Genomic DNA, 57,671 nt, shown 5'->3' on the forward strand with positions numbered 1-57,671 from the left:
ATCGAATCACTGGAAATTGCAAAAAGCAGAATCCAGATTATGATCGACAAAGGAATGGATAATCACAACCAAGTTCTTCAGGGCTTAATCAATAAAGCAAACAAAAGAATCGAGGAAATCAGAACGGGTGAGAAGCCAGCGTTGACTCCAGATTCCAATGCAAAATATTATGCAGAAGTAGTCGTTGACCTTGACATCATCGTTGAGCCAATGATTGCCGATCCGGATGTAAACAACGACGACGTTTCTAAAAGATACACGCACGACACTATCAGAGATCTTACGTTCTACGGTGGTGAGAAAAAAGTTGACCTTGGTTTTGTCGGTTCCTGTATGGTTCACAAAGGCGATTTGAAAATCGTTTCTCAGATGTTGAAAAATATCGAAAAGAAAAATGGTAAAGTAGAATTCAACGCTCCATTGGTTGTGGCGGCTCCTACTTACAATATCATCGACGAGCTGAAAGCTGAAGGAGACTGGGAATTTTTAGAGAAATATTCAGGTTTTGAATTCAATGACAACGCTCCTAAAGGTGAAGCACGTACTCAATATGAAAACATGATGTATCTTGAGCGTCCAGGTTGTAACCTTTGTATGGGTAACCAGGAAAAAGCTGAAAAAGGAGATACTGTTTTGGCTACTTCTACAAGACTTTTCCAGGGAAGAGTAGTTGAAGATTCTGAGCGTAAAAAAGGTGAATCTTTGTTGGCATCAACTCCTGTTGTAGTTTTATCGGCAATTATCGGAAGAATTCCAAGCATCGAAGAGTACAAAGCTGCTGTAGAAGGTATTGATTTGACTACTTTTGTTCCGTCTATTAAAGAATTGGTAACTGTTGGTCATTAAGGTGTCACACTGAGCTTGTCGAAGTGTTAAATATAAAAGGAAGATTTCTTGCGAAGTCTTCCTTTTTTTGATTTTATATTAAATCTACTTGTAGCTAATCAAAAAGTATTTTCAACAGAATTAAAATGAAGTGATATTTTTAGGTTTTTAGAATCAGTACCTTTTAAAACTAAATTATTAGAATCAAAAGTACTTTTTACACCATATCTTTTGAGTAGTTCTTTTTGAAATCTTTTAGCAATTACTTCCTCTTTTTGCATAGCGCCATTCAATAACTCCAAATAAATTTCAACTGAAACAAGCTCAGAATCTGTTGCTAAAAATGTTTTAGAATTCTTTCTAAAATTCATATTAACTTTTCTTACAATAAAATCATTAATATGAGATATTGAAACCGAATCGGTATCCTCTATTAACAAATCTGGATTATTTTCTTCCCCAGATACAATCTGAATAAGTTCTCCGTGAGCACTTCCAAGTTTTAGATTATTTAAATTTTTATCCTCAACAACCTCTAATAACTTTTTATTTTTATATAATCCAAAAAGACCTAATTTATTAGACCGATTAAAAAACTGCTCTATCAATTTGGTGGAATCATAAAAATCTCTTTCAACAAAATCAAAATTACCTCTATACAAACCATTAAATTCTAAAATTGTATTAAATGCTGTTGGGAATGTTTTAGTGAATTGCGGAGTAATAATATATTTACCTTTATCATTTATAAAACCAACCTTTCCTCCAATTTTTACAGCAGCTAAATTTGAAAAAAAATCGCCGGCATTTTCAAATTGAGGATTAATTATAAAATTTCCTGCAGTATTAATATAACCAAAATTTTTATCTGACCTAACGGAAGCTAAAGATTGATTGAAGCTACCAGAATCATTGTACTGAGGATTAATTACAACATTTCCTTTTTTGTCTAAAAAACCTCTATTATTACTTTCTCCCCCATCTTGTGATAGATTGAACGCTGCCAAATCATTTTTATATGGAAGTATACATCCATATTTGGGGCTAAAAATATATTTTCCTTTTTTATCAATTACACCATATTTATTATCTGCTATCGAAACTGTTGCTAATCCTTCACTAAAACTTTCAGCAGATTTAAATTGATAATTTATCACTAATTGTCCATTCTTATCAATAAACCCATAAAGCATATTAGGACTATCATAGCCAGTTTTCTCATTATTCTTTCCAACTATTGCCAAACCTTCTTTAAAACTCGCAGCGTAGTCAAATTGTGGCTTTATAACAAATTTACCCATCTTATCAATAAAACCGAATTTACCAGAAACATTTACTAAGGAGAGGTTTTCTGAAAATTCACTAGCTGACTCGATTTCTTTCAATATGAATTGTTCCTTACCCTGATTATTAATACATATAATAAATCCATTTTTATGAGTTACAAAGGCTAATCCATCGCTAAAATTAGTTGCCCAAAGAAATGTAGGTTTAATAATATAGTTACCTTTTTTATTAATATATCCAAGAAGACTGTCTTCATTTGCAACAACAGCCAAATCCTCCTTAAACAACTGTGCTATTGTGAATTGAGGATTTATAATATATTCTCCACTCTCATCAATATATCCCCATTTACCATCAACCTCTACAGGAATAAGATCATAAGAAAAATCGTTATTACTTGATAATTTTGAACAACTAACAGTAAGCAGAAACAAAATTAGTAACAAAAAAAATTTAGACATAATTACTTATTTTTCAAGAATTTCAAAATCCAAATCTTCAAGATAATTTTTAGCTTGAATAGAATTAAAATCATTCGCATCATGCAATAGAAAAAAACCATCAGAATAAAAACTTGCAATACAAATTACATAAATTATAGGATATTCTAGCTTTCCGATTTTTAGAAAGTATTTCTTTCCTTGCTTTTTAACTGGGCATCCAAAGTTATCTATATGAATTGCAGCTTGTAAAACATGACATCTTTTAATATTCCCTGAGATAGGCATAACTCACTATTTTTTCTCAAAAATACCTTGATAAAGCCACAACAAAAAGTCCAAACGTGTCCAATTTGAAAAATAAAATCAAGCAGAATATTTAGAAAAATCAGAATCTAAATTTTGTAAAAGGTGATATATTTGAGAATAGTTTGTGTTTTCAACCAGCGGTTGTAATTCCTGAAAAAGAAAATTTTTCTTAGCCAATCCGTTTTCGGATAAGATGCACTTTGCGAGATACATTATTTTGATATAATCATTGTAAAGCAAACCCGTAATATCATTAAAATCAGAATCTGTCAATTCAAAATCTTCTGTATTTGAATCATTATTTGCAGCCCATGCTAAAGCAAAAGTTGTTTTTACAAAAGCCATATTAATTCCAAAAAAATGCATAGCCTTTTCTTTCTCTTTTATTTTTGGAAAATACTTCAAAAAAGATTTTGCTTTCTTTAAATATTGATAAGCTAAGTCATATTCCTGTAACCATAAAAGCGTATTGCAATAGAAAATGAGCATTTCCTGCTGATGAATTTCCTGTAAACCGGAGTTTTCAAGTCCTTCCAGATACTGTTTTGAAATTTTTTGAAATTCCTCAACATCATTAATCTTCTTCGCAAAAATCAACTTAATTGTATGGTACCGCATTTCATGATATGGCATATACTGAAAGTTTTCACGGTACTTTTTGTATGTTTTGTCGAGTGTTTTAATTTCCGGTAGAAATACACAATCATCATTGGAGAGAAATAATCCTAAAACTAAAAAATTATTGAGAGCCAAATTAACAAGAACATTTTTTGTCTTAGCTATTCTATCATTTAAAATTTCCCTGAGCCAATCCTGTCCGAAATAATTATAATTTGGAAGCCAGGCCAGGAAATAATCAGAACTCCAATTATTATTTTGATAGAGACTATAAAAAAATTGAAAATTTTCTATACTGCTGTAGATCACCTTTGCATAATCATTCAAGGTATCAACAATCATCGTATTTTGATGATAATCTATGTTATACCGATTACCATTTTCAAAAAACGCCGACATACTTTCAATGTAGTTTTTGTCTTTATCTGCAATGCCGTCAAGCTGTGTAATATATGATGAGAACGCTTGCCAATCTTCAAAACCAACATATTTACAAAGCAATGACAATGAAGTTAATCCAACTTTTTTGTCTAAATCTATTTTCCCAAAAAAACGTCTTAAAGTTTGAACACTGAGACGGGTATTTACAGCCAATTCTTCAAAACTTTTTACAGAATTTAATGGCTTTCCAAATCTATCTTTGACGGCGAGTTTAAGTTTGTCTTTAATTGGATCAGTTAACATCCCTTTTTACAATTTTTTGGAAGACTAAAATATAATCACGAAGATAAGAAAATTGAATTTTCAAGTTTAAATGAGGTTTAAATGCTGGCTTACCGAATGAAATTTGTTTAGAATCTTTCCATTTAAGAGCCGTTGTGATTATTTTAACTTATGTCAACATCACAATTTTCAATTTTTCCTTAAATTGATAGGTATAAAAAATATTGATTATTCATCTTATTCATACCGCTTATTATTGGTCGGAATGGTATTTGATAAAATAACACAGTTAAAATAATCTGTTTTAAAATTTAATAATGATGGTTAAACGATATTTTTTAACCTCATTTATTGAATTATTATTTAACAGATATCAGACTGAAAGATTCTTGTTCAGATTAAATACTGTATTTAGATTGATATAAGTTTTTAATTTAAAACAGAAAATTCACCAACAGAAAAAATTAAAATAGATATGACTTTCGACATTGACATGATTAAAAAAGTGTACGAACGCTATCCTGAACGCATTGCAGCAGCAAGAGAAATTACAGGAAAACCGTTGACACTTTCAGAAAAAATTCTTTACACCCATTTATGGGAAGGAAACGCAACAAAGGAACATGAAAGAGGAAATTCCTACGTGGATTTCGCTCCGGACAGAGTTGCCATGCAGGATGCAACGGCTCAGATGGCACTTTTACAGTTTATGCAGGCAGGAAAACCTAAAGTTGCTGTTCCGTCGACCGCTCACGCTGATCACCTGATTCAGGCAAGAGTAGGTGCAGAATCGGATTTACAGGAAGGAATCAACAAGAACTCTGAGGTTTTCAACTTCTTAGGTTCTGTTTGTGACAAATACGGAATCGGTTTCTGGAAACCAGGAGCCGGAATTATCCACCAGGTAGTTTTAGAAAATTATGCATTCCCTGGAGGAATGATGATTGGAACAGATTCTCACACGGTAAACGCCGGAGGTTTAGGAATGGTTGCCATCGGTGTCGGTGGTGCTGATGCCGTTGACGTAATGGCCGGAATGGCTTGGGAACTGAAAATGCCAAAATTAATCGGTGTAAAACTGACCGGAAAAATGTCTGGCTGGACTTCAGCAAAAGACGTTATCCTAAAAGTTGCCGGAATTCTTACCGTAAAAGGAGGAACAGGCTGCATTGTCGAATACTTTGGCGAAGGTGCTGAGTCTTTTTCCGCAACCGGAAAAGGTACAATCTGCAACATGGGTGCTGAGATTGGTGCGACTACCTCTACATTTGGTTATGATGATTCGATGAGAAGGTATCTGGCGGCCACTGGAAGACAGGATGTAGTGGATGCCGCAGATCAGATTGCAGAACATTTAACAGGTGATGCCGAAGTTTACACAAATCCTGAACAGTATTTTGATCAGGTGATTGAAATTAACCTTTCAGAATTGGCTCCTCATTTGAACGGGCCTTTCACACCGGACTTGGCGACTCCAGTTTCTGAATTTAAAGCAAAAGCAGAAGCGAACGGATGGCCAATTGAAGTGGAATGGGCATTGATCGGTTCCTGTACCAATTCTTCGTACGAAGATCTGTCGAGAGCGGCTTCGATTGTTGAAGATGCCGTTGCAAAAGGTGTAAAACCAAAAGCTATTTTAGGAATCAATCCAGGTTCTGAGCAGGTAAAATTTACTGCTGAAAGAGACGGATTCTTAGATTCTTTCAGAAAATTTGAAAACGCAAGAATCTTTACCAATGCTTGTGGCCCTTGTATCGGGCAATGGGACAGAGAAGGTGCTGATAAAGGCGAGAAAAACTCGATCATCCACTCTTTCAACAGAAACTTTGCAAAAAGAGCTGATGGAAATCCTAATACCCATGCATTCGTAGCTTCACCTGAAATGGTTGCTGCGATTGCGATTTCAGGAAGGTTAGATTTCAATCCAATTACAGACACTTTGACCGCTGAAAATGGTGAGCAGATAAAATTAAACGAACCAAGTGGCTCAGAATTACCATCAAAAGGTTTTGCTGTGGATGACAACGGTTACCAAGCGCCATCAGAAGACGGTTCGTCAGTTGAAGTAAAGGTAAGTCCGACTTCAGACAGACTTCAGTTGCTTGAAGAATTCCCTGCTTGGGACGGTAAAAATATTACCGGAGCGAGAGTTTTAATTAAAGCTTTCGGAAAATGTACTACTGACCACATCTCTATGGCTGGACCATGGTTGAAATACAGAGGTCATTTGGATAATATCTCCAACAACATGTTGATTGGAGCCGTAAATGCTTACAACATGGAAACCAACAAAGTAAAAAACCAGCTGGATGGTGCTTACGGCGAAGTTCCTGCTGTACAGAGAGCTTACAAAGCTGCAGGAATTCCTTCGATTGTTGTGGGAGATCAGAACTACGGTGAAGGTTCTTCAAGAGAGCACGCTGCGATGGAGCCGAGACATTTAGGTGTAAAAGCGGTTTTGGTAAAATCATTTGCAAGAATTCACGAAACTAACCTTAAGAAACAGGGAATGTTGGGATTAACTTTTGCAGATGAAGCAGATTACGATAAAATTCAGGAGGATGATGTGGTGAACTTCTTGGATTTGGATCAGTTTGCTCCAAATAAGCAACTGACTTTGGAATTCATCCACACAGACGGAAGCAAAGACATTGTAATGGCAAACCACACCTACAATGATCAGCAGATTGATTGGTTTAAAGCAGGTTCCGCTTTGAATTTGATCAAGCAACAGGAAAATTAAAATCTTTTTTATAATTACTGAAAGCAACTTCATCTTTGGAGTTGCTTTTTTATTTAAGTTTTTCCAGAAGATTTGATTTGTACATATCTCCGATGGGAACTTCATGTCCTGAATTGAGAATGACTTTTTTTGAACCTAAACTTTTAATTTCATTTAAATTTAAAATAAACGACTTATGAACTCTTGTAAAATTTTCAGGAAGTTGATTTTCCATTGATTTTAAAGTATCCAAAACGATATATTCATGAGCTGCGGTTTTGATATTGACGTAATCTTTGATGCTTTCTACATAAAGAATTTCATTAAAATGAATCCGATGCTGCTGACCCGAAGATTTTACGAAAAAATGATGAGGCTCATTGGTTTCATTAAAAGAAAAACGCTCCTGAACTTTTTGAATACTTTTATTAAAACGGTCGAAAGAAATCGGTTTTAAAAGATAGTCGATTACATTGTGTTCATAGCCCTCCAGAGCATATTCGGAGTACGCGGTTGTGAGAATATATTTCATTTTATCGCCGACTATTTTCATGAAATTAATTCCGGATAATTCGGGCATCTGAATATCCAGAAAAGCAAGACTGACTTCATTTTTCTGAATAAATTCCAAAGCCTCAACAGGATTTTCTGACGAGAAAACAAGTTCGAGAAACGGAATTTTTTCGACGTAATTTCTTAGGAGCGAAACGGCAAGCGGCTCGTCGTCCACAATCATGCATTTAATTTTCTTCATTCAAATCAATCTTTAAATCTACCGTGAAATCGGTTTCGGTTTCAACAATATTCAGTTGGTACTTTTCAGGATATAAAATCTCCAGACGCTTTCGCACATTTTCAATTCCGATTCCGGAAACAGTATCTTTCGTTCGTTCTTTTTTAAAATTTAAAAAATAAAACTGAAGCATTTTATTTTCATCTGAAATCTTCATTTCAAAACCTTTATTTCTGAAATCACCGTGTTTGAAGGCATTTTCGACAAACGGAACTAAAATCATCGGTGAGATACTGAGTTTTGGATGATCTATCTTTTTCTCAACAATCAACAATTCAGGATTATTAATTCTGAGTTTTTCCAAAGAGATTAAACTGTCGAGATAACCGATTTCTTTATCCAAAGTAATAAAATCTTTTTCCAAATCTTTCGTACTGTATCTTAATAACCGCCCCAATTCTTCGATGGCAGGCAGCGCTTTTTCGGAATTCTGATAAACCAGCGCATAAATATTATTTAAAGAATTAAAAATAAAATGAGGATTTATCTGAGTTTTCAAGGCCTGCAAATCTGCATTTTTTTTCGCTTCAATCAGTTGTGATTTTTCTTTTTCAGCATTAATGAAATATTTAAAAAACCAAAACGCCGTACTGATGAAGATGGTCGTGCTGCTGTAAAAGACATTGTCGAAAAAATAGTAGAAAATATTGGTGTCTTCAGGATAATTTCTAATGTTAAAAGCTATTGGAAAAAGCCACTGCTCAATACAGTAGCGAATCATTACAAAGCAGCTTACACTCAGGAAAAATGCAAAAATGGAGCGGTAAATTTTATCTGCATGAAAAAAGACAGGCACCACAAGGAAATAGTTTACATAAAAACATATAAAACTTGCCACGAAAAAAGTCAGATCAAGAATCACAGCACTGAAACCGTACGCAATTGTAGGAAGGATGACGGAGCCGATAAGGTAAATCACCCAGAAAAAAATATGCAGATAAAAGAATTTTTCAATTTTCATAGTGAATGAATCATGTTCAAATGGTAAAGATTTGAAATACAAAATTAAACTGTTGACGAACTTTACAAACTTCATTTCGACAAACCTACCGATATTCCGGATGAAATTTATTTTAACTGAATAAAATTACCCTTTGTCTAAAAGCTGTTTTTTAAAAAAGATAATGACTGATACTTTTGAGCATCATTTAAAATTAAAACTCATGAACATCAACAGACTTCTTATTCCGTTATTGCTTTTGTTAGCTGCAAAAATATATGCCCAAAAAATCCCGTATGACAAACTTAGCATTTATAAAACAAAATTTGATGATGCTGTTCCCGTTCTGAATGTCGCCACTTTCCACATGGGCAAGACTTCAGATGCCAACAGTACAGAATTTAATGAACATGACTTGAAAAACCAGCTTGAAGTAAAGAAAGTAGCAAAACTTTTAGCAGAATTTAAACCTACAATTATTGTGATTGAAGACTTACCGCAAAATGACAGTTTGAGAAATCTAAGTTATCAGAAATACATCAAAAATCCTGAATTCAAATTTGAAAATCCCGATGAAAGAGAACTTTTAGCTTACGAAGTCGGGAGATTGAGTAATTCCAAAAAGATTTACGGCATTGATTTTAAAGAAAAATACAACTACAAAATCGGATATTTCGTTCCCAATAAAACTGATCGAAAAACGAATGATGCTTACTGGAAACTGTTGGAAGACAATGAGCAAAAGAATCATGAGGACGGAATACCGTTTTATGATTTGTTTAAACTTAATAATCATCCGCAGTATTTGGAAAGTTTAATCAACATCAATGCAGATATGCTGACGTATATTTCAACCAAAGGTAAATCTGAAGGTGCTGATGAAGCCGCAAAATTTTATCATCGAAATCTTGTGATGTTTTCAAATTTAAACCAAATTCCAACCGATAAAAATGACAGAATATTTGTTTTAATGGGCGGCGCTCACACAGCATTTTTTATGGATTTCCTGAGAAGAAGTCCGAAATATCGAGTGGAAAATGTTTTTGATTATTTGAAGTGAAAATTCAATCCAGTCCGTCAAATAAAGTATTCAGAGATTCAGAGTATGTGGGATGGGAGAAAATAAATGTTGCTAAATCTTTGGCAGGAATCTTTCCTTTCATCGCCATTTGAATGATTGAAGCTATCTCACCACCTTCGCTGCCAATAATTGCAGCACCTAAAATTAAACCTGAATCTTTATCTACAATCGCCTTCCACAAACCTTGAGTTTCTGCAGATTCCAGACCGCGGGTGATTCGTTTCCCAGCTATTTTTACAACCGAAAAATTTAGTTTTTTATCTTTGGCTTCCTTTTCAGACAGGCCTACTCTGCCAACCTGCGGATCTGTAAAGACTGTGTATGGAATAATTCTTCCCTCTGTAGAACCTTCTTTTTCATCTACAATATTATCGCTTACGATAACATAATCGTTGTATGCAATATGCGTGAACTGCGGACCACCTTTGATGTCTCCCAGCGCGTAGACACCGTCAACATTGGTTTCCAGTTTAGAATTTACCTTAATGTATTCTTTATCGTCGGTTTTGATCCCTGCCTTTTCCAAATGCAGACTGTCAGCGTTGGATTTTCTTCCGGTCACAATTAAAAGATGCGTCCCTTCGATCCGATGCTGTTTCTTTTCTTTGGTAAAATTTAAGGTAATTTTATTATCCTTCTCCTCTACTTTTTCAATTTCTGCATTCAGGTGGAATTTCAATCCTTCTTCTTCTAATATTTTCTGGAGATCGTTCGCAACATCCGGATCCTCATTAGACATGATCTGACAGGCTTTTTCCACAATTGTTACTTCACTACCGAACCGGCTGTACATTTGACCCAGTTCCAGACCGATGTAGCCGCTTCCAATCACGATTAACTTTTTGGGAATCTCGGTCAGTTCGAGTATTCTGTTGAATTGTACCATTTTACATCATCAAGTCCGTCGGTTTTTAGACGTGCAGGTCTGCATCCGGCGTTAATGAAAATGTAAGGTGCTGTAAATTCTAGAGTTTCCCCGTTTTCTTTTTGAACAGAAATTGTTTTTTCTCCACTGAATGATGCTGTTCCAAATATCAACTCAAGGTTTTCGGCTTCACTTAGATTTTTCTTCACCCCTTTTCTCGAATCTTCTACAATTTTGTTTTTCCTATCCTGAGTAATTTCAAAATCTATCAACTCCGGAGCCGAAATCCCATGTTTCCCGGAAGTTTTTATCCTGTGCATGACTTTGGCCGAAGCTATCAGTGTTTTACTTGGCGTACAACCGACGTTTACGCAGACGCCGCCAAGCATATCTTCAGATTTTTCGATAAGCACAGTTTTCCAGCCGGCACCGGATAATTTTAAAGCGAGTGGATTTCCTGCCTGTCCGGAACCGATAATGATGGCGTCTTTTTTTATCATTTTATAATTTTAAGGGTGGACGTTTATTTATCGGTTTCAATTTTTATTCCTTTATTAATATGTTGATAAAATTTTGAGTAAATACTGATGATAAGATTTGGAAAAACTTTTATTAATAGTACGAAATTACCACTTAACATTACTCATTAAAATTTAAACAATCAAATTTAGATAATCACTCAAAAATTCTGATCTGAAACAAAGATCCTGTAACAATTCCCAAAAATCTGCGTCTAACCCAATATTAGAAAAACATCCATGAAAAAAACACTTATTACCCTCTCATTTTTAGGAAGTATTTTTGCATTCGCACAGGAAAAACCGACTGAAGCTCCCAAAGAAAAACAAATTGATGGCGTAACCATCACGAAAACCAAAAAGGCAATCGAGCAGAAAGCCGACCGTACGATTTTTGATTTTTCTGAACAGGCACACCTCAACAACGGTTCTGTAATGGAAGGCGTGAAAAAACTCCCAGGTCTTGTAGCCTCTGAAATGGTGGGAATGATGTATCAGGGAAAACCACTCGAAGTCTACATGGACGGCCGCCCTCTGAATATTTCAAGCAACGAACTTACTGCTTTTCTTGAAGGAATGCCTGCCAATTCTGTGGACAGAATCGAGGTAATCACTCAGCCTGGCGCGGAATTTCCGGCTACTTCGGGAGGTGCGATTATGAATATTATCACCAGCAAATCTGCGAAAAATTATCTCACTGCCGTTTACAACGGAGGTTACCGTTTTTCAAATTATGACAAATACAGAAGCAGATTTAATAATTCTATTTCATTAAATTCGAGAAATAAATGGTTTGGATGGCAGGTAAATTTAGGACAGTATTACCGTGAAAGCCTTTCTGATTCTCAGTTTGATCTTTTAACAAAGAACCATTCCAGCTCTGTGGGAAGAACATATTATGTAAATTCCGCATTTACTTTTGAGCTTGGGAAAGACAGATTACTGGTAAACTATGACGTGAGCCACAACAACAATAATTCTGATATTACAACAGATATTTTCCTGAACGGCAGAAGCACAACAGATTACCTGAGTAACTCTGAAGGTCTGAGACAGGAAGTTTCGGCAACATATCAGAAAAAATTTGATGATAAAAACAAAAAGCTTGATTTCAAATTTACTTTCAACGACAGCGATTCTGAATTCAGCCAAAAAAACGCTGCCAATTTATCGTTTTTCGATCTTGAAAATTCATCAAAATTCAACCTTTATAATTTTAAAGTAGATTATTCCCAACCATTGAAGATTTTAAATGAAGGGAAAATGAGCTTTGGTGCACTTTACGATCAGCAGGATTTTCAGGCTTTGAACAGAAGTACCGTAAATCTTGATTACTCAAGACAGACACTTGCCGGATATTTGGAATTTCAGGCTACATTGAAAAAATTTGATTTCATTGCCGGAGCAAGAGCCGAAAACTACGATATTTCAGGAATTACGAGAGCTTTAGACAATACGGGAACTTTAGTACAGAAAGATTTGATTCCGTTTAAAAAGTTTAAAGTATTTCCGAATGCGAGTATTCAGTACAATTTGATGAAGCAGCTTTTTGCTAATTTAAACTATAATAAAAAAATCACGTTACCTAGTATTTCTGTCTTAAACCCAAACAACACGACTTTGGGAACAAGCGTTGTAACATCAAGCGGAAACCCAAATCTTCAGCCTACGATTTATGACAATGCAGAATTTAAAATCAGTGCTTTTGATTATGCATTCATCAGCTACAACACAAGTTGGGTGAAAGACCAGATTGTGCAGAGAATCACCAGAAACAATAACCTCATCAGCAATGAACAGGTGCAGGTGAACAGGTTGAGAACGCATAATTTTAATTTCGGTTTGCCGATTCCGTTTATGTTGTTTAATACGCCTTTCAGTGAGCTGATGAAGTTTAATGTAAATCCTGATAAAATGAATTTGCTTTATCTTTATGCAGGATACCAACTTCAGGAATTGCCGGATATCAAAACCAAAGGTTTTTGGGTGTACAGCATTATGGGACAGTTTATTCTTCCGAAAGATATTAGATTGCAGGCAAATTACAATATTTTAACTCCAAAAGGTAATTATTTCTATTTTGAAATCGACAAACCTTTGAACAATGCTTTAGACATCACGGTTTCAAAGAAATTTATGAGTGACCGGCTGAATCTTTCACTTTATGCGAGAGATATTTTTAATCAGAACAAAAGTGTGCTCCTCGCCCGTTCAGTCGGTGGAACCGTTTTTACTTCAAACAAATTTGACAGCCGCAGCTTCGGAGTTTCAGTAAATTATAAAATCCCGACCAAAAACAAGTTGGCAAAAGAGGATCCGAATATGATCAAATCTACCAACCAGGGCGAAAGCAATGGTGGAATTTTGCAGCAGGGACAGTAAATATGAGTGATGAGTGATGAGTGATGAGTGATGAGTGATGAGCAAAATTATTCAACACACTTATATTAACTTATTAAAAAAACGGTTTTGCAATACAAAACCGTTTTTCTTTTTAATATCAATTTACTATTAAACTTATTCGTCACAAGCCCGCCAAATCGCATCATTCTGCGGAACAGGAGCAATTATTTCTACCTCTTCTTTTGTAACAGGGTGAATAAAGTTTAGTTTCCTTGCATGAAGATTAATTCCACCATCTGGATTTGAACGTGGCGCTCCATACTTTAAATCACCTTTTATCGGAACTCCCGTTTTTGATAATTGTGCCCGGATTTGATGATGTCTTCCTGTTTCCAAATCGATTTCCAGCAGAAGATAATTATCTAAAGTTTTGATGACGTTGTAAGTAAGAATCGATTCCTTAGCTCCTTCGGTAGCTTTTGGGAAAACAATGGCTTTATTATTTTTTTCGTTTTTCTGTAGATAATGAACCAACCTTTGGCTTTGCGGAATCATCTCTTTAGCCACAACAGCCCAATAAGTCTTCTTTACCTCTCGGTTTTTGACCATTTGAGTCAATCTTGACAAAGCTTTGGAAGTTTTAGCATAAATAACCAATCCCGAAGTCGGCCTGTCGATACGGTGAACCAAACCCAAAAAAACATTTCCGGGTTTGTTGTCTCTTTTTTTGATAAAATCTTTGATCAATTCCAATAAAGACAAATCACCTGTTTTATCACCCTGCACAAGCTGTCCCACTTTTTTATTGATGACTAAAAGATGGTTGTCCTCATAAACAATCTGCTCTTCCATAAACTATCTTCCCTGATATGACCTGTTTGAAAAACTGATGATAATTCCTGCCAACAAACCTATTGTTTTGATATAATTGAAAGAGGAATCATAAGGCAAAAATGCACCAATAATACATAATCCTGCAGCAGCATACATCGGGTAAACAAAATTTCTGTTACCTACAGAAGGAGCCTGCAGAATGAAACTGATTCCTACCAAAACGTAGAAAAGTCTTTTGGAAAGAAAATCATTAATATCTTGCGGAAAAATATGAAACCAACCTACTACAAGGCAAAGTAAAGCGACAATAGACAAGACTCCCTGAGCTGTCTGAAGATTATTTCCTCTCATTAATAACTTTCATTTTGATTAGGAAAATCAGCCGACTTCACATCTTTGACATATTGTGAAACCGCACCGGTAATTTCAGTATATAAATCTAAATATCTTCTCAAAAATTTCGGAGAGAAACCTTTATTCATACCAACCATATCGTGATACACCAAAACCTGTCCATCGCAATAAGGACCAGCTCCAATTCCGATCGTTGGAATTGATATACTTTCCGTCACCCTTTTAGCCAAATCTGCAGGGATTTTTTCTAAAACCACACCGAAACAGCCTAATTCCTCAAGCAATTTTGCATCACTAATCAGTTTTTCAGCTTCAGCTTCTTCTTTAGCTCGTACTTTATAGGTTCCGAACTGATAAATCGACTGAGGAGTCAATCCCAAATGCCCCATAATAGGAATTCCGGCATTGATGATTTTCTTGATTGATTTTGAAATTTCTTTTCCACCTTCAATTTTGATAGCATGAGCACCACCTTCTTTCATCATTCGTACGGCAGATTCCAAAGCCAGATCGGGATTACTCTGATAGGTTCCGAACGGTAAATCGGCAATTACCAAAGCTCTCTCTACTCCTCTCACCACACTCTGAGTATGATAAATCATGTGATCCAAAGTAATTGGAAGGGTGGTTTCAAAACCCGCCATCACATTTGCTGCCGAGTCGCCGATAAGGACGGTATCTACTCCACCGGCATCAACCATTTTTGCAGTGGTAAAATCGTAAGCGGTAAGCATGGTGATTTTCTCTTTGTCGAATTTCATTTTTCGCAAAGTTTCGGTCGTAACTCTCTTAATTTCAGAATGTACAGACATAATATGTTTCGGATTTAATGTTTAAGGTTTAAAGTTTAGCAGTCAACTTAAATAAATAAAAGTTCCAGAATCTGGAACTTTAAGCTTTAATTGTAAGATTTACAGAACGACATGTCCTAATTTCATGAGTTTGTCGTGATTGAGAATTTTGATATTCCTGCCGTCCACTTCGATGAGCTGATCACCTTTAAATTCAGAAATCAGTCTGATAGCACTTTCGGTTGCTGTACCAATGATATTGGCAATTTCTTCTCTTGTCAAGGAAATTTTGATGAAACCTTCAGGATCTGTTCCTAATTTCTGTTCCAGCAAAATTAAAATCTCCGCAAGTCTCTCTCTGACAGTTTTCTGTGCTAAAAAAGTAATGGTATTTGAAGATTCTCCCAATTCGTAAGAAATTTTCTGAAGCATCACGAAAGAAAGCTGAGAGTCAACCTCCAAAAGATGCATGAAAATATCTGAAGGAAGAAAAGTACATTCGATATCGGTCATTGCTTCTGCTTTTGCCTGAAAATTTTCACCGCAAAGAAGAGCACGGTAACCGATGAGGTCACCTTCTTTTATAAATCTTAAAATCTGATCTTTACCGAAAGCTCCGGATTTTGATAATTTTGCGGCACCACTTTCGATGACGTAAATACCTTTAGGAATTTCTCCGTCCTCAAAAATGATATCGTGTTTTTGAAATGTAAATTTCTTTTTGGCATTGAAATATTTTTCGTAATCTTTCTCTGAAAGCCTTTCTTTAAAAGACTGATCATTAAAAACTTTAGCAAATCTTTCTTCAATGACAACTTGTTGTTCCTGCGACATTCTAATATGACATTTATCACAAAAATAGAACTTTTTAAATCGATAAACAAAAAAAAATGTTATAATTTTGTAAGCCAATAATTTATGAAGGTGAGCGAGAACTGTTTTCATTGTGGTCAGGAGATAGAAAAAGAGCGTATTTTATTTGATGAAAAGCTCTTTTGCTGTGCAGGATGTAAGTCTGTTTTTGAAATTCTGAACACCAACAATCTCGGTAATTTTTACGAACTCAACAAAAAAGCAGGGATCAGACCTGATGAAAATTCATCACAATTCGATTACCTCGACACCCCTGAAATTTTTGACCGTGTTGCCGATTTTTCTGAAGGAAACACCAGTCTTGTCACTTTCAGAATTCCTGTTATTCACTGCTCATCTTGCATTTGGCTTCTGGAAAGTCTGCATACCCTCAACAAAGACATTCATTATTCTCAGGTCAATTTTACAAGAAAGACCCTGCAGGTTTCATTCAACCATAACGAATTAAAATTAAGTGATTTAGCTAAATTTTTAACGAATCTTGGATATAAACCCGCCATCAATCTCGAAACTGCCGAGAAAAATGAAGATCATTTAGATAAATCTTTACTGGTAAAACTGGCCATCGCAGGTTTCGCCTTCGGAAACGGAATGTTTTTAGCCTTCCCCGAGTACATCGGTGGTGAAGATTACTGGATGGATCATTACAAGGGATTATTCAGATTTCTGATGTTTCTGCTTTCCGTTCCTGTTGTATTTTATTCAGCTTCAGACTATTACAAATCCGCATGGTATGGTTTAAAAAATAAAATCGTCAATATCGATGTTCCGATTGTGCTGGGAATTTTTGTATTGTTCGGACGAAGTATCTACGAAGTGGCAACCGATTACGGACCTGGATATTTTGACACCCTGTGCGGACTTTTATTCTTCATGCTTTTAGGGAAAATCTTCCAGAAAAGAACCTACAGCTCTCTTTCTTACGACAGAGATTACAAATCTTTCTATCCGATTGCTGTTACCAAAGTTGATTTTCATGGAAAACAGGAAAATATTTTACTTTCTGAAATTAAAATCGGCGACAGAATTTTAGTTAGAAATCATGAAATTATTCCTGTTGATGCCATCTTAATCAGCGGAAACGGAAATATCGACAACAGCTTTATCACTGGAGAAAGTGAAAGCATCAGCAAAAAAGCGGGCGACAAAATTTTTGCCGGAGGAAAACAAATCGGTTCTTCCCTTGAGCTTGAAGTGATTAAAAACGTCGATCAAAGTTACCTTACCCAACTTTGGAACAAAGAAGCCTTCAAAAAACACGAAACCGGACTTGATACTTTAATCAACAACATCAGTAAATATTTCACTTTCATTATTTTAGGAATTGCACTGGTGGCCGGAATTTATTGGTATTTCATTGATTTGGAAACCATGTTTCAGGTGATTTCAGCGGTTTTAATTATTGCCTGTCCTTGTGCCTTAGCCTTGTCTTCTCCGTTTACTTTTGGCCATATCATGAGAATTTTAGGCAGAAATAAATTCTATGTAAAAGACACATTAACGATTGAGAAAATTGCGAAAGTCAACACTTTGGTTTTTGATAAAACAGGAACCATAACGCACAGAAAAAAATCCAACATCAGATACGAAGGCTCTGAAATTCAGGAATTTGATCTGCTGAACATTAAAAGTTTGCTTAAAAATTCAAATCACCCGCTGTCGAAATCACTATATGAATTCTTAGACATCAAAGATGATTATTTTCCGGTAGACAATTTTGAAGAAATTTCAGGTAAGGGTTACGAAGCAAGTGTAAGAAGCAATGTTTACAAAATTGGTTCTGCAAAATACAATAATCAAGAATCTAAAAATCTTGAAACCGCAGTTTACATCAGCAGGAACGATCAGTTCATCGGAAAATTTATTTTTAAAAATGAATACCGTGAAAACCTTAAAAATCTCTTTAGAAAACTTACCAGTTATAAGATTTTTATTCTGAGCGGAGACAATTCTTCCGAGGAAAATCAGCTTCAGGAAATCATCCCGAATTACAGTTCGATGGCCTTCAATCAAAATCCGGAAGACAAACTCAATTACATTAAAAATCTTCAGGATCAGGGCTTGAAAGTAATCATGTTGGGCGACGGATTAAACGATGCCGGAGCTTTAAAACAAAGCAACGTCGGAATTGCGATTTCTGACGACAGTAACAGCTTTACACCCTCTTCCGATGTGATTATGAACGGTGAAAAAGTTTCACAGTTAGACAATTATTTACAAGTCTGCAAAGGTTCAATTATGATTGTAAAACTCACCTTCCTGATCAGCTTTCTGTATAATGTCGTGGGTCTTACCTTTGCCGTAACCGGAAATATGAGTCCGCTTTTTGCGGCTTTGATTATGCCGGCGAGTTCGATCACCGTAATTTCGTTTACCACAATTTCAACTTGGATTTTGGGACGGAAATATTTCCGTAAACAAGCTTAAAAAGCCTTATTTAGATTGGTTTTAAATTAGAGAAAGCCCGTATTTCGTGATAATTCTCATTATTTTTCCTTAATTTTGAACCCCGAAAAAGGGTTAATTTTGTAGCAAATGGATATTCTGTATTTAATGATCCTTTGCAGTGTTTCTTTAGCTGCAGTTTTTCTGGTAGTTTTTATCATCTATGCCAGAAAAGGACAGTTTGAAGATGACGAATCGCCCGCTGTAAGAATTCTTTTTGACTCTGGTGAAATCAAGGATAAAAAGAAAACACAGGACGAAGAAAAAGAGAAAGAGGAGATTAAAAATAAATTTGAAGATAAAAGTGAATAGTTAATATGGAGACACAAAAGTTTAGTTATGACAACAATATTGTCCGTGCATTCCTTTACGCTACCATAATTTTTGGAATTATTGGTTTTACGTTTGGATTAACGGCAGCATTGATGCTTTTCTATCCTGAGCTTCCTGAGTTTTTGTTTGGTACTGATGATACAACCATCAACAGTCTGGCGTCAGGAAATATTCAGGGTTTAATGAATACGCAGGGCGCATTTGGTTTTGGAAGAATCAGAATGCTGCACACCACCACGGTGATCTTTGCCTTTGTCTGTAACATTGTTTACGTAGGGGTTTATTACTCTACACAGAGATTATTAAAGACAAGAATGTACAGCGATACGCTATCATGGATTCATTTCTGGACATGGCAGCTGATGATTGTAGCAGCTTTTATCACATTCTTTATGGGGATCAACACTTCAAAAGAATATGCTGAACACGAGTGGCCAATTGACATTCTTACAGGAGTTTCATGGCTGATCTTTGGGATCAACATGATAATGACCATTAAAAAAAGGAGAGTACGTCACCTTTATGTAGCAATTTGGTTCTATCTGGGAACATGGATTGCTGTTCTTATGCTTCACATCTTCAATAATCTTGAGGTTCCTTTATCTTTTTCAGGATGGAAATCCTACTCTGCTTACGCAGGGGTAAAAGATGCTATCGTACAATGGTGGTATGGTCACAATGCCGTTGCATTTATCCTTACAACTCCTGTACTTGGTTTGATGTACTATTTCTTACCAAAAGCAGCAGACAGACCGGTATTCTCGTATAAACTTTCAATTATTCACTTCTGGTCACTGATCTTCGTATACATCTGGGCTGGTCCTCACCACCTTCAGTATACAGCATTACCGGCTTGGGCACAGGCAGTGGGAACTGGTTTCTCAATCATGCTAATCGCACCATCTTGGGGAGGAATGCTGAACGGGCTTCTTACATTAAGAGGTGCCTGGGATAAAGTAAGAGAAAATCCAATCTTGAAATTCTTCGTAGTGGCAGTTACCTGTTATGGTATGGCGACTTTCGAAGGACCTTTACTGGCAACAAAAAATATCAACAAAATCGGTCACTTTACCGACTGGGTAATTGGTCACGTTCACTTAGGTGCATTAGGATGGAATGGTTTCATGGCATTCGGTGTAATCTACTATTTGGTACCAATTCTATGGAGAACTAAAATGTACTCAGTAAAACTAGCCAACTGGCATTTCTGGTTGGGTACTTTAGGTATTATTTTCTATGCTGTACCAATGTATATCGCAGGATTTACGCAAGGTTTGATGTGGAAGCAATTTAATCCGGACGGAACGTTATTGTGGAAAAACTGGTTAGATACCGTTACTGCAATTATCCCTTACTACAAATTAAGATTTTTAGGAGGTTTATTCTATCTATCAGGAGGCTTACTTATGGTTGTGAATGTTTACATGACAGTAAGAAAAGGATCATTCCAGAAAGAAGTTCCTGCAGAAGCTCCGGCTTTGGCCAATATCAGCAACAAAAGAAAAGAAGGAGAAGGTTTCCACCTTTGGTTGGAAAGAATGCCGATGTTACTTACAGTATTGTCATTGGTTACCATTTCAATCGGAAGTATGATCGAAATTATTCCTACTTTATCACTTAAGAAAAGTGTACCTACAATTTCTGCAGTGAAACCATATTCACCACTGGAACTTGAAGGTAGAGATTTATATATCCGTGAAGGCTGTAACGCCTGTCACTCTCAGATGGTAAGACCATTCCGAGATGAGATTGTAAGATTTAACGGTAAAAACGGACAGTACTCTAAAGCTGGGGAATTTGTTTACGACAGACCTTTCCTCTGGGGATCAAAAAGAACCGGACCGGATTTGCACAGAGAAGGTGGTAAAAACCCGAGCTCATGGCATTACAAACACATGTACAACCCAAGATCTACATCAGCAGGTTCTATCATGCCGCGTTACCCATGGTTGATTTCAAACAATTTAGACAGATCTAAAATGGTTGATAAAATCAGATTTATGAAAGGTACTTATGACGTTCCTTACACAAAAGCTCAGATTGACTCTGCAGATAAATGGGCAGATAATCAAGCAGCAAAAATTGTAAGCGATATCTTTGTAGAAGCTCCGGATTTGAAGGATGCCTATGCAAAAAGACCTAAAGGTGAGCTTGAGAAAAAAGAAATCATTGCTTTAATTTCTTACTTACAGAGATTGGGTACTGATATCAAAACGACAGAAGTAAAAACAGCAAGTAATAACTAAACATTAAAATTAAAGATGATTCCTCAGAATTTTAAAGACATCTTATCCAACACGGACAACGTGGGGCTTTACCAGACATTGGCTTTGATCCTTTTTATTCTGTTTTTTGTATCTCTGATTATTTACGTTTTCAGTAAACCTAAAAAATACTACAGAGAAGAAGAGCATGCACCGCTTGAGGATGACGAAGATGATTTTAATCTAAAAAATTAAACAATTTATTATGAAACAAAGAACGCCAGTTTTTGTAAATATTGCTATAATAATCGGCCTGCTTATTATTTTCTATTATCTGTTCGTTCAGAGTTATGCTTTCTTCAAGTCGCCGTATTTCTGGGGTACTGTAGTGATCGGATCGATCATGGCTTATATTCACAGTGCACTTGGTGATTTGGTAGAGAACAATAAGTTTAAAAAACTTTCAGACGAAGAAAAGGCGGCTTACCTTGCTGAGAAAAAAGTTCCTTATTTCCAGAGATTATATGCTGCAGCATTCAAAAAGCAGTCTGACACTCAGGAAAAAGATATATTGATTGACCATGGTTTTGACGGAATTATGGAGCTGGACAATCAGTTACCTAAATGGTGGGTAGGTTTATTCTGGTTTGGAACGGCATTTATGGTGCTTTACATTTCAGCATATGCATTCACTGACTTCGCAAGCCCATTGAAAGAATATGAAGTTGAATACAGAGAGCAGGAAGCAAGCGTGGCTAAATTTTTAGCAGATCAGCCACCGGTGACGATCGAAAGTGCAGAATTTTCTGAAGATAACATTGCAGCAGGTGAAGAAGTTTTCAAAACCAACTGTGTATCTTGTCACTCAGAAGGTGGTAAAGGAGGTATCGGACCAAACTTAACAGATAACTTCTGGCACAACCAGCCTGAAAAGACTTTGTTTAAAAACGTATTCCACATTGTAGAAAACGGTGTTACCGGAACTGCAATGCAGGCATGGGGTAAAAACGGTGTCCTTACAGGAAACGATATTCAGAACGTTGCAGCTTACGTATACTCTATTAACCAAATGAAGAAGCCAATTACTCCGGCAGAAGGTGGTGCACCTCCTTACGGTGATGAAGCTAAATGGGAAAAGAAATAGAAGTAGAAACTAACTGAAAAATATACAATGAAACATAATTTGTTATTAATTTAAAATCTTAAATCAAATAGCAAATTATGTTTTTCTTTTTTTAAATACAAAGCAAATGTCAGACACAGAAGATATAGACGTACGCGGCGGGCAGGGGCAGGTAGTTGATCCCGAAACTTACAGAGATTCCATTGGAACAATGGAACAGTCTGGTAAGAGAAAATGGGTCTTTCCCAGAAAACCAAAAGGAAAATATACCAATTACAGAAATATCGTCAGCTATCTTTTACTGGTGATCTATTTTGCAGTTCCGTTTATCAAAATCAATGGAAATCCTTTTCTGCTTTTTAATGTCATCGACAGAGAATTCTACATTGTTGGACAGCCATTCTTTCCTCAGGATTTTTTCATCCTTACGCTTGGCGCTATAGTTTCACTTATTTTCATCATCATTTTTACGATTGCATTCGGAAGAATTTTCTGCGGGTGGATTTGCCCTCAGACAATTTTTATGGAATCGGTTTTCCGTAAAATTGAGTATTGGATTGAAGGAGACAGAAACAAGCAGATGAAACTCGACAGGCAGGAGTGGAACAGCGAAAAAATAATGAAGCGAAGCCTAAAGTGGTCGGTTTACGTTATTATTTCTCTTATTATCACCCACATCATGTTTATGTACATTGTGGGATATGAAGAAGTTTTAGACATCGTCTCGCAGGGACCATTTGCCAATCTTACCAATTTTTTAGTGATGATTCTCTTCACAGCAGCCTTTTACTTTGTTTTTGCATGGTTCAGAGAGCAGGTTTGTACATTGGTTTGTCCTTACGGAAGATTGCAGGGAGTTTTAATAGATAAAGATACCATCAACGTTTTCTATGATTTTAAAAGAGGTGAAAACCGTTCTTCATGGAGAAAAGGTGAAGACAGAAAAGCGGCAGGAAAAGGCGACTGTATCGACTGTCATCAGTGCGTTGTCGTTTGTCCGACCGGAATCGACATCCGTGACGGGCAGCAGCTGGAATGTGTAAACTGTACAGCCTGCATCGACGCCTGCGACGAGGTCATGGAAAAAGTGGGGCTTCCAAAAGGTCTCATCCGTTATGCTTCAGAAAACGAAATCGAAAACAATACGGAATTCAAATTTACAGGAAGGATGAAAGGTTTAGCTGTAGTTTTGGTACTTTTGGTAGGGTTCTTAGGTTTTCTTTTATACAACCGCGGTGAGATGGAAGCAAAATTTATCAAGCCTGCAGGAAGCACTTACTTTGTAAGAGACGGCAAAATCAGCAATACGTATAACTATACTTTCCTCAACAAAACAAATGATAAAAAGATTGTTACCATTAAAGTAATTGATCCTGCGCATGCCGAAGTAAACTTCAGTGTGACGCAGAAAATTACAGTTGAAAGAGACAAAATTTCAAAAGGTACCATCAGCATCAGTTTCCCCGAAAATGATATGAAACTTTCAAAACAGAACATCACCATCGGTGTTTATGATATGAAAGGAAATTTAATTGATTCTTATCAGACTTATTTCGAGGGACCATTTAAATTACAGTTTTAAAAAATTAACAATGAAAAATCTTAGTTGGGGACACGGCGTAATGCTCGCACTTCTCGCATTTATAATATTCATACTTTCCATGCTCTTCTTATTTCCAAACGGACAGCAAAATTCCGAAATGGTTTCAGACAACTACTACGAAGAAGAACTGCTGTATCAGCAGGTGATTGATGCCAAAGGAAGAGCAGACAAACTCGTCAACAAGCCGGTTTACAGCCAAAACTCAAGTGGAATTACGATCAAATTTCCTGCAGACTACAACAACGGAAATGCAAGAATAAAATATGTTCTGAACAGAACCGACGATAAAAATCTTGACGTAAAAAAAGATGCGGTTCTGGATGAGAACAAATCATTTACAATTCCTGCGAATCTGATGAAATTCGGAAGTTACACCCTGCGTCTTACATGGGTGAAAAATAACACAGAATACAGAATAGATTACGATGTAGCATGGAAATAGCATTAATCATATCGGCTTTGGGACTCGGCTTTGCGTCGGGCTTTCACTGCCTCGGTATGTGCGGCCCTATTGCCCTGTCGATGGGACTTACAAGAAAACAGGCAACCAACTATTATCTCCAGAATCTTACTTATCAATTCGGGAGAATATTCACCTATTCACTTTTGGGAGCATTTTTAGGAATCATCGGTCAGGGATTTGAATTTGCCGGATTCCAAAAATATCTCACAATTGGAGTTGGAATTTTGCTGATTATCATGGCACTGTTTTCTTTTGGTGGAAAAGATTTTGCCTCAAAAGTTCCATTTTTCTCTAAATTTCTATATAAAGTTAAATACAACTTAGGAAAGCTTCTCCAAAAAGCAGATTACAGATCAAGATTTACGACCGGCTTACTTAACGGACTTTTACCTTGCGGAATGGTTTACATGGCCCTCACAGCAAGTCTTGCCAGCGGAGGGATCTGGCAGAGTGCAACCTTTATGGCAATTTTTGGATTGGGTACACTTCCATTTATGTTCACCGTAGTTTTGGTTGGAAATTTAATGAATCAGAGTTTCAGAATTAAAGTTTTAAAACTGATTCCTATTGTAATGATTGTTTTGGGCGGTTTATTTATCTTAAGAGGTTTGGAACTCGGAATTCCTTATATCTCTCCAAATTCAGCAGCAATGAAAGTCTCTCCAGAGCATGACGTGAACTGTCACAATACAGATCCCAACCATAAGCATAATCCGGAGACCTGTCATTAAACTTTAAAATTGTTGACAAGTTTTTCTGATGTGACCTAAAATTACTAAGTCATTTCCAAAACAGGTTTACTATCTCTTTTGAGATGATGAACCATAAGACATGACAAACTTTATGGATTGAAAAATTAAGAATTTATACAAACAAAAATGCCGTTTCAGTTTTTCCGAAACGGCATTTTTTAGTTTAAATGACTTAGTAGAATTTCTTAAAAACCAGCGTTGCATTATGCCCGCCAAAACCAAAGGCATTGCTTAAAGCAAAATTAATATCTTTCTCCTTCGCTTCCCCGAAAACAATATTTACATCTGTCGGAATATTTTCATCGATTTTATGAAGATTAATCGTTGGCGGAATAATTCCTTTCTCAATTGCTTTTATAGTAAGAATTGCTTCTGCAGCCCCTGCCGCTCCCAGCAAGTGACCGGTCATTGATTTTGTTGCGCTGATATCTAAATTTTTACTTCCTTTAAACAGTTTGCTGATGCCTTTCAGTTCCACCAAATCTCCCATCGGAGTAGATGTCGCGTGAGGATTCAGGTAATCAATATCTTCAACATTGGCTCCTGCTTCATTTAATGCCAACTGCATCGCTTTTATGGCTCCTACTCCATCCGGATGTGGTGCAGTCATATGATACGCATCGGCTGTCATTGCAGCTCCTGCTAATTCTGCATAAATTTTCGCGCCTCTCGCTTTGGCATGCTCATATTCTTCCAAAACCAAAGCTCCGGCACCTTCTCCCATCACAAAACCATCGCGGTCTGCGTCATACGGTCGGCTTGCAGTGGCGAAATCATCATTTCTGGTAGACATTGCTTTCATAATCGAAAAACCACCTACCGATGCAGGCGTAATCGCTGCTTCTGATCCACCGCTGATGATCACTTTTGCTTTTCCCAAACGGATGTAGTTGAAAGCATCCATAATTGCAGTATTTCCTGTCGCACATGCTGAAATAGTTGTGTAATTAATTCCCTGAAGCCCAAATTTCATTGAAATCATTCCCGAAGCCATATTGGCAATAAATTTCGGAACAAAAAACGGATTGAAGCGTGGCGTTCCGTCGCCTTTTGTAAATTCCATTACTTCACTTTCGAAAGTCCACATTCCGCCCTGTCCGGTCCCCCAGATGACGCCGGTGTCAAAAGGATCCATTGTATCCAGTTCCAAACCAGAATCTTTAATGGCTTCCGCTGACGAATACATGGCGTATTGTGAAAAAAGATCGCTTCTTTTTATTTCGTTGTGATTCAAATAAACTTTAGGATCAAAGTTTTTCACTTCACAGGCAAAGTTGAGTTTAAATTTTTCGGTATCGAAGTGAGTGATTCTGTTGGCTCCGCTCACGCCGTTGATGCTGTTTTGCCAGAATTCTTCTACATTATTTCCCAATGGCGTCACGGCGCCCAATCCTGTAATGACAACTCTTTTCATATATTGAATAGTAAATTTTAATGTTTCAAAAATATCAGTTTTATTTTAAATTGATATTTAGCCTAAGCTTGTTTTTCAGCTATTAATTTTAAATAAATTAGAAGTTCCTCTTGCAATCAATCTTGTTTTGTCGGCATTCCAGACTTCGCATTCTGCGTTGACAAACTGTTTTCCACGTTTGATGATTTTCGTTTCGGCCACAATCTTTTCATTCAGTTTTGCCGTTGAAAAATAATCGATGCTGTTGTTGATGGTGACGATAAAATTATTTTCATTCAAAGAAAACATTGTAGCTCCGATGATGTCGTCAATGATTGCCGCAGTAATTCCACCGTGCATATTTCCCATTGGATTCAGCCACTCTTCTCTCACGGTGTACTGAAATTCAATCCTGCCTTCTTCCGCAGAAACAACCATTGGATTCAGCCATTTCATAAAAGGAGACGGCGAATCTGTAAATTCTTTTCCTGTAAATGATTGTAATGCCTTTAATTTATCCATATTTAATTTTTATGAAGGATTCTCTTTGATTTCTTTGTCGGTGAGTTCAAGAATTTTATCTAAAGCGAGCTTCAAATGTTTTTCATTTCCTGTGGTTTTAGACAACAAAATTCCGCCTTCGAGCAGGATAATGAAAAGTGATGCATAATCATCCGGATTGATTTCTATTCGAAACTCGCCGCTTTCCTGTCCGGTTGTGATGATATCGGAAATAGTTTTTATCCAAACCTCAAATGATCGTTTTACCTGATTTTTCAGTTCCGGAAAAGTATCATCAGATTCTGTTGCAGCATTCATTAAAGGACATCCGCCACTTTGAAAAACAAATTTCCAGTTTTTCCTGTAGAAGGAAACGAACGCGTAAAGCTTATCAGTCATCGTTGGAAATTCATCGCTGAATGATCTTGAAAGATTTTTTCTAAGCACACCGGAATTGTATTTATAAACCTCAATCGCAACCTCATTTTTATTTTCAAAATTACCGTAAATGCTGCCTTTGGTTAAACCTGTAGCTTCGGTAATATCTGACAGAGACGTAGAGAAATACCCTTTAGTATTAAATAAAGTAGCTGTTTTCTCGATGATAAACTGTCGGGTTTTCTCTGCTTTTGACATGATTTAAATCAAATTCTGGAGCAAAGATAGTGAAAAAATATACCGATTGGTATATTTTATTTTTGTGAAATGGAAAAATACGCTTTATACCTTTAACTCTTTTATTCAAGCCTCCAATTACTCAGGACTAATGTGATAATCACATCATTCCACATCTCAAAATTCATTAGTTTTGGTTTTATTGGGATTATAGTGGTGCTCAACCAATCTTTTTGACCAACAACGTACATCATTGCATCATAATTCAAACTTTTGTTAAAAGGATTTTTGATCTCCAATATCATTTGCTGGTGCTCTCGTCCTTCGAAATCCTGATAAAAACTAATTTCTATTGTTTTTGCAGGATTTCTATTGTTTTTAACAACCTTCATTGACGTAAACTTAGTCCCGTCGTCTTCTGTCTCAACAAAAAGTTTTTCACCTGGATATATCTGCAGAACTCCCTCCTGAACAAAATACTTTGATTTCTTTACATCTTGCTGATAAAAATGGACAGAATCAACAGGTAGTTTTAATGTAAATTCATCCCGAAACTCATTATCGATCTGTGCAAAAAATAACATTGGAAAAAAAATTATAAAAAATACAAAGAAGTTAATTTTCATGTTATTGGTTATTCAGTTTTGGTGGTAACAAAGATAGCACTCCAACGGAATGCTATCAATTATTGTTATAATTTTTCTAAATTAATCGCTTCTTGTGAGCAAATATTTGGTCAAATATCAATTTGCTAAAGTCGCAGTCAAACTGATCTCAAAACTAAAAGCCTGACTTACAGGGCAACCTTCTTCTGCGATTTTTGCATATTTCTGAAAATCTTCTTCCGAAATTCCCGGCACTTTTGCTGTTAAAGTCAATTCAGATTTTGTGATTTTTCCTGCTGCAGGATCCAGAGTGATCACTGATTTTGTAGTCAGCTCGTCTGGTGTAAAACCTGCCTGCGTTAATTCTGCACTGAGCTTCATCGTGAAACATCCTGCGTGAGCGGCTGCCAGTAATTCTTCAGGGTTGGTTCCCACACCTTCCTCAAAACGGCTTCCGAAAGAATATTGAGTTTGGTTTAAAGTGGTGCTTTGTGTCGTGATGTGACCTTTTCCTTCTTTTACGGTACCGTTCCAAACGGCTGTTGCGTTTCGTTTCATATTAAAATATTTGATGTTTAAATTTCACATAAAGATACAAAATTGAAACCATGAATTTGGCATTGACTTTAAAAGTAAAAAAAGTTTTTTGAAAATCTTTTTCTATAAATGAATATGATTTTTAACCACAATGAACACGAAAGATTTCACAAGGCACACAAGGCATAGTGGCCTTAGTGAAAAATCTTTGTGCTCTTAGTGGTAAAAATTAGTACCTCTATATAATTAAAAAAGCAGGTAATCAGAAATTACCCGCTTTCATTTTTATATTTAGATCAATTAGAAGCTTACATCAAGACCTACATAAATATTTGCTTTCATGATGGGTGCGTAAACCATTCCTCCGTCAAAATAATTACCGAAAGGATTTCTGAAATCTACAATCGCATTTTTCTGGTGATAGGAAGTCAGATTTTCTCCGCCCAGATACGCCCGTATTCTTTTATTGAAATTTCTGGAAATCTGCGCATTTAAAATCGCATAAGATTCTGAAAATCGACGAATCTGAAACTCGGCTGGATTGGATGATGTATCCGGAAGTCTTTGTTTACCAACCAGGTTCAGCGTTGTATCAAAACTCCAGAAACCTTCATTTTTATTTTTGTTGGTGGCGTACGCAAGATTTACAAAACCTCTGTGCTTCGCCATAAACGGAACCTGTCTCCTTCCGTCAAGGTAATCTGCCTGAACGTCGTAATATTTGTAAGCCAGTCTCACATCAAAATTTTTGAAAGGCGTAAAATCCCACTGCGTCTGGAATGAATTGGCGAAAGATTTTCCATTTAAATTATAGAAAACCAGTTGCTGAGGCGAGCGATCCAAATCTACCAAAACCTGATCCTGGAAATCTGTTCTGAAAAAATCAGCAACGATCGTCGATTTTTTACCGAAAAGTTTGAATTCCTGCTGAAGGCTTGCTCCGTAATTCCATGCGATTTCAGGTTTTAAACCATAAATATTTCCGCCATTCTGGATGATCTGAACATTTCTGTTGGAAGCAAAATACTGTTGGTTTTCCGCAAAAACGGAAGCTGTTCTGAAACCTCGTCCTGCCGATAATCGCAAAATCGTTTTTGGAGTAAAATCATATTTAAAATTCAATCTCGGTGTGAACTGCGTTCCTGCCAGATTGTGAAAATCAACGCGAGCTCCGGTAACCAAAGTATATTTTGCACCTGTCAATGTATATTCGGCGAAAGCTCCGGGTACAATTTCGTTTCTTTTAAAATCATCGGTCAGATAATTTTCTTTGTAACCATCGTACATAAAACTTGCACCAACTTTGTACTTGTGATTGGTATTTCCGATAATGCTTTCAAAGATTAAGTTTGAATAATAAGTCTGTTGCTGCCCGGAATAATTTCTAAGACCAAAAAAACTGTCCTGCTGGTGGTAAACATATTGGTTCATCCATCCTAAGCTTTGGTAAGGTTTTCCTTTAAAAACATAACCTGTCTTATTCCAAACCTGAAATCTTGAGATGTCTATTCCTACTCCGTAAAGTGCCTGTTGATTTTGCGGAAGTTTCTTATCAAAACCGATTTGTCCTGCAGTTCTTTCGTCTTTCACAAAATTAATTCCGAAGTGTGAACCGAATCCCGAATGCTCTAAATCATTGAAATTCAACAAATAAGCTGCATTAATCTGCGTTCCTTTCGGACGATCCAGAAATGTATCTTCATTCATATCGGTATCTCCAAAAGTTCCGTTCCCGTGAAGAAGAAAAGTCTGTGTCCAGTGATCATTGATAGGTTCTACATGCGTGATATTTGCTTCTGCTCTTCCGTTAAAATCAGCAAAAAGATTTAACGCCGTTTCCGATTTTTCAGAATGCTTGATGAGTTCTGTATTGATTTGTCCTGTAATGCTTTCATAGCCGTTCGTAACAGTACTTCCACCTTTGGTCAGTTGAATACTTTCAATCCACCTTCCCGGAATAAGATTTAATCCGTAAGCTGACGCAATTCCGCGAATTTCAGGTAATAATTCTTTGGTTAAACTGGTATATTTTTGATCTAAACCCAGCATTTTAAGCTGTTTAGTCCCAGTGACAGCATTGCTAAAAGATACATCAACAGTAGCATTGGTTTCAAAACTTTCGGATAGATTACAACAAGCCGCCTTCAAAAGTTCTTTGGAATCGATATTAAAAACCAAACCAGCCTCCTTTTTACTTAAAGAAGTTGCTGCTTTTGTCGCTGTAACGGTAACGCCGGCAATACTTTTTTCATTGTGAGCGTGATCATCGTGATCTCCGTTTCCTGCTTCTGTGTGCTCACTTTTCTTTTCGTCTTCATCTGAATGCACTTTTGGATTGGCTTCACCGAAAGGAATTTCACGATCGTAAAGACAACAAGACGGCAATTTACTGTACACTGCGTCTGTCGTTTTGTACTTTTCATTATCATGTCCAACTTCTGCAATTTTCATTAAAATTTTATCTGCAGAAGTCTTTTTATCATCAAACTGAAGCTGAACAGTTTGCTTTTCAGCATTCCATTCTGCAGAATCTGCGCCTGCATCTTTTGCTGCTTTTTCAATTCTCGCCTTACAAGATCCGCAGTTTCCTTTTACGAAAAATTCATTTTCACCCTTAGAATGATCGTGATCTTCTGCCGATACAGAAGGTGACTGTGAATCTCTCTGGTAATGACAGCAACCCGGTAGATTTTTGTAGGAATCATCGGTGGCTTTGTATTTCTCATTATCATGACCGGCTTCTGCGATTTTAAGCAAAATTTGATCTGGTGAAACATTTTCTTTGGTTTCAAAAGTCAACGTCTGAGAGTCGATTGAGTAAACCGCACTTTTTGCACCCGCTTTTCTGGCTGTAGACTCAATTCTTTCTTTGCACATTTCGCAGTTTCCTTTGACCTTAAACTGGTTTTTGGAAAGATTCTGAGCGGATAGAAAAGTTGTAAATAGTATGAATGCGCCAAGAATAATCTTGGTAATATATAATTTCATTTTGTTTAAAATTTTGAATAATTGAATTAATGTAATTGATTAGAATGGCACAGCATAACATTCATTGGTAAATTGTTATACTGATACATTGCTACATTGATAATTATCCAAGCTTTGGCGGTTGCCAAATTTCTTCTAAACTGTTTGAAATAAAAGGATCAGCATATTGAAACTGAATTTTTTGAATTGTGGAAAATGCCGGAATTTCCCAGAAATTGATTTTCGCAAAAGAATTTTCAACGAAAGTGTGACAGGTCATGCAGAACGAACAACAGTCGTCATTGCATGACTGATTGGATTTTTTTCCATCTTTAGAATCGTGATCTGCGTGATTTTTTTCGCAACATGATTCTGTTTTAGATTCTGTTTTGCAACAGTTTTCCTGTGAAGCCTGCGCATAGAAATTATCTTTAGGAATCAGAAAAATTCCTAAGCAGAAGATAATTAATAAAAGCTGGATTGGTTTCACAGGGCAAATCTACAAAAATAATTACAAAGGTGCACCCACAGCTTTCGCACAATCATGCCAAGGCTGTCCGTGTGCCGGATTCGTCGCCGGTTTAGATCCTGTATTCGCAACTACTGGTTGTGGAGCCGGAGTTGGTTGCGGTGCCTGAACCGGGACATTATTTTGAGCAGGTTGAGCTGCCGGTTTTGAACTTAATGGTTCTCCAACAGGGATATCGCATCTGTGACCAGGCTGACCGTGGGGAGGGTTCATTCCAGGAGCAGTTTTCACAGCTTTTCCACTGTTGTCGATTGCAATCTTTCCTGGACTTACCGAATTCGGATCGATATTGATGGTCTGTCCTCCGTTGACATTGATATTTTGATTTGAAGGAGCTGCACCTGGAGCCGGAGCCGAATTTAAAGGCTGACCAACAGGGATTTCACAACGGTGACCAGGTTGACCGTGAGCAGGATTCAACATTCCCGCAGGTGCAGAAACTTGCTGTACACCCTGTGGCATTGCAGTATTGGTTGCTACACCTGCCTGATTCATCAAAGAAGCTTTTGGAGCATTACTAAGTCCCGCAGTAGGTTGCGGATTTCCATTTTCGTCTTTAAGATAAGTTGGTTTTTCATCTTTTTTACAGGATACTGCCAAAAATGTTGCTGAAAATAATGCTAAAAATATATTTTTCATAGGTTGATATCTGTTGTTTAAAGATTCAGTTTCAAATCCTTTGGAAACAAAATTAGCAAAACATTTCGAAATGCTTTGCCAATTTATATTTAAAATTCTTTAAAAAACCTTTAGTTTTTCACTAAAAGTCTGAAACCTTCCCCGTGAACATTGATAATTTCTAAACCATCGTCGTCTTTCAGCAGTTTACGAAGTTTGGCAATGTATACATCCATACTTCTAGCGGTAAAGTAGTTTTCTTTTTTCCAGATTTTTCTCAGTGCCAAATCTCTTGGCATAAAGTCGTTTCTGTGAAGACAAAGCAATTTCAGAAGCTCGTTTTCCTTTGGAGAAAGCTTATATTCGTTATCGCCCACTCTTAACTGTCTCAACATAGAGTCGAAGAAGATATTGCTGATTTTAAATTGCTCCTGCTCTTCATTTTCCAGCGTGGAACTTCTCTGAAGAATCGCTTTAATTTTATACAAAAGCAACTCAGTATCAAATGGTTTTGTGATATAATCGTCTGCACCCAACTGGTAGCCTTTCAAAATATCTTCACGCATATTTCTTGCAGTAAGGAAAATAATCGGCGTGTTTTTATCAATCTTTTTAACGTCTTCAGCTAATGAAAAACCGTCTTTTTTAGGCATCATTACATCAAAAATACAGATATCAAATTCGTTTTCTGTAAATTCTTTCAGTCCCTGCTCTCCATCGATTGCCAAAGTTACCTCGAAGTTGTTGATGGTAAGATAATCTTTCAGTACAGCGCCAAAACTCTGGTCGTCTTCTACTAATAATATTCTGTTGCTCATATTTTATTTTTTTTGTTTATTTTAAATTTTACTGATTGCTTTTATATTTTAAGCCATTGGAAGTTTGATGATAAACGTACTTCCTTCACCTTTATTTGAATCTACAATGACCTGACCTTTGTGCAGTTCTACAATCTTTTTCACATAAGAAAGACCAAGCCCCTGCCCTTTTACGTTATGAATATTTCCGGTTTCTTCACGGAAGAATTTCTCGAAAATTTTCATTTTGTTCTGGGTTTCCATACCCATCCCTTTGTCGGAAATTTCAATCACATAAAAATTGCCTTCGTTTCGGGTTTTCACAAAGATATCAGGCGTATCCGGCGAATATTTATTGGCATTATCTAAAAGATTGACCAGCATATTCGAGATGTGGAATTCATCAATTTTGAAGGTATATTTTGTGGCATTAAATTCCTGTCTCAAACTCCCGTTCCGCTGTGCTACAATAAGATTGAATGATTCTGTAGTTGCTTTGATCAGTTCCCGTACGTTGGTTTCTTTGAGGAAAAGTTTGACTTCATTCCGTTCCAGTTTAGACATATTCAGAACGTTTTCTACCTGCTTTTTCATCCTTAAATTTTCCTGCTTAATCAATGCAGAATAATACCTCACTTTCTCAGGGTTGGTGGCTATTTTATCGTTCGCCAAAGAATCAGTAGCCACAGAAATGGTTGCCAGAGGCGTTTTAAACTCATGTGACATATTATTGATGAAATCGGTCTTTACTTCTGCCAGTTTCTTCTGACGCATCATGTAATTGATTGAGATAATGTAAATCCCTAAGATCGTAAGTAGCGAAAGAAAAGTTCCGAGAAGCATCGGCCAGTTATTCATTGCCAGAGAATATTCTTTTTTAGGGAAAACCAAAGCTAAAGTGTAAAGCGTTCGGTCGTCGTTATCTGTAAATAAAGGATAGGAATAGCTGCTGCTTTCTTTTTTATCTTTAAAAATCTTCGTTTCAAGCTTGGTTGGCTTGCTGTTTTTATCTATCACTCCGAAACCGTACTCCGCCGTAATTCCTTTCATTCGCAACTCTTTGGAAATGACGGAATCAAGTGTTTTCTGATCTACTCTTTTGTTGATTGGGAGATTGTTTCCGTTTACCTTCACAAACTCTTTCATTGTATAATCGCCATTCTGAATATCCTGATTGATTTCAGCTGTGAGAGCTTCACGCTGCGAAGTATCCCGTTTTATCCTGTAAGCCGCATCATCACTGTATAATTTAGTAAGATTTAAAGTATCTCCCTTTTTTGAAAGAGGAAACTGAACTTTTTCTACCAAACTTTTAGAATAAACAATCTGTCTTTGACTTCCTGAATCCTCAACCTGCTGAATGGTCGTCAGAGTCGGCTGGTCTTTATTGGCTAAAATATTATCTCTGAAACCTTTATAATCTTCATTAAGATATTTTTTCACTTCCAGATCAGAAACTGTCTTAGCGGAATTTTCTAAAACTGAATATACTTTATTTGAAAAATCTTGTTCTAAGGCAGTATAATAACGCTTCAGCCAATAAAACTGGAGGGTGACAAAAACGATAAGAGAAATGGTCATGAAGACCGAAATTATAGGAATAAATTTATTATTCATTACATAGCAGCGTTAAGAATGTTAAAAGTAAACATTTTAAGACTTTATAAACAAAATACAAGCCAATATATTATGTAATTTATCTTAAAATTATGGATTTTAACATTTATTTATAAATTAAAGATTAAAATAAGATTAAAATTTGGTAAGAAAATTGGTGTTTTATTCTGATTAAAAAGCAGGAACGATGAGTAATGATATTATTTTCAACAAAGATTTTGACGAGAACACAGTGTATGTGTCTAAAATCTACGATGCAGATGTTAAAAAAGTTTGGGATCATTTCACAAAAGCTGAATTACTCGATCTATGGTGGGCTCCCAAACCGTGGAAATGCGAAACAGAGAGCATGGACTTTAAAGAAGGCGGAACGTGGCTCTACTCGATGTTTGGTCCGGAAGGCGAAAGACATTATTCTCAGGTAAAATACGGAGAAATCACAGAAAACCGCAGCTTCGACGGGCTCGATTCTTTCTGCGATGAAAACGGAAATCTCAATCCCGATTTTCCCGAAGCAAAATGGCTCATAGGTTTTACCGGAGTGGAAGAAGGAACGAAAGTGACCGTCAATATCCACTTTCCATCAGAAGAAGATATGAGAAAACAGATAGAAATGGGTTTTGAGGAAGGTTTTAAAACCGGTTTGAATCAACTGGAGGAAATTCTTTCAATTTGAAAATTTGATAATGTACCAATTTGAAAATTGAGAGAGACTTTATAAAAAATGGAAAGTAGTTTTTACTCTCCATTTCTTATTGTCAAATGAGCTCATTTCTTATTTTCAAATTATCTCATTTTCAAATTTTCAAATTAATTCCTCATCCTGAAAATACTGAATGATAGCCTTCTTCATCAAAAGCTGCTGCTCATTGGCTCTCAGTTCCGGAAGCCGCTCCAGTTCTTCCCAGTGTGGATATCCATCATCGTCGTAATGCGAAAATTTATAGTATCCGAAAGGTTCCAGCAATCTGCAGACTGCAATATGAATAAGATTCACCTTATCATCTTTGGTGTATTTCTGTTGCCCGCTTCCCAGCTCCTGCAGACCAATAAGAAATAAATAAGTTTCTATGGGTGCATCTTTTTCGGTATCAAAAGTTTCTACAAAAAACTGCTGTATTTTTGCCCAATATTCTGCTTCGTTAACCATTTTATCTGCTTTCTAATTTTAAAATAAATGCATACTCCAGTGCATCTTCCTTCAATGATTCAAATCTTCCGCTGGCACCGCCGTGGCCGGCACTCATATCGGTTTTAAAGATCAGAATATTGTCATCTATTTTAAGTTCTCTCAGTTTTGCTGTCCATTTTGCAGGTTCCCAGTACTGAACCTGAGAATCGTGAAAACCTGTCGTAATCAGCATATTCGGATAAGATTTCGCTTCTACATTATCGTACGGCGAATAGTCTTTCATATAATGATAATATTCTTCGTCATTAGGATTTCCCCATTCGTCATATTCTCCGGTCGTTAAAGGAATCGTTTCATCCAGCATCGTTGTAACCACGTCTACAAAAGGTACCTGAGCAACAATCCCGTTGAATAAAGCCGGTTCGTAATTAATGACAGCACCTACTAAAAGTCCGCCTGCACTTCCTCCCATCGCATATAGATGTTGAGAAGAAGTGTAATTTTCTTTAACCAAATGCTTCGCAGCATCAATAAAATCAAAGAAAGTGTTTTTCTTTTCGAGCATTTTGCCTTCCTCATACCATTCTCTACCCAAATATTCTCCTCCACGGATGTGGGCGATGGCATAAATAAATCCACGGTCTAAAATCGACAGTCTTACATTTGAAAAACTTGCATCAACAGTATGACCATAACTTCCGTAACCGTACATCAAAACGGGTGTTTCAGCAGATTTTACTGTATCTTTATGATAAACCAACGAAATCGGAATTCCCGTTTCGCCATCTCTTGAATCTGCCCAAATTCTTTCTGAAACATAATTTTCAGGATTAAATTTTCCGCCTAAAACCTCCTGTTGCTTTAAAAGAACAGTGGTTTTTTCCTTCATATTGAATTCATAGGTCGAACCAGGCTGAGTAAGAGATGTATAGCCATAACGTAAAACTTCAGTTTCAAATTCCAGATTTGTCCCGATGTACGCAGTATAAGTCGGATCTGAAAATGGCAGATAATAAGATTCCTGCGTCTTTTCGTCGATAATTTTAATCTGCAAAAGTCCCTCCTCCCTTTCTTCGATGACAAGATAGTTTTTAAAAATCTCAAAACCTTCCAACAAGACTTCGGGACGGTGAGGGATGACATCTACCCAGTTTTCCATTCCGCAATTGTCAATTTTTGTTTTTACAATTTTGAAATTGGTAGCATCGTCTGCGTTGGTAATAATGTAAAATTCATCTTCGTAATGCTCTACAGAATATTCCAGATCATCAATTCTTGGCTGAATGATTTTCCAGTCTGCAAAAACATCGCTTGCCGGAATAAATCTGTGCTCATCCGAAATCGTACTCGAGCTTGCAAGGAAAATATATTCTAAAGATTTCGTTTTAAAAACATTGACATCAAAAGTTTCATCTTCTTCATGAAAAATCAGAACATCTTCTGAAGAATCGGTTCCCAATTCATGTCTGTACACCTGAAAAGCCCTTAAGCTTTCATCTTTTCTGATGTAAAAAATATGTTTATTATCATTTGCCCAAACCGCTTTTCCTGTGGTATTTTCAATTTTATCAGGAAGAGTTTCACCTGTTTTTAAATTTTTAAAATTGATGGTGTAAATTCTTCTGCTCACATTATCACTTGAGAAAGAAGTCAATTCGTTATTGGGAGAAACCGCAACGCTTCCGACTTCAAAATAATCCTGACCTTCTGCCAGAATATTGACATCCAAAAGAATTTCTTCCGGACTTTCTAACGTTTTATATTTTCTGCAGAAAATAGGATATTCTTTTCCTTCTTCATAGCGCACGATGTACCAGTATTCATTGAAAAGGTAGGGCAAAGACTCATCATCTTTCTTGTATCTGGCTTTCATTTCTTCGAAAAGCTCCTCCTGAAAGGCTTCAGTATCTTTCATTATGAAATCGGCGTAAGCATTTTCTTCGTTAAGATACTGTACAACCTCGGGATTTTCTCTTTCATTCATCCAGAAATAACTGTCAGTTCTTTTATCACCGTGTATTTCAAGGATTTTTTCTATTTTTTTTGCCTGTGGAGCTTTCATTTTGATTTTTTAAATGTGATTTAATATGAAAATGTTCAGTATTAAATTTCGTTCAAATTTAATTAAAAAAAAGCCATCTTTCCTTTGCTTGAAAGACGGCTGTAATATTTTTTAATACTTCGCTTCTTATTTGTGAAGTGCCTTGATGTATTTTTCAAGTGCCATCGTCATGGATGGAGTTTCTTTTGTAGGCGCCATCAGATCAACTTTCAGTCCTGCTTCCTCAGCTGCTGCGGAAGTTGTGGGACCAAAAACACCTATTTTAGTTTCGTTCTGTACAAAATCAGGAAAATTCTGCTGTAGAGATTTTATTCCCTGTGGGCTGAAGAAAATCAACATATCATAATCCTTGATTTTAATATCTGTAAGATCACTGCAAACAGTTCTGTACATGATAGCTCTCGTCCACTGTATATTGGCTGCATCTAAAGTTTTTGGGATTTCCGGCCCTAAAACATCCGAAGACGGCAACAAATATTTCTCTGAAGGGAATTTTTTGAATAGAGGTGCAAGATCTGCAAAGTTTTTTTCGCCGAAGCTGATCTTTCTTTTTCTGTAGACAATATGCTTCTGAAGATAATTGGCAATTGCCTCAGACTGGCAGATGTAACGCATTGTATCCGGCACAGTAAATCTTAATTCTTCTGCTAATCTGAAATAATGATCAACCGCATTTTTACTGGTGAAAATAATCCCCGTATACTGTGTAAGATCAATCTTCTGCGTTCTTAATTCTTTGTTATCTACTCCTTCGACGTGGATAAACGGACGGAAATCAATCTTAATCTTTTCCTTTTTCGCAATTTCCAGATATGGAGAAGACTCACTCGGAGCTGGTTGAGAAACCAATATAGACTTTATTCTCATCTTGTAGTTTTATTAGAAAAATAAAAGTTTCCATAGCATCAAAAGAGGTGCTATTTGAAGGGTGCAAATATACAAAAATTTATAATACCATTTCTGTGGAAGTATATTATTTTTATGAAACATATAAAACAACACCTTGAAAATGAACACAAAAGAAAATGCTACCACATAAATTTCAAACGCCTTATTCTTCTCAATGGGAAAATAATAATGCGCAACACACAGCATCATCAGGAGAATACTGATTACAAACTGCATTTTGGTAGAAGTAAAATAGAAAATATTCCATTTTTTTCCGTCGCCAATGCTGTGATAAAGCAGGAAACCAAGGCTTGTGCGTATAAAATAAAACAGCGAGATCACCGCAAGAGTGTATCCAAACTTATTCAGATGAAAACCGAAAACCTGATTCTCTGTAATAAATCTGGGAAGCACTGGTACATACTGCGAAATCAGAACAGACAGCACCAAAACAAAAACCACAGAAGTAATGATCCAGTTGGGAAGATTGTTGCTGGAATCGAAATATTTCTGAAAAAGAAAATCTTTCAGATTAGCCTGCCTTTCAATAACATTCATCATAAATATATAAAGAAAGATACATCCTAACAATATAGAAATCACCCAATCAGTATTTTCGGGGATTCTTACAGGGTCTACAAAAGTCTGTGATAATGGCAAACGAATTTTTTTGCAAAATTATAGATTATTTTGTAGAAAATAGAAAGTCTAAAAAACTATCTTTGCAAACTGAAATGAAAAAACTCGTTATCATCCCCACGTACAACGAAAAGGAAAATATTAAACAGATAATTTCCGCTGTTTTTGCATTGGAGGAGGAGTTTCACATTCTCGTGGTAGACGATTCTTCACCCGATGGCACGGCAGATATTGTGAGAGATTTACAGAAAGAATTTCCACACACACTTCATATTTCCGTCAGAAAAGTGAAAGACGGCTTAGGGAAAGCCTATATCCATGGTTTCAAATGGGCGATTCAGAATCAGTACGATTATATTTTTGAGATGGATGCCGATTTTTCTCATAATCCTGAAGATTTACCTAAACTTTTTGAAGCCTGCAAAAATGCCGACATGGCCATCGGTTCGCGTTATTCAAAAGGTGTAAACGTGGTCAATTGGCCGATGGGAAGGGTATTGCTTTCCTATTTCGCTTCAAAATATGTGCGTTTTGTTTTAGGTTTGCCTATTCATGATACAACAGCAGGATTTGTATGCTTTTCAAGAAAAGTTTTGGAAGAAATCGGTTTGGACAATGTTAAATTAAAAGGATACGGCTTTCAGATTGAAATGAAATTCAGAACTTTGAAGAAAGGTTTTAAAATCGTTGAAGTTCCTATCATCTTCACCAACAGAATTTTGGGAGAAAGCAAAATGAACGGCGGAATCATTCACGAAGCTGTTTTTGGAGTCTTAAATTTAAAATGGAAATCTATAATCGGTAGGTTATGAAGAAGATATTTTGTTTTTTTATTTTTCTGATATTATTTTCATGTAAAAAATACATCGATAAACCAAAAAATCTTATCGACAAGGAAACAATGGCCGAATTAATGGCAGAAATGGCCATCAACGATCAGGTAAGTTTCATGTATCAGGGAAAAAATCTTGAGAGCGGAACCCGTTTTATCCTTAAAAATTACAATATAAAAGCTGATGATTTTGTTGAAAGCTACAAATATTACGTAGTTAACCAAAAAATGAAAGACATTGTAGAAGATGCCCAGAAAATCCTGCTTGAAAAAGATCCAAAAGCCGAAAAACATGTAAAGGCCAAACTGAAAAGCAATCAGAACGTCCCTAATTTCGCAAGATAATTTCACGGAGTTTTAAATTTCATCTTTCAAAAATTATTTAGATTTAAAAAATATAAATGAGTTTCTTTAGTATAGAAAAAACCTCTCAGGGCAAAGCAAGAGCCGGCGAACTGACTACTGCACACGGAAAAGTTCAGGCTCCCATTTTTATGCCTGTAGGAACTGTTGCCAGCGTAAAAACAGTGCACCAGAGAGAGTTAAAAGAAGATATAAAAGCACAGATCATCCTCGGAAATACGTATCACCTATACCTACGTCCCGGAATGGAAGTGATGCAGGCAGCAGGCGGTCTTCATAAATTTATGAACTGGGACCTTCCTATTCTTACAGACTCAGGCGGTTTTCAGGTTTTTTCGCTTTCTGGGACGAGAAAAATGTCTGAAGAAGGCGTGAAATTCAAATCCCATATCGACGGTAGCGTTCATTTATTCACTCCTGAAAAATCTATGGAAATTCAGAGACAGATCGGAGCTGATATTTTCATGGCTTTCGATGAATGCGTTGCCTATCCTGAAGAATACAATCAGGTAAAACAATCTATGGAAATGACGCACCGCTGGCTGAAAAGATGCATGAACTGGAATGAACAAAATCCTGAACTCTACGGCCACAAGCAAACATTTTTCCCGATTGTACAGGGTTCCACTTTTTCAGACTTAAGAAAAATTTCTGCGGAAGTTATTTCTGAAGCCGGAGCTGAAGGAAATGCGATTGGAGGACTCTCAGTTGGCGAACCTGAAGAAGAAATGTACAGAATTACCGACGAGGTGACAGACATTCTCCCAAAAGAAAAACCAAGATATTTAATGGGAGTAGGAACTCCATGGAATATTTTGGAATCCATCGGACTTGGAATTGACATGATGGACTGCGTAATGCCAACCAGAAATGCCAGAAACGCAATGCTTTTCACATGGCAGGGCGTTATGAACATGAAAAATGAAAAATGGAAGCAGGATTTTTCTCCGCTGGACGAGTTTGGGACAAGTTTTGTTGACCGTGAATATTCCAAAGCTTATGTAAGACATTTATTTGTTTCAAAAGAATATCTTGCAAAGCAGATTGCATCTGTTCATAACCTTGCGTTCTATTTAGATTTGGTAAAAGTGGCAAGAGAACATATTTTGGCAGGAGATTTCTACGAGTGGAAAAACTCTGTAATGCCTGTTTTAAGACAAAGACTTTAAAAATATCATCAATGCTGAAAATTGTAGACAGATATATCGTCAGAAAATACCTTGGGACATTCAGTTTCATGCTTATTTTGCTGTCTATTGTGGTTTTGGTAATTGATGTACAGCAGAAAATCCCAAGAATTGAAAATGCCACAGCGGTAGATCCAAAACTGAATCTTACATATTTTTTGATTCACTTTTACCCATTCTGGATTATCAATCTTGTGGTGACTTTCCTCGCGATTCTTGTTTTTATTTCGGTAATTTACTTCACTTCGAGAATGGCCAACAATACGGAAATTGTAGCCATTATCAGCAGCGGCGCAAGTTTTCACAGGTTTGCAAAGCCATATCTTCTCACATCCTTATTTATTGCTCTGATTTCGCTTACGGTAAATCACCTCGTATTACCCTGGGCCAACATGAAGAAAAATGAGCTGGAAGCATACACCTACAATGCGGCGAAAAAAGATAAAATTCTCGGCACCGCGCCAGTTTCGGCACAATTAAGCAAAACTGAATATATTTTTGTGAATTCATGGAACAAAAAAGAAAACAGCGGTTATGGATTTGCCTATCAGAAGTTTGATAAAAACCGAAAACTTGTCTACGAATTAAAGGCCAATGATGTTCTCTGGGATGTAAAAAAGAAACAGTTTGTTCTGAACAGTTACATGGAAAAAACCGTTAATAAAAACGACACTCAAAAACTTGCCAATGGCTATGAAATAAGAAAAAGTTACGGTCAGGCTCCTGAAGAACTTTTCCCAAATCAGCTTCTAGGACAGAATAAACCGACACCTGAACTTTTAGATTTCATCAACCGTGAAAAACAGAAAGGAAACAGCAATTTAAATTCACATCTCAATGAGCTTCATCAGAGAACTGCGATGCCGGTTGCCATTGTTTTACTTACTTTTTTAGCGCTTTCTTTAGCCTCACAAAAGAAAAGAGGTGGCTTGGGTGTAAATCTTGCCATCGGAATCTCACTCGCTTTCGTTTTCGTATTTTCATTTGAAGCATTAAAAGTAGTTTCAGAAAACAAGGCAATTTCTCCGGCACTGGCGATGTGGTTACCCAACATTGCTTTTTTTCCTTTAACGCTTTATCTTTATCTGAAAAGAGCCAATCAGTAAAGAAGTTTTATCTCTTTATGATAAAATTTCTGCATTCCGCCCTCAAATTCGATATGAATTTCACCATTTGCATCAGCACAACGGATGATGCCATTTTGTCTGATTCCATCCTTTTCAAAAACAGAGATTTCATCTTTTTTAAATAAGTTTTCATTAAACCTACTTAAAATATCAGTTTCAGATGGAATTGATTTTAAATTTTCAACCATAAATTCATGGAAATTTTCAGAAAATTCTTTGAGATCGAATGTTTTGGAAGTCTGCGTTAAAACAGATCCTGCCGTGCTTATATCATCAAAATCCTCCTGCAGAACATTAATTCCGATACCGATGATGAAATATTGGTTTCCATTAATTTTTTTCTTTTCCAAAAGAATTCCGCACACTTTTTTATTCTGAATGATCACATCGTTAGGCCATTTAATTTTCACAGATTTATCCGTCAGATTGGCAAGAAAATGTCTAACTAAAACTGCGGTATAATAATTGAACAAGAAATCGGAGACTTTTACAGACTCACAGTTCACTGCGATACTGTAAGCCAGATTTTTACCTGCCACTGATTTCCATGAATTTCCGTACTGCCCGCGACCTTTCGTTTGATTAAAACTACAGACGGCAATAAAATTTGAATCCGGATAAAGTAAAAATGAAGCTGCTTCGTCATTAGTAGAAGAGCAGTGATCAAGATAAATGAGGCCTTCCATTTAAGAAAAATTTATGACTAATTGGACGGCTAAAGTAAGTCTAAAGTAAAAGAAAAACAATAAATTTGCAGATTATAGTACTTTTTAATGAGCAACACGACAGAAAAACAACAATTAATAGATAAAATAGTAGAAGCTATTCAGGATGTAAAAGGAGAAGATGTAATGATCTTTGATTTAACAAAAATCGAAAACTCGGTAGCCGAAACTTTTATTATATGCAGCGGAAATTCCAACACTCAGGTATCTGCTTTGGCAGGATCCATCGAGAAAAAGGTTCGTAACGACCTACAGGACAGACCATGGCACGTAGAAGGTACAGAAAACGCGATGTGGGTTTTGGTAGACTACGTAAGCGTGGTTGTACATATTTTCCAGAAAGAAACACGTGAATATTACGATATCGAAGAACTTTGGGGAGACGCTGTGATTACGAGAATCGAAAACGCAATCTAAATTTTTAAAAGCAATAAATGAATAATAAAGGATTTAACTGGTTTTTTCCTATAGCCATTATCGCGCTTTTGCTGTTCTTTGCTTCCAATTTTTTATCGGAAGGAAACAGCAAAACCATCAATGAAGACACCTTCTTCAGAGAGATGCAGGCAGGGAAAGTTCAGAAAGTTGAAATTAACAAGCAGACTGAGAAGGCTGATGTATTTTTAACCAAAGAAGCAAAAACACAGACGGTAGAAAAGAAAGACAACAATCCATTCTCAGGTTCTTTGGGAATGTCTGCAAAGCCGGATTATGTTGTAAAATATGGTGACTTAAAGCTTTTTCTTGAAAAATTTGACGCTTTAAAAGGTCAGAATCCGGCATTAAAAACAACGAAAGATTACGCTGAAGGCGAAAGCCCGTTTGCGGGAATTCTGATCAATGTTTTAATTTGGGTAACTGTTTTAGGACTATTCTATTTCATCCTTTTCAGAAAGATGGGTGGCGGAGGCGGCCCTGGCGGACAGATATTCTCAATCGGGAAATCAAGAGCCAAGCTTTTTGACGAAAAAGAAAAAATTCAGACTACATTTAAAGATGTGGCAGGTCTTGAAGGAGCTAAGGAAGAAGTACAGGAAGTAGTAGATTTTCTTAAAAATTCTGAAAAATATACAAAACTGGGAGGTAAAATTCCTAAAGGTGTTCTTCTGGTAGGTCCTCCGGGAACAGGTAAAACATTATTGGCAAAAGCCGTTGCAGGTGAAGCTAAAGTACCTTTCTTCTCACTTTCAGGTTCAGACTTTGTGGAGATGTTTGTAGGGGTTGGAGCTTCAAGGGTGAGAGATCTTTTTGCTCAGGCTAAAGCCAAATCTCCGGCAATCATCTTCATTGATGAGATTGATGCCATCGGTAGAGCAAGAGGTAAAAACAACTTCTCCGGCGGAAACGACGAAAGAGAAAACACGTTGAACCAGCTTTTAACTGAAATGGACGGTTTCGGAACAGACGTTAACGTGATCGTGATGGCTGCAACTAACAGAGCTGATATTTTAGATAAAGCCTTGATGAGAGCAGGACGTTTCGACCGTTCGGTTTATGTAGATCTTCCGGAACTGCACGAAAGAAAAGAAATTTTCGAGGTTCATTTAAGTAAAATTAAACTGGATGATACTGTAGACCGTGAATTCCTTGCCAAGCAAACTCCTGGATTCAGTGGTGCTGATATTGCCAATGTTTGTAATGAAGCAGCATTGATCGCAGCGAGAAACAGCCATACTTCAGTTACAAAACAGGATTTCCTTGACGCTGTAGACAGAATCATCGGTGGTCTTGAAAAGAAAAACATGGCGATCAAGCCATCAGAAAAAAGAAGAGTAGCTTATCATGAAGCAGGTCACGCAACCATCTCATGGTTGGTTGAGCACGCGTCACCACTTTTAAAAGTAACCATTGTTCCGAGAGGAAGATCTTTGGGAGCTGCCTGGTATTTACCTGAAGAAAGACAGCTGACAACTACTGAGCAGATGCTTGACGAAATGTGTGCTACATTGGGAGGTAGAGCAGCTGAGCAGGTTATTTTCAATAACATCTCAACGGGCGCACTTTCTGATCTTGAAACAGTGACGAAAAGAGCTCAGGCGATGGTAACCATCTACGGATTGAGTCCTAACATCGGTAATATTTCTTACTACGACAGTACGGGACAGTCTGAATACAACTTTGGAAAACCATATTCTGAACAAACTGCAAGTAAAATTGACCTTGAGATAAAATCTATAATCGAGAATCAATATGACAGAGCGGTGCAGATTTTGACTGAAAACAAGGACAAACTGGATGCTTTGGCCAACAAACTTCTGGAGAAAGAAGTGATTTTCAGAGAAGATCTGGAGGATGTTTTTGGAAAAAGAGCATGGGATCCGGAACTTACTGAGAAACCGGTGACGAATACCATCGCAAATGCGAAAGAACCTTCAGAGGAAATTCTAATCAAAGATAAAGAACAAGACAGTGAAACTCAGGCACCTGAAAGCCCGGCACAACTGTAGAATTCTTTTAAATAAATTTTATGAAAACCCGGCAGCGCAAAACTGTTGGGTTTTTTAACATTTATGCGTATATTTCTCATTAGTTCTATATTAATTTTTTACTTTTGTATTAAGTTGACTAAAAATAAATTAAGTTGAGTTTATTCAAGAAAATTGTAAGCAAACTTACCAATCAGCCTGAAAATGATGAAAAGCAGAGTTTGGAAAAGCTGGGAGATTCGCTGAAAAACGCAGATCTCGACTATAAATTCGCACAGCTTTTCACACACTCAGGTGGATTTTTTAATTATTGCGCAGACGAAGCCGAAGCATTACAGACTCTTAATCAGATTGTGAAGATTGAGGGAGTCAACAATATTTTCTGTTGTGACAAAGACCTGCAAAACTTCCTTAACGTTGTAAAGACCAACTTTACTCCTGAATTGCAGCATGCCAACGATGCCGCTTTTATCACCTGCGAATATCTGATTGCCTTCGATGGCAGAATTATGCTTTCAGCCAACAATATTCTACATTATCATTCTTCCAAACTTCCGGAGAAAATCATTATCATGGCCAATGTATCCCAAATCGTGAGCAATCTGAATGACGCCATGGGAAAAATCAAAAGAAACGGAAACATAAAAAACCTTACCTCCATCAGCGGCGGTCAGAATAAACTGGATGCAACTGCTCCGAACAATAAACTTTTCCTGCTTCTCCTTGAAGACTAAAGCAGAACTGTAAACTCAGAAAATTTTGGACAAAAATCTTATTCAGAGAACCCTCTCGGGGATTATTTACATCGCAATTATTATCTTGTGTACCACACCCTTCGGTGCACAGCTTATCAACAACATTTCGCCAGACCTGGCAAAACAGCAGTATCTTTATTACGGTTTAATTACTTTGCTGTTAACCGTTGGAACCTGGGAATGCATCAAAATCATGAAGTTTGGAAACGGCTACGAAAAATGGATCGTTTTCCCCATAGTGGCCATCATCTATTATATTTTCTCCAAAAGATATTTTCAGCACGGCTTTTATTTTGATTTCAGACTTCCTGATATTCTTGCGATTGCTTTGGTGGGGATCGCGGCAATTACTTTATTTAAATTTGCATCCGAACTGTATTTTGACAGCGGGAAACTCATCTTCACGGTCATTTACGTGGCACTTCCCTTTTGCTTTGCGCTGGGACTTCCCAAATATTCATCATACGAACAGACTTTTTCGCTGGAAGTGATCTTTCTCTTCATTCTCATCTGGAGCAGCGATACTTTTGCGTACATCGCAGGAAGGCTTTTCGGGAAACATAAAATGGCACCCAAAATTTCACCTAAGAAAACGTGGGAAGGTTATATCGGAGGAGTAGTTTTAACTTTAATTTTATCCTATTTCGTTGAAAAATATCAGCCTCAACTGAGAGGAAACTGGATGGTTGTAGGGTTTTTGGTAGCTTTATTTGCTCCCCTCGGAGATTTGGTGGAGAGCCAGCTTAAAAGAACCTTCGGTGTGAAAGACAGCGGAAATATCATCCCGGGACATGGCGGCGTATTAGACAGACTCGACAGTTTTTTAATCTGCGCGCCTGTCGTATATTTGTACTTTATTATTGAAAAATTTATTTAAACTCTAAACTGTCGTCATCTATCTTATATTTGACGATGCTTTAAACCCTTAAAAGAAAAAATCTGATTATGAAATTACACAAGGAATCCAAAGGCACCATCGCTGTTGCCAGCATTGTATTTATTGCTGTTGCAGGTGTTTCGATATATTTTCTTGAAATGTGGTCTTTGCTGATCATCGTTCCTGTTCTGATTATTTACGGACTGGTTTTTTGGTTTTTCAGGGTTCCAAACCGTGACATTCAGGATCATGTGGAAAATGTAATCGCTCCCGTTGACGGAAAAGTGGTGATGATCAAAGAAGTGGTAGAAACAGAGTTTATAAAAGAAGCCTGTATACAGATTTCTATTTTTATGTCACCTTTAAATGTGCATATCTGCCGTTTCCCGGTTTCAGGAAATGTGATTTATAAAAAGTATCATCCCGGAAAATATTTGGTGGCATGGCACGAAAAATCTTCTACAGAAAACGAAAGAACAACCGTTGCCGTGGAAAGTTTAACCAAACATAAAGTCGTATTCAGGCAGATTGCGGGATATGTTGCAAGAAGAATTGTATTCTACTGTAGCGAAGGCGATCAGGCTAAAGCAGGACACGAATTCGGTTTCATCAAGTTCGGTTCAAGAATGGATATTTTTCTCCCAATGGATACCGAAATCATCTGTAAAATTGGTGATAAAACCAAAGGCGGTCTTGATGTGATTGCGAAGATGAGGGATTAGAGAGATGGAAGATGGAAGCGGGGAGATGGAAGATGATTGATGAATGATCATTGATGATTGATAAATAATTCAGTATATATAAAAAAGATCAGGGTTTACGGGCTCTGATTTTTTTTTGCTTTAATGTTGATTAGGGTTTCAAATTAAATATAATTTAAACTAAGGTTTTAATTAAATAATTATTTAGAAATTATTAAACATTTTTTTAAATATGTTGCAATTTTAATACTCATTAAATACTTTTTTCAGCAATTATCACATTTAAAATCGTAGTTTTGATTTCAAATCAAAAATCTAATAATTAATGAAAAGACTTCTACTCGCTTTTCTGGCTTTCGCCGGAATTTCTCAGACTCATGCCCAAACTACCATCAACGTTTATTCTGCAATAGTTTTTTATGACGGCTACGCTACCAACGTATCAAACCCAGTTCCTGCAAATGTCATTCGGCTTGCCAATTACAGATATGCAAAAAAACTGACGGATGCTGAACTGAACACCTTTCAGAATAAAATTCAGATGAATGTGAGCATCGGTGCTCTATGTGATAACTACGACAGAATCGGAGGTGTGCATATTGCTTTCGTTCCTAAAAATCAGGCTACTTACACTTTGAGCGATCCGGGAGTAAAACGCATCGAAATCGGCAGATACATTACGCCGTTTATGAATAAAAACATAAATCCTACCTCTGTACCTTATACTTATGAGGTTAATAATCTCTACAATATTTTCAGCAATACTGTTTTAAGAGCGGCTTACGACATTTATGTGGAACTCGATGTCTTTGGCGTTCCTTATGCTGCCAATACGCAGGTTGCAGGATGTGCTAACAGAAATGATGTTTTTGCAGGCACCTTAAACTTTGTAACATCTAACGACCCAACGGTGGTTAATACTTTTAATAATCTACTTCCACTACTTGATTCCAACGAACTGAACAATTACAACAATACAGATCAGCCAGGGCAAACCGTAAGACTTATCAATTTTAATTTAAGTCAAAGCACTGATAATGCTAAGTTTTTCATCATTACTTCTCCGCACGGTGCCGGTACAAATGGTGAAGAATATGTAAGAAGGCAGAATTTTGTTTCTCTGGATAATGCGCAGGTACTCACATTTACTCCCGGAGGGAAATCATGTGAACCATACAGACAATACAACACCCAAGGCAATGGAATCTATGGACCATATGTACAGACTACCCAGTGGTGGACTGCGTGGAACAATTGGTGTCCGGGAGATGCTGTTCCCATCAGAACTTTTACAGCCGCTACTATCTCGGCAGGAAGTCATACGATAAAATATGAAGTTCCAACCGCCGTTTTCTATGGCCAGGATGGCAGAATCGTGCTTTCAATTTATATGCAAAGCACCAATCAGGCATTGTCTGTAAAAGAAGTTTCTACAGTGGACGTTTCTATCTACCCTAATCCTACAGCTGATTATGTTAATTTAAAATCAGATAAAAAAGTACAGAACATCATCATCTATTCTTTAGACGGAAGAAAGATCGATGAAGTGAGAGATTCAAAAATAGACCTCACCTCTTATCCATCAGGAACATATTTACTGGATATTTCTCTTGAAGGCGGAACGCAGTTTAAGCATAAGGTGATCAGGAAGTAAGTGTTGGATGATTGATGATTGATGATTGATGTTTGATGCGGGAGGCGGAAAATAAATACTTAAACAAAAAATCAGAGTTTTTAGGCTCTGATTTTTTGTTTTTGCTTGACGCGTGCTATTTTAGCTTTATGGCTTCTGGAAATCAATACTTTTTTATCCAGGTTAACATTTATATTACAATACAATCTTGATTTACAATCGCAATAACAAATTCTTACTTACTTTTCTTCACAAACTTATAGGCATGTTGAGCTGTTTTCAGGATATAAAGACCATCCGAAAGAGCAGTAATATCAACACCTTTATTCTGATCATAAACCTGTTTTAGAACCAACTTCCCCTGTAAGTCATAAATAGAGCACACTTCATTTGCTTTGAAATTACTAAGTCTGATGAAATCTGCAGATGGATTCGGATAGAGCTGAATTTTATGACTATCTGCATTCACCTCATGGGTCGATAATGTTGCCGATGTGATGTTAAAAGTAGTTGAAAAATTATTCAGATTGCTGTAGTTACCGTTCTGAAAAGCAATGGATGCAGGCTGATTGCTGGCTGCAGCAGAAGGATTCATCACGTTTTTAATGACCACCTTGATGGCAGTACCTTGTGGTAAAGCCTGCTCAATATCGATTTTAAGTTCGCTCCCAAAATCCCTGAGATATGCTGCGGTTTCAGTATTCGATCCGTTCAGGAATACATCTACATTGGCTACATTCGCAGGTGAAGCATTTGCAGTAAATGCCGGAAGTGTAGAACCTGGAACAACGTAGGCAGAAACAGCATTCCACGTCTCTCCTCCTGCACCGGCAACAAGATTGAAAGTGTAAGTAGTTGCAGTACCCGCAACGGTAGATGTAGATGAAATTGAATTTTGAGCATTTGCAATCGCCGCAAAGGATAAGAAAGATCCAATAAGTAGTTTTTTAATCATAATATTTTTTATAGAATTTCCGGCAAAAGTAAATGATTAAATGGAAGATCTGTAATTATCATATACCCAAGTGTAATGATAAAAAACAGATGATTTTACTTGTTTTAAATGGTCGGTTAAAGATGCAGAACCGGACTTTAATGAAACTGCGAAAATTACAGAATTAATTTTTGTGACTTTGACAAAGCAGCTAAAATTTGACTGTATGTTATTAGCTTTTCCTGTCTTGAAATTAGGGCAGATTTTGTTTTGTGGAGCATATATTCAGGATTTTCAGAAAACACGGAGAGAAGACTCGGACAAAATTCAAAATTTTATTTAGATGTTATAGAACAGTAGTCTATGTAAAGAAGCAGAAAAACAGAGCCAACAGTGAAAATATACCGAAAAGATGTTGGATAAGACAGGTGAAAATTCCCGAGAATTACATATCCAGGGGACTTTGAATTTTTCTGATCTTTAAATCTGTGATATGAGTGTAAATTTGGGTGGTAATTACGCTGTTATGACCCAAAAGCTCCTGAATATATCTGATATCTGTCCCGTTTTCTATTAGATGCGTCGCAAAACTATGGCGAAGAATATGAGGAGTCACTAATTTTTGAATTTTAGCTCTCACAGCGCTTTGTTTAACAATTTGCTGAACACTTCTGGGAGAATATTTCTCATTAGCATTTCCTTCAAAAAGATAGGTTTTTGGCGAATATTTTTTGAAATATTCTCTTAGCAAAGGCAAAACTGATTGTGGAAGCATTACGTATCGATCTTTCTTTCCTTTAGACTGAATAATCGATATTCTGCCAGATTTTGAATCTATATCTGTAATTTTCATATTAATCAATTCACTTACCCGAAGACCGCAGCCATACAAAAGACTGATCATCGATTTATGCTTCAGATTCTCAGTGAGACTGATCATTTTTAATATCTCTTCTTTGCTGAGATATTTTGGCAGGGTATGTTCTACTCTTTTAGGATAAAGATGTGATAGAGACAGTTTTTTATTAAAAATCATTTCGTAAAATAATTTTATGCTTCCTAAAATGTGTTTCTGAAATGATTGTGAAATACTTTTCTCTTTAATTTCGTTGTGTAGATATTTCTCTATTATAACTTCATCAACATCCTCTATAGCAACATGATTAATTGCATTAAAAAATGTAGCCAAAGTAGAAATATAAGTTTTGATTGTGGAATCGCTATATCTGGCGACTTCGAGTTTCTGTCTGAAAATTTGAGAGTATTTCATTACTGTGTGTTTTGGTCAAAAATACTAAACATTCGCCAATCCAAAAAATATTTTTTTAAATTGTTTTTGCAAATTATTAAAAATCAATCAACAAAAGCAACATCTTTTTAAAACAGAAAAATAGCTTTACGAAAGTTATATACATTGGATTGACGCAATGCGTAAATTTGGAAGTTACCAGCAAGCATAAACGACAGAACCAATAACAAACAAAACTACAAATATGAACTTCGACTTTGCAGAGCTAATAAATTCCGACCTTGAAAATCTTGACTTTGGTAAAGCCATAAATACTGCGCAAAAAGAACTTGAAAAAATCACTAAAACAGAATTTCACGACATTGTTGGTAAAACATTTACAAATCCAATCGACGATTTAGTAAATTGGATTGACAGTTTTTACAAAGAAATTTCAAAGAAAATTCAAATCAAAACAATGTACTTTGAAATGAACGAATTTGACATAAATACAGACGTTTGGTATATAGACGGGATAGCTTATAAAGAAGACGGCGGACTTGACCTTGAAGATATGGAATGGCTTTCAGACTGCAAAAGAGATGTAATGACAACCAAAGAATTTGTGTTAAGTGGTTACGAGAAATTTCAAACGTTATTTGAAACGATTGAAGAAAAGGAAGAAAATGGCGAATGGACAGATGAAATGCAAGATGCAAGAGATTGGTGTGAACAAATTATAATTTCAAGATTTATGGAATTAATGAAGAAAGCTCACGAAACTGCGAAACAACGAAAACTAGCTTGGGGAAATATATCAATTTATTTTACCGAACACGCCTATGACTTTATAGTTAAATCAGACGTATAAAAAATGCCAGCTGGTAACAAGGGTTTTGCAATAGTGGGGCGAAACTGCAAAGTTCAACGGTAGTTCTTCGGTTCAACTTTTGTACAAAATTGAAGATTTTCGCTTCGATTGCCCCACCATCGCAAAGCCCCGAGAAGTTAGCTGATATTTTCACAAACTGAATTCTAATGTTAGAAGAAGAACTAAAAGACCAAATATTAAACACTAAAGTCAATTATCTCAATGGTTATCTTGCTGCGTTGGGTTTGTTGAATTCTTATTCAATTATTGGGGTAAACTGCAAATTATACATTTTCAATTTTTCAGCTGGAGATATCAAAAAATGTATCCAAAATAATGCCTATCAGCTTTTTGGTGTTTATCCAAATGATTGGGTTGTTGAAATTGAGAAGATAAATGATTGGGAAATCAAACTTAAAAATGAATTAAACGCGTCTACAAAACGTAGAATACCAATTGAAGCTGATAAACTCATAGCAAATCAACTAAATTATTCTGAAAATGATTTAACCCGAGATTTAATTTATCAAACAAAATATGTAAACGAATATTTTGTTCTTATGTTAAAGAATGAATTTGTTATTAATGATATTGATGTTTATGAAGTTTTTGTGAAAAATGTTGGTGCATCATACAAAATTATCGGTATCGATTTAATATTTGAAATAGAGCCAACTAAAATATTATATCTTCAAATTACAGGAACCGCCTAATAAAAACATCAGCTAACATAGTATTGCCAAAAGCGGGGCTGAAAGTCCAAACTTCAACATTTGTACTTCTGTTCCGCAAAAACCATTTTTTTTTTGCTTTGAAAAATGTAAATTAGCAAAAAAAAATGGTTTTGCTAACTGCGGTGCGAATTTCAGCTTTTGTGCTTCGATTTCCCCGCCTTCGGCAATACTTTTTCCGTTGTCTGCAATATTTTTTTTCAAATCTACCCTATCGAATTTTCTGAAATTGAATTTAACTGAAGTTCCGAAAATGAATATTCTAAATTTTGAAAATCAAAATCGAGAAGTCTAAATTGAAAATTCTTGAGAACTGACAATTTGAATTTAACGAAAAAAGAAAAAACTGAAAACTGAAAATTAACAAGGAATTGATGGACAAAAAACTTGACTGAAAAATAACTTTGAAACAACAAACTGACGAAAAACGAAATTTAACAGAAAAATAAACCGCTGAATTTCTGCTTCTTTAAATCGAAATGAACGCACGAAATTTCCGATTCGACTGAATAAAAAATACTACAGATAACATGAACTGTGTAAAAAACCAAACATTTTAGGCACTTTTTACAATAAAATTATCCAGGTACGCTGTTTTGTTTTTTACTACCCCAAATACAATCTTGAGCAGCTTGTTGCACACTGCAATTACAGCTGCTTTTTTGTTTTTTCCTTTCTCTACCAGTCGGTCAAAAAGGGTCCTACATTGAGCATTGGTCTTCTTCGCATTTAGGGCACACATGTACAGAATATGGCGCAACTGTTTTCCGCCCTGTTTGCAGATACGGATCCGTCCACGGATGCTGCTTCCGCTCCGATATTCTGTGGGACTTAGCCCCGCATAAGAGATCAGTTGTTTATACGAATTCATGTCTTTAAAACCTTGGGTATAGATGATCAGTTCTGCTGCAGCTCTTCTTCCAATACCCTTTACGCTGGTAACCAATTTCAACATTTCTGCTTCCCAGGCAATGAGTTTCTGTTGCAGAATTATCTCTAAATTCTGCTTCTCTTCCCGAAGTTTTTTGATGATTTTCTCAAAGCTTTTTTCAATCGTTTTTGTGTCAAAAGGACACTTTTTAATGCTGTGAATCTGATTGCTGAACTTGGTAATTTCTTTCGTCAGATCATGGATCGCATTATTTAAAGAACGGCACTCAAAGTACTCTGTATCGGGCATTGCGTAAATTTCCGGTCGGCGTTCAACACCGTATTCATAGATTCGTTTCGCATCTTTTTTGTCTGATTTATTGCGTTCCAAATGCATCTGGATGTAGCGCTTGATCTGCAGCGCATTCACAACACTGAAAGCAATATTCTGTTCCTTTAAAAAGAAAATCAAATGCAGGTGATAAACTCCCGTAGCTTCCATCACAAAGTGAGTTTCCCGGCCTGCTGATCGGATCATTTTCCGAAATCCGGTAACCGTATTTGTGACCTGTAAATGTTGAAGAACTCCTTCTTTATTTTTAAAATAAAGATCTAACGTCTCGCTGGAAACATCAATACCGCAGTAGTTGTTTTTTTCTTCCATTTTTTATACTTTTATTCTTTCTTGAGAGAACAATTCTTGACTGCAACCAACGATCCTAACACGAACTTTATGTTCAAATAAACTGTACGGTTTCGAGCAAGAAAATGAGCAGGGATAATCATGTTAGTGAAGCTTAAATGCTTAAAGGGTTTGCCTATCTTATTCTGCTCATTTGTTCTTTCTTTTTTATAGTTTAATATTTAATAAATTTAAGGAATTGCAAACATAGGAAGGGTTTTGCAATAGTGGGGCGAAACTGCAAAGTTCAACGGCAATTCTTCAGTTCAACATTTGTACAAAATTGAAGATTTGTGCTTCGATTGCCCCACCATCGCAAAGCCCCGAAACGTTGTGCGTCAGCATTTCCGACCACTACCTAAAGTTTGACATCAGACTAAAATTATATCTTCATAACTTTTTGACGTAAAATACTTGTTTCCTAAATAAGAAACTTTTATCTTTGCTTAAAAATTAACATTGAATGGACGAATATAAATTTCGGGTTCAGTTTTTAGAAGAAGCGAAAGGCTTTTTGGATGAACTTGACGAAAAAGCGAGGGATAAAATTGTTTACAATATTTGGAAAGCCCGAAGCACAAACGACAAGGAACTTTTCAAAAAATTGCAAGACGAAATTTGGGAATTTAGAACAAAATTCAACAAAACTTATTATCGGCTTTTTGCATTTTGGGACAAGACCGACAAAACTGATACATTTGTAATTTCAACGCACGGACTGATTAAGAAAACAGACAAAATTCCAAAAAGCGAAATTGAAAAAGCAGAAAAATTAAGAGAAAAGTATTTTAACGAGAAAAATAAAAAGTAATGAAGACATATAATTTAGAAGACTTGACCGACAAATATATCGGTAAAAAAGGAACAAAAAAGCGTGACGAATTTGAAAACGAACTACGTCTTGACTTATTAGGACAAGCTATCAAACAAGCTCGACAAGAACGAAACTTGACACAAGAAGAATTGGGCGAACTTGTTGGCGTGAAAAAAGCACAAATTTCTAAAATTGAGAACAGTACAACTGACGCAAGATTTACAACAATTTTGAAAGTTTTTGAAGCTCTGGGAGCGAAAGTGAATTTTAACGTAGAACTAAACAACCGTAAATTGGCATACTAAAAAACTATGCCGAACGCACAACATAAACTGTGTAAAAAACCAAACACTTTAGGCACTTTCACAATAGCAAATCAATCACTTCACAAACTTCTTTACCTCATCAATCAATCCCAAAATCAAATCAACAGGCAAATCTTCTTCCATATCCAAAAGCAGAATTTTAAACTTTTTTCTGCCTTCACTGATGAGAAGAGGATGATCTAATCTGTCGCCATGATAGAAACTTACATAATGTTGCTGATGCTTCTTGCTGAAATAAAAGTAGCAGAGCATTTTCTTTTTAAATTTAAAGAAAGGCAAACCGAAGCTGAGGGTTTCGGTGATTTTTTCGCTATCTGAAGCGAGAATTTTCTGGCGCAAAAAAAGAAGAGCACTACGTTCAGGCTCATCGATTCTGAAATAGTACTCTTCTAATGGATTCATTGTGGCTGTTGGCTTTTGGCTGTTAGCTATTGGCTTTTCAATTACGCATTATAATGTAAAGTATGCTTAATGAATATCTTCAGATGTTTCCTTAAAAAAGCTTAACAA

The 57,671-nt window shown here is 36.4% G+C and carries 58 protein-coding genes (1 of these 58 only partly in view); 27 read left to right on the plus strand and 31 right to left on the minus strand.

What is annotated here, in order from left to right:
* Positions 1-846 carry the final stretch of a bifunctional aconitate hydratase 2/2-methylisocitrate dehydratase gene (locus tag NG809_RS08385; RefSeq protein ID WP_262149718.1) on the plus strand. 1,935 nt of this gene lie to the left of the window's left edge, so only the last 846 of its 2,781 coding nucleotides appear in the window; its start codon lies off the left edge, out of view; it ends in the stop codon at positions 844-846.
* 98 nt (positions 847-944) lie between these two features.
* On the opposite strand, the gene NG809_RS08390 is transcribed toward NG809_RS08385, so the two are convergent.
* The 3 genes from NG809_RS08390 to NG809_RS08400 form a co-directional block, all read right to left on the minus strand.
* Positions 945-2,573, minus strand: coding sequence for a WG repeat-containing protein (locus NG809_RS08390; protein WP_262149720.1), 1,629 nt, complete (start codon positions 2,571-2,573; stop codon positions 945-947).
* 6 nt (positions 2,574-2,579) lie between these two features.
* Positions 2,580-2,840: a hypothetical protein gene (locus NG809_RS08395; RefSeq protein ID WP_262149722.1), complete on the minus strand. Its 261-nt coding sequence runs from the start codon at positions 2,838-2,840 to the stop codon at positions 2,580-2,582.
* Positions 2,841-2,918: 78 nt separating this feature from the next.
* Positions 2,919-4,163 carry a hypothetical protein gene (locus NG809_RS08400; protein ID WP_262149724.1) on the minus strand — a complete coding sequence of 415 codons (1,245 nt, stop codon included), beginning with the start codon at positions 4,161-4,163 and terminating at the stop codon, positions 2,919-2,921.
* Positions 4,164-4,617: 454 nt separating this feature from the next.
* Here NG809_RS08400 and NG809_RS08405 point away from each other — a divergent pair, with 454 nt between their 5' ends.
* The gene (locus NG809_RS08405; protein WP_262149726.1) at positions 4,618-6,885 is read left to right on the plus strand and encodes an aconitate hydratase; all 2,268 of its coding nucleotides are present in this window, start codon (positions 4,618-4,620) and stop codon (positions 6,883-6,885) included.
* Positions 6,886-6,934: 49 nt separating this feature from the next.
* Here NG809_RS08405 and NG809_RS08410 read toward each other — a convergent pair whose 3' ends face one another.
* On the minus strand, positions 6,935-7,618 hold the full coding sequence (locus tag NG809_RS08410) for a LytR/AlgR family response regulator transcription factor (RefSeq protein ID WP_262149728.1): 684 nt from the start codon (positions 7,616-7,618) through the stop codon (positions 6,935-6,937).
* Positions 7,605-8,618, minus strand: a complete 1,014-nt coding sequence (locus NG809_RS08415; protein WP_262149730.1) for a sensor histidine kinase — start codon at positions 8,616-8,618, stop codon at positions 7,605-7,607. Before NG809_RS08415 ends, NG809_RS08410 begins: the two co-directional genes overlap by 14 nt.
* 163 nt (positions 8,619-8,781) lie before the next feature.
* Between NG809_RS08415 and NG809_RS08420 the strand changes: the two genes are divergently transcribed.
* The gene (locus NG809_RS08420) at positions 8,782-9,657 is read left to right on the plus strand and encodes a DUF5694 domain-containing protein (protein ID WP_262149732.1); all 876 of its coding nucleotides are present in this window, start codon (positions 8,782-8,784) and stop codon (positions 9,655-9,657) included.
* A 4-nt stretch (positions 9,658-9,661) separates the two neighbouring features.
* On the opposite strand, the gene NG809_RS08425 is transcribed toward NG809_RS08420, so the two are convergent.
* Entirely contained in the window at positions 9,662-10,564 is a 903-nt protein-coding gene (locus tag NG809_RS08425; RefSeq protein ID WP_262149734.1) for an FAD-dependent oxidoreductase, read from the minus strand.
* The gene (locus NG809_RS08430; protein ID WP_262149736.1) at positions 10,534-11,043 is read right to left on the minus strand and encodes an FAD-dependent oxidoreductase; all 510 of its coding nucleotides are present in this window, start codon (positions 11,041-11,043) and stop codon (positions 10,534-10,536) included. The genes NG809_RS08425 and NG809_RS08430 overlap by 31 nt, the downstream gene beginning before the upstream one ends.
* 258 nt (positions 11,044-11,301) lie before the next feature.
* Between NG809_RS08430 and NG809_RS08435 the strand changes: the two genes are divergently transcribed.
* Positions 11,302-13,443 carry an outer membrane beta-barrel family protein gene (locus NG809_RS08435; protein WP_262149739.1) on the plus strand — a complete coding sequence of 714 codons (2,142 nt, stop codon included), beginning with the start codon at positions 11,302-11,304 and terminating at the stop codon, positions 13,441-13,443.
* Between the two features lie 135 nt (positions 13,444-13,578).
* On the opposite strand, the gene NG809_RS08440 is transcribed toward NG809_RS08435, so the two are convergent.
* The 4 genes from NG809_RS08440 to NG809_RS08455 form a co-directional block, all read right to left on the minus strand.
* Positions 13,579-14,256, minus strand: coding sequence for an RluA family pseudouridine synthase (locus NG809_RS08440; RefSeq protein WP_262149741.1), 678 nt, complete (start codon positions 14,254-14,256; stop codon positions 13,579-13,581).
* A 3-nt stretch (positions 14,257-14,259) separates the two neighbouring features.
* Positions 14,260-14,589, minus strand: coding sequence for a hypothetical protein (locus tag NG809_RS08445; protein WP_262149743.1), 330 nt, complete (start codon positions 14,587-14,589; stop codon positions 14,260-14,262).
* Positions 14,589-15,404, minus strand: a complete 816-nt coding sequence (gene panB / locus NG809_RS08450; RefSeq protein WP_262149745.1) for a 3-methyl-2-oxobutanoate hydroxymethyltransferase — start codon at positions 15,402-15,404, stop codon at positions 14,589-14,591. The genes NG809_RS08445 and panB overlap by 1 nt, the downstream gene beginning before the upstream one ends.
* Positions 15,405-15,503: 99 nt before the next feature.
* Positions 15,504-16,217, minus strand: coding sequence for a Crp/Fnr family transcriptional regulator (locus NG809_RS08455; RefSeq protein WP_262149747.1), 714 nt, complete (start codon positions 16,215-16,217; stop codon positions 15,504-15,506).
* Between the two features lie 90 nt (positions 16,218-16,307).
* Between NG809_RS08455 and NG809_RS08460 the strand changes: the two genes are divergently transcribed.
* From NG809_RS08460 to NG809_RS08495, 8 genes are all read left to right on the plus strand, one after another.
* Positions 16,308-18,683, plus strand: coding sequence for a heavy metal translocating P-type ATPase (locus tag NG809_RS08460; protein ID WP_262152564.1), 2,376 nt, complete (start codon positions 16,308-16,310; stop codon positions 18,681-18,683).
* A 108-nt stretch (positions 18,684-18,791) separates the two neighbouring features.
* Positions 18,792-19,013: a cbb3-type cytochrome oxidase assembly protein CcoS gene (gene ccoS / locus NG809_RS08465; protein WP_262149748.1), complete on the plus strand. Its 222-nt coding sequence runs from the start codon at positions 18,792-18,794 to the stop codon at positions 19,011-19,013.
* Positions 19,014-19,018: 5 nt separating this feature from the next.
* On the plus strand, positions 19,019-21,280 hold the full coding sequence (ccoN, locus tag NG809_RS08470; RefSeq protein ID WP_262149750.1) for a cytochrome-c oxidase, cbb3-type subunit I: 2,262 nt from the start codon (positions 19,019-19,021) through the stop codon (positions 21,278-21,280).
* 15 nt (positions 21,281-21,295) lie between these two features.
* Positions 21,296-21,493 carry a cbb3-type cytochrome oxidase subunit 3 gene (locus NG809_RS08475; RefSeq protein ID WP_262149752.1) on the plus strand — a complete coding sequence of 66 codons (198 nt, stop codon included), beginning with the start codon at positions 21,296-21,298 and terminating at the stop codon, positions 21,491-21,493.
* Between the two features lie 10 nt (positions 21,494-21,503).
* Entirely contained in the window at positions 21,504-22,382 is an 879-nt protein-coding gene (locus NG809_RS08480; protein ID WP_262149755.1) for a c-type cytochrome, read from the plus strand.
* Positions 22,383-22,488: 106 nt separating this feature from the next.
* Positions 22,489-23,943 carry a cytochrome c oxidase accessory protein CcoG gene (gene ccoG, locus NG809_RS08485; protein WP_262149756.1) on the plus strand — a complete coding sequence of 485 codons (1,455 nt, stop codon included), beginning with the start codon at positions 22,489-22,491 and terminating at the stop codon, positions 23,941-23,943.
* Positions 23,944-23,953: 10 nt separating this feature from the next.
* A complete protein-coding gene (locus NG809_RS08490; protein WP_262149758.1) occupies positions 23,954-24,406 on the plus strand; it encodes a FixH family protein in 453 nt (150 codons plus the stop codon).
* Complete coding sequence (locus tag NG809_RS08495; protein WP_262149760.1) at positions 24,397-25,158, plus strand: sulfite exporter TauE/SafE family protein; 762 nt, start codon at positions 24,397-24,399, stop codon at positions 25,156-25,158. The genes NG809_RS08490 and NG809_RS08495 overlap by 10 nt, the downstream gene beginning before the upstream one ends.
* A gap of 193 nt (positions 25,159-25,351) precedes the next feature.
* On the opposite strand, the gene fabF is transcribed toward NG809_RS08495, so the two are convergent.
* The 10 genes from fabF to NG809_RS08545 all read right to left on the minus strand — a co-directional run bounded on the left by fabF (position 25,352) and on the right by NG809_RS08545 (position 35,358).
* Positions 25,352-26,593 (minus strand): beta-ketoacyl-ACP synthase II, encoded by a 1,242-nt coding sequence (gene fabF / locus NG809_RS08500; RefSeq protein WP_262149762.1) that lies wholly within the window; start codon positions 26,591-26,593, stop codon positions 25,352-25,354.
* A gap of 75 nt (positions 26,594-26,668) precedes the next feature.
* Positions 26,669-27,094: a PaaI family thioesterase gene (locus NG809_RS08505; protein ID WP_262149764.1), complete on the minus strand. Its 426-nt coding sequence runs from the start codon at positions 27,092-27,094 to the stop codon at positions 26,669-26,671.
* Between the two features lie 9 nt (positions 27,095-27,103).
* Complete coding sequence (locus NG809_RS08510; protein WP_262149766.1) at positions 27,104-27,709, minus strand: TetR/AcrR family transcriptional regulator; 606 nt, start codon at positions 27,707-27,709, stop codon at positions 27,104-27,106.
* Between the two features lie 101 nt (positions 27,710-27,810).
* A complete protein-coding gene (locus NG809_RS08515; RefSeq protein WP_262149767.1) occupies positions 27,811-28,272 on the minus strand; it encodes a hypothetical protein in 462 nt (153 codons plus the stop codon).
* 159 nt (positions 28,273-28,431) lie between these two features.
* Positions 28,432-28,851 carry an OsmC family protein gene (locus NG809_RS08520; protein WP_262149769.1) on the minus strand — a complete coding sequence of 140 codons (420 nt, stop codon included), beginning with the start codon at positions 28,849-28,851 and terminating at the stop codon, positions 28,432-28,434.
* Positions 28,852-29,130: 279 nt separating this feature from the next.
* Positions 29,131-31,818, minus strand: a complete 2,688-nt coding sequence (locus tag NG809_RS08525; protein WP_262149771.1) for a TonB-dependent receptor domain-containing protein — start codon at positions 31,816-31,818, stop codon at positions 29,131-29,133.
* A gap of 103 nt (positions 31,819-31,921) precedes the next feature.
* Entirely contained in the window at positions 31,922-32,287 is a 366-nt protein-coding gene (locus tag NG809_RS08530) for a hypothetical protein (RefSeq protein ID WP_262149773.1), read from the minus strand.
* Positions 32,288-32,308: 21 nt separating this feature from the next.
* Positions 32,309-32,965, minus strand: a complete 657-nt coding sequence (locus NG809_RS08535) for a hypothetical protein (RefSeq protein ID WP_262149774.1) — start codon at positions 32,963-32,965, stop codon at positions 32,309-32,311.
* 110 nt (positions 32,966-33,075) lie between these two features.
* Complete coding sequence (locus tag NG809_RS08540) at positions 33,076-33,762, minus strand: response regulator transcription factor (protein ID WP_056075610.1); 687 nt, start codon at positions 33,760-33,762, stop codon at positions 33,076-33,078.
* Positions 33,763-33,810: 48 nt separating this feature from the next.
* A complete protein-coding gene (locus NG809_RS08545; RefSeq protein ID WP_262149775.1) occupies positions 33,811-35,358 on the minus strand; it encodes a sensor histidine kinase in 1,548 nt (515 codons plus the stop codon).
* A gap of 187 nt (positions 35,359-35,545) precedes the next feature.
* Here NG809_RS08545 and NG809_RS08550 point away from each other — a divergent pair, with 187 nt between their 5' ends.
* Complete coding sequence (locus NG809_RS08550) at positions 35,546-36,034, plus strand: SRPBCC family protein (protein ID WP_262149778.1); 489 nt, start codon at positions 35,546-35,548, stop codon at positions 36,032-36,034.
* A 129-nt stretch (positions 36,035-36,163) separates the two neighbouring features.
* On the opposite strand, the gene NG809_RS08555 is transcribed toward NG809_RS08550, so the two are convergent.
* The 4 genes from NG809_RS08555 to NG809_RS08570 all read right to left on the minus strand — a co-directional run bounded on the left by NG809_RS08555 (position 36,164) and on the right by NG809_RS08570 (position 40,100).
* Positions 36,164-36,508, minus strand: a complete 345-nt coding sequence (locus NG809_RS08555) for a hypothetical protein (RefSeq protein ID WP_262149779.1) — start codon at positions 36,506-36,508, stop codon at positions 36,164-36,166.
* A 1-nt stretch (position 36,509) separates the two neighbouring features.
* On the minus strand, positions 36,510-38,552 hold the full coding sequence (locus NG809_RS08560) for a S9 family peptidase (protein WP_262149782.1): 2,043 nt from the start codon (positions 38,550-38,552) through the stop codon (positions 36,510-36,512).
* A 126-nt stretch (positions 38,553-38,678) separates the two neighbouring features.
* Positions 38,679-39,419, minus strand: a complete 741-nt coding sequence (locus NG809_RS08565) for a uroporphyrinogen-III synthase (protein ID WP_262149784.1) — start codon at positions 39,417-39,419, stop codon at positions 38,679-38,681.
* A 12-nt stretch (positions 39,420-39,431) separates the two neighbouring features.
* A complete protein-coding gene (locus NG809_RS08570; RefSeq protein WP_262149786.1) occupies positions 39,432-40,100 on the minus strand; it encodes a DUF4271 domain-containing protein in 669 nt (222 codons plus the stop codon).
* Positions 40,101-40,174: 74 nt separating this feature from the next.
* On the opposite strand from NG809_RS08570, the gene NG809_RS08575 reads away from it, so the two are divergent.
* The 4 genes from NG809_RS08575 to NG809_RS08590 are packed head-to-tail and all read left to right on the plus strand — an operon-like array spanning position 40,175 to position 43,567.
* The gene (locus NG809_RS08575) at positions 40,175-40,891 is read left to right on the plus strand and encodes a polyprenol monophosphomannose synthase (protein WP_262152565.1); all 717 of its coding nucleotides are present in this window, start codon (positions 40,175-40,177) and stop codon (positions 40,889-40,891) included.
* Entirely contained in the window at positions 40,888-41,256 is a 369-nt protein-coding gene (locus tag NG809_RS08580) for a DUF4296 domain-containing protein (RefSeq protein ID WP_262149788.1), read from the plus strand. Before NG809_RS08575 ends, NG809_RS08580 begins: the two co-directional genes overlap by 4 nt.
* Positions 41,257-41,312: 56 nt before the next feature.
* Positions 41,313-42,443, plus strand: coding sequence for a tRNA guanosine(34) transglycosylase Tgt (tgt, locus tag NG809_RS08585; RefSeq protein WP_262149790.1), 1,131 nt, complete (start codon positions 41,313-41,315; stop codon positions 42,441-42,443).
* 14 nt (positions 42,444-42,457) lie between these two features.
* Positions 42,458-43,567 (plus strand): LptF/LptG family permease, encoded by a 1,110-nt coding sequence (locus NG809_RS08590; protein ID WP_262152566.1) that lies wholly within the window; start codon positions 42,458-42,460, stop codon positions 43,565-43,567.
* Here the strand turns inward: NG809_RS08590 and NG809_RS08595 are convergent.
* The gene (locus tag NG809_RS08595; protein WP_262149792.1) at positions 43,561-44,274 is read right to left on the minus strand and encodes a biotin--[acetyl-CoA-carboxylase] ligase; all 714 of its coding nucleotides are present in this window, start codon (positions 44,272-44,274) and stop codon (positions 43,561-43,563) included. The genes NG809_RS08590 and NG809_RS08595 overlap by 7 nt on opposite strands.
* 87 nt (positions 44,275-44,361) lie before the next feature.
* Between NG809_RS08595 and rsfS the strand changes: the two genes are divergently transcribed.
* The 6 genes from rsfS (at position 44,362) to NG809_RS08625 (ending at position 50,726) form a co-directional block, all read left to right on the plus strand.
* On the plus strand, positions 44,362-44,730 hold the full coding sequence (rsfS, locus tag NG809_RS08600) for a ribosome silencing factor (RefSeq protein ID WP_262149794.1): 369 nt from the start codon (positions 44,362-44,364) through the stop codon (positions 44,728-44,730).
* 17 nt (positions 44,731-44,747) lie between these two features.
* A complete protein-coding gene (gene ftsH / locus NG809_RS08605) occupies positions 44,748-46,760 on the plus strand; it encodes an ATP-dependent zinc metalloprotease FtsH (RefSeq protein WP_262149796.1) in 2,013 nt (670 codons plus the stop codon).
* 134 nt (positions 46,761-46,894) lie between these two features.
* On the plus strand, positions 46,895-47,473 hold the full coding sequence (locus NG809_RS08610) for an LUD domain-containing protein (protein WP_056075569.1): 579 nt from the start codon (positions 46,895-46,897) through the stop codon (positions 47,471-47,473).
* Between the two features lie 25 nt (positions 47,474-47,498).
* A complete protein-coding gene (locus NG809_RS08615) occupies positions 47,499-48,371 on the plus strand; it encodes a phosphatidate cytidylyltransferase (RefSeq protein ID WP_262149797.1) in 873 nt (290 codons plus the stop codon).
* A gap of 68 nt (positions 48,372-48,439) precedes the next feature.
* Positions 48,440-49,093 carry a phosphatidylserine decarboxylase family protein gene (locus tag NG809_RS08620; protein ID WP_262149799.1) on the plus strand — a complete coding sequence of 218 codons (654 nt, stop codon included), beginning with the start codon at positions 48,440-48,442 and terminating at the stop codon, positions 49,091-49,093.
* 304 nt (positions 49,094-49,397) lie between these two features.
* On the plus strand, positions 49,398-50,726 hold the full coding sequence (locus NG809_RS08625) for a peptide-N-glycosidase F-related protein (RefSeq protein ID WP_262149800.1): 1,329 nt from the start codon (positions 49,398-49,400) through the stop codon (positions 50,724-50,726).
* Between the two features lie 214 nt (positions 50,727-50,940).
* Here NG809_RS08625 and NG809_RS08630 read toward each other — a convergent pair whose 3' ends face one another.
* Positions 50,941-51,660: a T9SS type A sorting domain-containing protein gene (locus NG809_RS08630; protein WP_262149802.1), complete on the minus strand. Its 720-nt coding sequence runs from the start codon at positions 51,658-51,660 to the stop codon at positions 50,941-50,943.
* Positions 51,661-52,084: 424 nt separating this feature from the next.
* A complete protein-coding gene (xerA, locus tag NG809_RS08635; protein WP_262149803.1) occupies positions 52,085-52,909 on the minus strand; it encodes a site-specific tyrosine recombinase/integron integrase in 825 nt (274 codons plus the stop codon).
* A gap of 223 nt (positions 52,910-53,132) precedes the next feature.
* Here xerA and NG809_RS08640 point away from each other — a divergent pair, with 223 nt between their 5' ends.
* Together NG809_RS08640 and NG809_RS08645 are read left to right on the plus strand one after the other, a co-directional pair.
* Positions 53,133-53,738, plus strand: a complete 606-nt coding sequence (locus NG809_RS08640; protein ID WP_262149805.1) for a hypothetical protein — start codon at positions 53,133-53,135, stop codon at positions 53,736-53,738.
* 167 nt (positions 53,739-53,905) lie between these two features.
* Complete coding sequence (locus tag NG809_RS08645) at positions 53,906-54,451, plus strand: hypothetical protein (RefSeq protein ID WP_262149807.1); 546 nt, start codon at positions 53,906-53,908, stop codon at positions 54,449-54,451.
* A 12-nt stretch (positions 54,452-54,463) separates the two neighbouring features.
* On the opposite strand, the gene NG809_RS08650 is transcribed toward NG809_RS08645, so the two are convergent.
* A complete protein-coding gene (locus NG809_RS08650) occupies positions 54,464-54,673 on the minus strand; it encodes a hypothetical protein (RefSeq protein WP_262149809.1) in 210 nt (69 codons plus the stop codon).
* Positions 54,674-55,025: 352 nt separating this feature from the next.
* Positions 55,026-56,003, minus strand: a complete 978-nt coding sequence (locus tag NG809_RS08655; protein WP_262149811.1) for an IS110 family RNA-guided transposase — start codon at positions 56,001-56,003, stop codon at positions 55,026-55,028.
* A 481-nt stretch (positions 56,004-56,484) separates the two neighbouring features.
* Between NG809_RS08655 and NG809_RS08660 the strand changes: the two genes are divergently transcribed.
* On the plus strand, positions 56,485-56,832 hold the full coding sequence (locus NG809_RS08660) for a type II toxin-antitoxin system RelE/ParE family toxin (RefSeq protein ID WP_262149813.1): 348 nt from the start codon (positions 56,485-56,487) through the stop codon (positions 56,830-56,832).
* The gene (locus NG809_RS08665; protein WP_262149815.1) at positions 56,832-57,140 is read left to right on the plus strand and encodes a helix-turn-helix domain-containing protein; all 309 of its coding nucleotides are present in this window, start codon (positions 56,832-56,834) and stop codon (positions 57,138-57,140) included. The genes NG809_RS08660 and NG809_RS08665 overlap by 1 nt, the downstream gene beginning before the upstream one ends.
* A gap of 75 nt (positions 57,141-57,215) precedes the next feature.
* Here the strand turns inward: NG809_RS08665 and NG809_RS08670 are convergent, their stop codons facing one another.
* Positions 57,216-57,563, minus strand: coding sequence for a DUF1801 domain-containing protein (locus NG809_RS08670; protein WP_262149817.1), 348 nt, complete (start codon positions 57,561-57,563; stop codon positions 57,216-57,218).
* Between the last annotated feature and the right edge of the window lie 108 nt (positions 57,564-57,671).

The sequence above is a fragment of the Chryseobacterium foetidum genome (assembly GCF_025457425.1).
Classification (GTDB): Bacteria; Bacteroidota; Bacteroidia; order Flavobacteriales; family Weeksellaceae; genus Chryseobacterium; species Chryseobacterium foetidum.

What these genes read in the sequence shown, in the direction of transcription:
- NG809_RS08390 (WP_262149720.1), bottom strand. Translation starts at nt 2,573, where the DNA reads ATGTCTAAATTTTTTTTGTTACTAATTTTGTTTCTGCTTACTGTTAGT.
- NG809_RS08395 (WP_262149722.1), bottom strand. Translation starts at nt 2,840, where the DNA reads ATGCCTATCTCAGGGAATATTAAAAGATGTCATGTTTTACAAGCTGCA.
- NG809_RS08400 (WP_262149724.1), bottom strand. Translation starts at nt 4,163, where the DNA reads ATGTTAACTGATCCAATTAAAGACAAACTTAAACTCGCCGTCAAAGAT.
- NG809_RS08405 (WP_262149726.1), top strand. Translation starts at nt 4,618, where the DNA reads ATGACTTTCGACATTGACATGATTAAAAAAGTGTACGAACGCTATCCT.
- NG809_RS08410 (WP_262149728.1), bottom strand. Translation starts at nt 7,618, where the DNA reads ATGAAGAAAATTAAATGCATGATTGTGGACGACGAGCCGCTTGCCGTT.
- NG809_RS08415 (WP_262149730.1), bottom strand. Translation starts at nt 8,618, where the DNA reads ATGAAAATTGAAAAATTCTTTTATCTGCATATTTTTTTCTGGGTGATT.
- NG809_RS08420 (WP_262149732.1), top strand. Translation starts at nt 8,782, where the DNA reads ATGACTGATACTTTTGAGCATCATTTAAAATTAAAACTCATGAACATC.
- NG809_RS08425 (WP_262149734.1), bottom strand. Translation starts at nt 10,564, where the DNA reads ATGGTACAATTCAACAGAATACTCGAACTGACCGAGATTCCCAAAAAG.
- NG809_RS08430 (WP_262149736.1), bottom strand. Translation starts at nt 11,043, where the DNA reads ATGATAAAAAAAGACGCCATCATTATCGGTTCCGGACAGGCAGGAAAT.
- NG809_RS08435 (WP_262149739.1), top strand. Translation starts at nt 11,302, where the DNA reads ATGAAAAAAACACTTATTACCCTCTCATTTTTAGGAAGTATTTTTGCA.
- NG809_RS08440 (WP_262149741.1), bottom strand. Translation starts at nt 14,256, where the DNA reads ATGGAAGAGCAGATTGTTTATGAGGACAACCATCTTTTAGTCATCAAT.
- NG809_RS08445 (WP_262149743.1), bottom strand. Translation starts at nt 14,589, where the DNA reads ATGAGAGGAAATAATCTTCAGACAGCTCAGGGAGTCTTGTCTATTGTC.
- panB (WP_262149745.1), bottom strand. Translation starts at nt 15,404, where the DNA reads ATGTCTGTACATTCTGAAATTAAGAGAGTTACGACCGAAACTTTGCGA.
- NG809_RS08455 (WP_262149747.1), bottom strand. Translation starts at nt 16,217, where the DNA reads ATGTCGCAGGAACAACAAGTTGTCATTGAAGAAAGATTTGCTAAAGTT.
- ccoS (WP_262149748.1), top strand. Translation starts at nt 18,792, where the DNA reads ATGGATATTCTGTATTTAATGATCCTTTGCAGTGTTTCTTTAGCTGCA.
- ccoN (WP_262149750.1), top strand. Translation starts at nt 19,019, where the DNA reads ATGGAGACACAAAAGTTTAGTTATGACAACAATATTGTCCGTGCATTC.
- NG809_RS08475 (WP_262149752.1), top strand. Translation starts at nt 21,296, where the DNA reads ATGATTCCTCAGAATTTTAAAGACATCTTATCCAACACGGACAACGTG.
- NG809_RS08480 (WP_262149755.1), top strand. Translation starts at nt 21,504, where the DNA reads ATGAAACAAAGAACGCCAGTTTTTGTAAATATTGCTATAATAATCGGC.
- ccoG (WP_262149756.1), top strand. Translation starts at nt 22,489, where the DNA reads ATGTCAGACACAGAAGATATAGACGTACGCGGCGGGCAGGGGCAGGTA.
- NG809_RS08490 (WP_262149758.1), top strand. Translation starts at nt 23,954, where the DNA reads ATGAAAAATCTTAGTTGGGGACACGGCGTAATGCTCGCACTTCTCGCA.
- NG809_RS08495 (WP_262149760.1), top strand. Translation starts at nt 24,397, where the DNA reads ATGGAAATAGCATTAATCATATCGGCTTTGGGACTCGGCTTTGCGTCG.
- fabF (WP_262149762.1), bottom strand. Translation starts at nt 26,593, where the DNA reads ATGAAAAGAGTTGTCATTACAGGATTGGGCGCCGTGACGCCATTGGGA.
- NG809_RS08505 (WP_262149764.1), bottom strand. Translation starts at nt 27,094, where the DNA reads ATGGATAAATTAAAGGCATTACAATCATTTACAGGAAAAGAATTTACA.
- NG809_RS08510 (WP_262149766.1), bottom strand. Translation starts at nt 27,709, where the DNA reads ATGTCAAAAGCAGAGAAAACCCGACAGTTTATCATCGAGAAAACAGCT.
- NG809_RS08515 (WP_262149767.1), bottom strand. Translation starts at nt 28,272, where the DNA reads ATGTTATTTTTTGCACAGATCGATAATGAGTTTCGGGATGAATTTACA.
- NG809_RS08520 (WP_262149769.1), bottom strand. Translation starts at nt 28,851, where the DNA reads ATGAAACGAAACGCAACAGCCGTTTGGAACGGTACCGTAAAAGAAGGA.
- NG809_RS08525 (WP_262149771.1), bottom strand. Translation starts at nt 31,818, where the DNA reads ATGAAATTATATATTACCAAGATTATTCTTGGCGCATTCATACTATTT.
- NG809_RS08535 (WP_262149774.1), bottom strand. Translation starts at nt 32,965, where the DNA reads ATGAAAAATATATTTTTAGCATTATTTTCAGCAACATTTTTGGCAGTA.
- NG809_RS08540 (WP_056075610.1), bottom strand. Translation starts at nt 33,762, where the DNA reads ATGAGCAACAGAATATTATTAGTAGAAGACGACCAGAGTTTTGGCGCT.
- NG809_RS08545 (WP_262149775.1), bottom strand. Translation starts at nt 35,358, where the DNA reads ATGAATAATAAATTTATTCCTATAATTTCGGTCTTCATGACCATTTCT.
- NG809_RS08550 (WP_262149778.1), top strand. Translation starts at nt 35,546, where the DNA reads ATGAGTAATGATATTATTTTCAACAAAGATTTTGACGAGAACACAGTG.
- NG809_RS08555 (WP_262149779.1), bottom strand. Translation starts at nt 36,508, where the DNA reads ATGGTTAACGAAGCAGAATATTGGGCAAAAATACAGCAGTTTTTTGTA.
- NG809_RS08560 (WP_262149782.1), bottom strand. Translation starts at nt 38,552, where the DNA reads ATGAAAGCTCCACAGGCAAAAAAAATAGAAAAAATCCTTGAAATACAC.
- NG809_RS08565 (WP_262149784.1), bottom strand. Translation starts at nt 39,419, where the DNA reads ATGAGAATAAAGTCTATATTGGTTTCTCAACCAGCTCCGAGTGAGTCT.
- NG809_RS08575 (WP_262152565.1), top strand. Translation starts at nt 40,175, where the DNA reads ATGAAAAAACTCGTTATCATCCCCACGTACAACGAAAAGGAAAATATT.
- NG809_RS08580 (WP_262149788.1), top strand. Translation starts at nt 40,888, where the DNA reads ATGAAGAAGATATTTTGTTTTTTTATTTTTCTGATATTATTTTCATGT.
- tgt (WP_262149790.1), top strand. Translation starts at nt 41,313, where the DNA reads ATGAGTTTCTTTAGTATAGAAAAAACCTCTCAGGGCAAAGCAAGAGCC.
- NG809_RS08595 (WP_262149792.1), bottom strand. Translation starts at nt 44,274, where the DNA reads ATGGAAGGCCTCATTTATCTTGATCACTGCTCTTCTACTAATGACGAA.
- rsfS (WP_262149794.1), top strand. Translation starts at nt 44,362, where the DNA reads ATGAGCAACACGACAGAAAAACAACAATTAATAGATAAAATAGTAGAA.
- ftsH (WP_262149796.1), top strand. Translation starts at nt 44,748, where the DNA reads ATGAATAATAAAGGATTTAACTGGTTTTTTCCTATAGCCATTATCGCG.
- NG809_RS08620 (WP_262149799.1), top strand. Translation starts at nt 48,440, where the DNA reads ATGAAATTACACAAGGAATCCAAAGGCACCATCGCTGTTGCCAGCATT.
- NG809_RS08625 (WP_262149800.1), top strand. Translation starts at nt 49,398, where the DNA reads ATGAAAAGACTTCTACTCGCTTTTCTGGCTTTCGCCGGAATTTCTCAG.
- NG809_RS08630 (WP_262149802.1), bottom strand. Translation starts at nt 51,660, where the DNA reads ATGATTAAAAAACTACTTATTGGATCTTTCTTATCCTTTGCGGCGATT.
- xerA (WP_262149803.1), bottom strand. Translation starts at nt 52,909, where the DNA reads ATGAAATACTCTCAAATTTTCAGACAGAAACTCGAAGTCGCCAGATAT.
- NG809_RS08640 (WP_262149805.1), top strand. Translation starts at nt 53,133, where the DNA reads ATGAACTTCGACTTTGCAGAGCTAATAAATTCCGACCTTGAAAATCTT.
- NG809_RS08645 (WP_262149807.1), top strand. Translation starts at nt 53,906, where the DNA reads ATGTTAGAAGAAGAACTAAAAGACCAAATATTAAACACTAAAGTCAAT.
- NG809_RS08655 (WP_262149811.1), bottom strand. Translation starts at nt 56,003, where the DNA reads ATGGAAGAAAAAAACAACTACTGCGGTATTGATGTTTCCAGCGAGACG.
- NG809_RS08660 (WP_262149813.1), top strand. Translation starts at nt 56,485, where the DNA reads ATGGACGAATATAAATTTCGGGTTCAGTTTTTAGAAGAAGCGAAAGGC.
- NG809_RS08665 (WP_262149815.1), top strand. Translation starts at nt 56,832, where the DNA reads ATGAAGACATATAATTTAGAAGACTTGACCGACAAATATATCGGTAAA.
- NG809_RS08670 (WP_262149817.1), bottom strand. Translation starts at nt 57,563, where the DNA reads ATGAATCCATTAGAAGAGTACTATTTCAGAATCGATGAGCCTGAACGT.